This is a genomic window from Dyella marensis (assembly GCF_049532885.1).
Taxonomy (GTDB): Bacteria; Pseudomonadota; Gammaproteobacteria; order Xanthomonadales; family Rhodanobacteraceae; genus Dyella_D; species Dyella_D marensis.
Genome location: NZ_CP064029.1, coordinates 2,388,755 through 2,445,192, shown reverse-complemented (window position 1 = coordinate 2,445,192; position 56,438 = coordinate 2,388,755). Strand labels below are relative to the sequence as shown.

Sequence of the window (56,438 nt, the reverse complement as noted above, 5' to 3'; positions counted from 1 at the left end):
CGTGGCGAATACGGCAGCAGCGAGCAACGGGAGCGTGCTCTTGTTCACGATGGCTTCCTCGGCCAAGACAGGCTTAAGGGTGCCGCGCGGCGGATTCGATAGATTGACGGCGATCAATTTGATGCGCACACCCCGCCTCAGTCTGTCGATGAATCTGGCGCGGAAACGTGGGTGCTGCAGCGACGCGATCGCCCACCGTGGCGCGCCTTCGCGACAGCCGCCATTGATGACGCATTCTTGCGGAGGTGAGCAAGATTGAATTGATCCGCATCAACAGGGATTGCAGCGGATGGCGGCACTATGCACCCCATTGAATGCGCTGTCGCGCACCGCCACGCCAAGGGGAATGCCGATGAAAGTCGCCGATGCAATGACCTGCGATGTACGTACCGTGCTTGCCACCGACAGCGTATCGCTGGCCATGCAGATCATGCGTGGCGTGAGAGTCAGCGGACTCCCAGTCCTCGACAGCGATGGGCATCTCGTCGGCATGGTGACCGCGGGTGATCTGCTGCGCCGGAGCGAGATCGGAACCGAGCGCCACCGTCCACGCTGGCTGGCGAAGGTGCTCGGACCTCGCCGCATGGCGCGAGAATACGTCGAGAGCCACAGCCGGCACGTCGGCGATCTCATGACCATGCCGGTACTGACGATCGATGAAGAGGCTCCATTGGCAGACGCTGTGCAGCTTCTTGAGAAACACCACATAAAGAGGCTGCCGGTCACGCACGACGGCCGGCTGATCGGCATCATCAGTCGCACCGATCTGATGCGGGTGCTGCTGGGCCGCCTCCTGGCGGTCAGCGATCCTGCTGCTCGAACATGGTCGGATGCGGAAATCCAGCTGCATATCGCCGAAGAAATTCATCAACAGCCATGGCTCGCGTGCGCAGCGGTGCAGTTCTCGGTGAGCCGCGGCTCGGTCGATATTCACGGGGTCGTGGCGCACGACGCCATGCGCCATGCCTTGCGCGTGCTGCTGGAGAACGTGCCAGGGGTTTCCTGCGTCACGGACAGGCTGGTGGTGCAACGAGGGCGCGAAAGGAGACAGGGCGCGGCACGCCGCTGAGCGCAACCACAGGAGCAATGCCATGACCACGACGCTGATCAGGCAGGTCCTGATCTGGAGTACATGCCTGAACTATGCCGTGCTGCTCGCATGGGCCGGCGGTTTCATTTTTGCCCGCGGCTGGATGTACCGGATGCACCGTCGCTGGTTCCGACTTTCGGATGAGGCGTTCGATGCCATTCACTATGGCGGTCTGGCGATCTACAAGCTCGGCATTCTGTTGCTCAACCTGGTTCCGCTGATCGCCCTGCCGCTGGCCGAGGGCTGAGGAGTCGCTGGGCAGATTGACCTGCATCAATAATCGCGACGCTTTGCTGCGCCACGCTGAATCACCCGACACACAGAGGGCAGGCCATGCGCACCGACCGACAACTGCAACAAGATGTCATCGACGAACTCCACTGGGAGCTGTCCGTACAAGCGGATCATATTGGCGTCGAGGTCAAGGACGGCATCGTTACTCTAGCTGGCCGGGTCGGTGGCTACATGGGGAAGTTCGCGGCCGAGCGCGCTGCCCAGCGCGTGGCCGGCGTGCGTGGCGTTGCGGTGGAGCTGCAGGTCATATTGGCCGGGGAAAGCCAGCGTACGGACGCGGATATCGCCGACGCAGCCAATCGCGCCATTGAATGGAATGCTTCCGTACCAAAGGGTCAAGTGAAAGTGCTGGTCGAGGATGGCCGCGTCACGCTCAGCGGCGACGTGCCCTGGGGTTATGCGCGGGAAGCGGCTTGCGCATGCGTGCGCGGGCTGCATGGCGTCAAGGAAGTGGTAAATCTGATCCTGATCAAGCCGCCGGTCTCGACCCATGGCATCAAGGGCAAGATCGAAGCGGCGCTGCAGCGACAAGCGCACCTTCACACCAGGGGCATCAATGTCAGCGTCGACCGCGGCACGGTCATCCTGGACGGCGAGGTCGACTCGCTGAGCGAGCGCGATGCGGTGGAACAGGCCGTATGGAACGCCCCGGGCGTACAGGACGTCATCGATCATCTGCGGATTCATTGAGGCTCGCGGCTTCGTTGCGGAGGAATGCCGCCATGCTTGCCAGAGACATTGCCACCCACCGGGTGATCCAGGCCGAAGCCACACAGAGTCTGCGCGAGGCGGCGCGCATCATGTACCGCCACCAGGTCAGCTGCCTGGTGGTGGTCGGCAGCCGGCGCCGGGAAAAGGTGCCGATGGGAATGCTCTCGATCCGCGACGTGGCCACGGCGGTCCTGCTGGACGGCAAGGATCCGGACGCCACGCCGTTGGCGGCCATCATGGCGCGACCGCCGGTGGTGGCTCGCGAGGATTGCACGCTGGCCGAGCTGATCGCCATCCTTCGCGGCAGCGGCTTGCGCCGGCTACCTGTGGTCGATGCATCCGGAGTGCTGGCCGGCATCGTCAGCGCGGATGACGTGATCGCGGCGATGGCCGAGCTGATGGAGGATCTGGCTCACGCCCTGATCGTCGATCCGCAGCTCGATCATGCCGCCCGCTAGACGGACCTGCGCGATGACGGCACCCATCCTTCCCGCCACCTGTCCGCTGCCCGATGCGACCCCGCCGGAGATCCCCCGGCCGGTGCTTTCCTGCGCGCAGCTGCGGCGGGTCGGCATCGATACCGGCGACGAGCATGTGATCTACCTGCACGAGGATTCGCCGATCTGCCGCGCCGAGGGCTTCGGCGCACACAGCCGCGTGCAGATCAGTATCGGCGAGCGGCAACTGCTGGCCCGCTTGAACATGGTGAGCGGCAGCTGGCTGGCTCCCGAGGAGGCCGGCCTGTCCGAACCGGCCTGGTCCGCACTGGCGCCGCGAATCGGCGAGACCGCCATGTTCGCGCACCCCTCCAGCGTGGAGTCGCTGTCGCGGGTGCGCGCCAAGATTCATGGCCAGCCGCTCAACAGCGCGGATTTCCAGGCCATCATGCAGGACGTCGCACAGCGGCGCTATTCCGCGCTGGAACTGGCTGCCTTCGTCACTGCCTGCGCCAACGGCCACCTCACGGCGCGGGAAATCAGCAGCCTCACCGGGGCCATGGTCGCTACCGGTGCACGCCTTGACTGGCACCGAGCCGTGGTCGTCGATAAGCACTGCATCGGAGGGCTTCCCGGCAATCGCACGACGCCCATCGTGGTCGCGATCGTCACGGCCTTGGGCCTGATCATGCCCAAGACATCTTCGCGCGCGATTACCTCGCCAGCAGGCACCGCCGATACGATGGAAATGCTCGCGCCGGTGGACATCTCGCTGCGACGCATGCGTGAGACCGTCGAGCGCACCGGCGGCTGTCTGATCTGGGGTGGCTCGATCGGGCTTAGCCCGGCTGATGATGTGATGATCCGGATCGAGCGTGCCCTGGACATCGACAGCGAAGGCCAGCTGGTCGCCTCCGTGCTTTCCAAGAAGATCGCGGCCGGCTCCTCCCATGTCCTGATCGATCTGCCCGTCGGGCCTACCGCGAAGATGCGCGACATGATCGAAGCGCGCTCCTTGGCCGCCTGCCTGCAGCACGTCGCCCAGGATTTCGGCATGTATCTGCGCTGCGTGTTCACCGATGGCAGTCAGCCGATCGGTCGCGGGGTCGGCCCGGCGCTGGAAGCGCACGACGTACTCGCGGTACTTCGCGGGGCACCCGACGCTCCGACCGACCTGCGCGAGCGAGCCATCGCGCTGGCCGCGGCACTGCTGGAGCTGGCCGGTGCGGCGGCCGGAGAGGTGCTGGCCTTACGGATGGCAACAGAAGCGCTCGACACCGGCGCCGCCTGGCAGCAGTTCCAGGCCATCTGCGAAGCGCAGGGCGGCAGGCGTATTCCTGGGCGGGCCGCGCAGCAATATCCCATTCGTTCCGCACTCGGTGGCCGGGTACATGCCATCGATAACCGTCAACTGTCCCGTGCAGCCAAGCTGGCCGGCGCGCCGATGTCGCCATTGGCCGGATTGGAATTGCACGTGCGGGTCGGCGACCGGATAGAAACCGGCCAGCCGATGTTCACGGTGCATGCGCAGACACGCGGCGAGCTGGCTTATGCGATGGAGTATGTGCGTCGCCATCCCTGCATCGTGACGCTGGCAGAAGCCCCGTGAGGCATGCCGTCTATGCCATGCCGGGCAATCAGGACCTGGCCGATGCGCTGGCCCGTCGCCGACGGATGGCTCGCCTCGCTCTGGATCTGCACCGCTTTCCTGATGGCGAGGGCTTGGTTCGGGTGGAGGAGCCACCAGCCGGTGCCGAGGCCATCATCGTATGCACGTTGAATCAGCCGGACGAGAAAATACTGCCTTTGCTGATGGCCGCCGATACTTTGCGCGAACTGGGCGCGAACAGAGTCGGGCTGGTCGCGCCCTATCTGGCGTATCTCCGGCAGGATGCGCGTTTTCGTTCCGGCGAGGCGGTGTCCTCGGGCATCTTCGGGCGCTTGCTGGCGGAACATTTCGACTGGCAGGTCACAGTCGATCCGCACCTACATCGCCTGCGCAGCCTGGCCGATGCCGGCATGCTGCAGGGGAGGGCGATCTCGGCGGCACCGGCCCTTGCCGGGTGGTTGCGCGAGCAGGTGAGGCTGCCACTGCTGATCGGCCCGGACGAAGAGAGCGCGCCATGGGTGGAAAGCGTTGGGGCCCTGATGGCGGCGCCGGCCGTCGTCGCCACCAAGCGCCGCCTGGGCGATCGCGAGGTGCAGGTGCAACTGCCGGACCTGTCCCGCTGGCCTGGCCACAGCCCAGTCTTGCTGGACGACATCATTTCCAGCGGGCATACCCTGCTCAGATCCATAGAGGGCCTGCGCGCCCTGGGTATGCCCGCGCCCTGGTGCGTGGCCGTGCACGGCCTGTTTGCCGATGATGCGCTGGAGCGCCTGCGCGCGGCAGGAGTGGCCGGCGTGGTCACCACCAATAGCGTGCCGGGCGAAACGGCCAGGATCGACCTGTCGGAGCTGCTGGCGGCGGCGCTGCCGGTACGTTGAAGGACACACCTAATCTGAAGCAGGCGGCGTGGATGCCGATCAGGCGCTGCCGGCATGCATGGTGACGGCCTTGATCGTCTCGTCCGTCGCAGGATCGGCCCACGCGTAGCGAATGGGTTGATCGATCCAGCCCTGCATGGCGTTGCGCAAGGCGTATTGCGCCGAGCGCGACATGCCAGCCAGTTCGTTGCCGAGACGGCGCACGGCATGCCTGGCATGAAGGCGTCCGGCGATGGTAAGCGCATAGCCGGGCGAGCAGATCGTGCGAACCGTATCGCCATCGAGAATGGTATGGGTATCACCGTGCGCAAGCAGGGGATCCACGGCATCGGCGACGTTGTTGGCGAGCAGGGCGAGCCGCCGTTGTGGCTCGATGGCGGTGAGACAGACATGGCGCAGCCCCGCGCTTCCCGCTTGAGCGGGAAGCGCAGCGGACAATTGATCCAATCGACGACGCTGCTGTGGCGCCTCCACCAGCGCGAGCGCTGCGCCGCGCTCGTGCGCCAGGCGAAGACTTTCGCGCAGGCAGCCGCGCGCCAGGCTGCTGGCGATGTCCTGGGCTGTTCGGCGACCTTGCTCGCTGTCGTAGGCGTGGCCCAATTGCAGCAGGGCATCGGCCAGGCCAATCACGCCCACGCGCAGATGGATGCCTGGCTGCCCCTGGCCGGCCAACAGGCTGGCATTGTCCAGTGCGCGCACCGCCAGCTCGGCCGTCACCTCGAACGCTTCGTACCTGAAACTGGCGTCCGCGGTGAACGGTGATCTGACAAAGGCCGCGGGATTGAGCGCGGCAGCGAGGCCGTCATGCGGCCAACCCAGGCGCGAGGTGCCCGCATCCGCGAGGATGCGCTCGTCCAGCAGCAGGCGCCAATCAGCACAGGCGTCGAACAGCTGTCGCTCCCAGGCGGAGCGGGTCGCCAGCGGCTCGACTGACGAGAGCGAACGGGTGAGGCGAAACCAGGTGTCGCCGATCGACAGGTCGCGGATGAGCCCCTGTTCGCGCCAGCGGAACCAGGCGTCCCAGGCTTCGACGGCGACCATATCGAGAAAAGGAGAGCGCTGCATGTCCGGTGACCAGCTGAGTCATGGCCAGCATGCACGGCCGTGTCGGCGCCGCCTTGAGGCAGGTCAAGCGCAACGCGCCTCGCTACTGGTGTTACACGCGGTTACAAACCGTTGCCGTGCCGCCATCGCCTCGTGACGGTACAGCGCTAGCTTGGATGGCGCGGAAGGGACCGCGCACTCAATGGGGAATGCCATGAACATGCAAGCTGAAGCCACCGATACGGGCACGGCGCATGCCGCGGCGTTCGCCGACCTAGACTTCGATCTACTGCGCCGATACGTGCAAGTGATCCGCCACAAGCTGACCGCAGACCAGTATCTCTATCACGCCGGCCAGCCGTTCCAGGCGCTGTACTTCGTGCACTCGGGCTGCCTGAAGACGGTGGAGCTGGCCGACGACGGCCGCGATCAGGTCACCGGTTTCCGCATGCGCGGCGACCTGCTGGGTATCGAGTCGATCGGCCTGAGGCAGCATGCCTGCAGTGCGATGGCGCTGGAGCAGGGCGAAGTGTGGGAGTTGCCGTATCCGGCGATACTCGCCGCCTGCCGCGAGATGCCCGAGCTGCAGGCGAAACTGACGGCCGCGCTGGCCGAGCAGATTCGCCAGGACCACGCCTGGATGCTCAATGTCGGCACGCTTAACGCTGAGCAGCGCGTAGCCAGCTTCCTGGTCGATGTGGCCGCACGTTACGCCCGCCTGGGCTACAGCGCGCGCCACTTCATCCTGCGCATGCGCCGCACCGATATGGCCAACTTCCTTGCGCTGAAACACGAAACGGTGAGTCGTGCGATGACTCGCCTGGACGATCTGCGACTGATCGCGGTGGAACGCCGCGAGGTGCGGGTACTCGACGATGCGGGACTTCGGCGGATGGCAGCCGGTTGCACCGACTGACAGGTGCGCTTACCCCTCTTTGCGCGCCGCCAGGGCATGACGCAGAGAGGCTGACAGATGTTCGATGCGATAAGGCTTGCGTAGCAGCTCGACGCCGTGCGTTGAGAGATCCTCCGCGTCCAGCGAGCCGCGCTCATAGCCGGACGTCAGCAGCACCGGCAAGCCGGGGTACAGGTCGCGCGCAGCCTTGGCCAGCTCCGCGCCGCTCATGCCGTTGCCCAGCACGACATCGGAGAACAGCAGATCGATGTCCGGATGGCTTTCGAGCTGGGTGAGCGCGACGGCTGCGCTGTCGGCCTCACGGGTGGCGTAGCCGAGCGAGCGCAGGAAGGCGAGGGCGATGGCGCGCACTTCCGGCTCGTCCTCGACGACCAGGATGGTTTCCTGCCCGTGGCGAACCAGTGCTTCCACCGCGGCAGGTTCATGCGAGGTTGCGTTCTCTAGCGCCGGGAAGTACAGACTGATGCGCGTGCCATAACCAAGCTGGCTATCGAGGCCCAGATAGCCTCCCGATTGCTTGACGAAGCCATACACCATGCTCAGGCCGAGGCCGCTACCCTTGCCGACCTCCTTGGTGGTGAAGAAGGGCTCCAAGGCGCGGGCCTGGACCTCGGGCGTCATGCCCATGCCGGTGTCCGCGACGCGAAAGACCACATAGGTGCCGGCCGGCATCTTCGGTGACGCATGCGCACCCTCGATGTGCTCCACGCTCACCGACAGCGTCAGCTGGCCGCCACGCGGCATGGCATCACGCGCATTGACTGCGAGATTGACCAGGGCGGCATCGAATTCGGCTGGATCCACATGGATCTGCGGCACGTTGCGCGGGCACTCTGTCGTCACGCGAATGCGTTCGCCGAGCGTGCGCGCGAGCATTTCACGCAGATCATTCAGCGCCTGTGCGGGCCTTACCGCACGAGGCATGAGGCGGCGCCGACTAGCGAAGGACAGCAGCTTGCCGGTCAGCGCGGCACAGCGTTCGGCGGCACGCGTCGCGCTATCGACGATCTCGCCTTCCGGCGAATCCTGTGGCAGCGACATCCCGAGGAGCTGCAGATTGCCGGAGATCACTGTCAGCATGTTGTTGAAGTCATGCGCGATGCCACCGGTGAGCTGGCCGATGGCATCCAGGCGCTGCGCATGCGACAGCTGTTCTTCGCTGCGGCTGCGCTGCACAGCCGCCGCCAGCATGTTGGCCACCGACTGCAGGAAATGCAGCAGATCGTGGCCAAAGCTGTCCGCTTCGCGCGCGGGCACCACCAGTAGTCCCATCGGGCCATAACGGTCCGGCAAAGAGACGATGGCGGCGTCGCGGAAGTCGCTGCCCTTAAGCAGGGTGGCCGCGCCCTCGACGGAACGCGAAAGCACCGCTGGACCTTCTTCGGCACGCGGCGCCTCGCTCATCCATGGGCCACGTGACAGCCGCCGAGCCAGGCTGCGCAGCAGCTGATCGGGCAGGCCGACTGAGGCGCGGACATGCAGGTCAGCACCATGCGCATCGCGAAATAGGATCAGCGCCGCCTCGGTATGCAGCGCCGACGCGACCAGCACCGCGATGTTGTCCACCGCCACATCCAGGTTCGGCGACTCAAGCAACAACCGGCTTGCCTGGGCCAGCAAGGCGTCATAGCGGGCGCGCGTCAGCGCCTGCCGTGCGCGCTGCGTCTCGGAGATGTCGCGAATGGAGGCGGCGAACAAGATCCGCTCGCCGTCCTGGATCGGGCTCAGGCCGATCTCCACCGGGAAGGATTGGCCATTGCGGCGCACGCCGGTCAACTCATAACCGGCACCCATCGGCCGCACGCGTGGCGTGGACATGTAGCGGGCGCGGTGCTGCGTATGCATCTGGCGCACCTGCTCCGGCAGCAGGACCTCGACCGGAAGCCCCTGCAGCCCGCCTTCGCCGTAGCCGAACAGACGATCGGCCTGCGGGTTGGCCAGCACGATCACGCCATCGTAGCCAACTACGATCATCGCATCCGGTGCCGTGTCGAATAGCGCCTTGAACAAGGTCATGAGCGGCGCACCTGGCCGGTGAACATGTAGCCGGCGCCGCGCACGGCCTTGAACAGCGGCGGCCGGTCAGTGGCGGCATCGATCTTGCGGCGCAAGCGGCTCAGCTGCACATCGATCGCGCGATCGAACGGACCGATATCGCGGCCGTGAATGCGGCTCATGATGTCGTTGCGCGACAGCACCCGATTGGGATGCTCCAGGAACAGGCACAGCAGCTCGTACTCGCCGGTGGTCAGCGCAATGTCCCTGCCGTCGGCGCCGTACAACGCCCGAGCAGCCGGATCGAGCCGGTAGCCCGCGAACTCCAGCACGCGCGAAGCAGGGGGCGGTGGCGGTTCATTTGCATTTTTTGCCGCCGAACGGCGCAGCACGCTGCGCACGCGCGCCAACAGTTCGCGCAGATCGAACGGCTTGGTGATGTAGTCGTCGGCGCCCAGTTCCAGGCCCACCACACGATCGACTGACTCGCCGCGGCCTGAGACGATGATCACCGGCCCGCGCCAGTGCTCGTGAAGATAGCGGGTCAGCGCGAAGCCGTCCTCGCCAGGCAGGCCAAGATCCAGCAGGATCAGATCGATCGGCCCCTCGGCCAAGGCCTGGCGAAGCATGCTGCCGTTGGCGGCGACCCCGACCCGGAACCCCTGGCCGGAAAGATAGCGGCTGACCAGTGCCGCAATCTCGCTGTCGTCCTCGACGACCAGCAGGCGGACGGGTGGCGATTCCGTGGATGAATCCTGGCCAGGATGCATGAAAGCCTCGGGAAGGAGGGTGGCCCACGGATGGATGGGCGCGAGATGGGTGAGAGATTACATCCGCGGCGACTTGATCAGCATCAATATGCCTGATCCGCCGTTACGCCTAGATCGCCGTCATGCCAATCGATACTGCCACCCCCATGGATGCGGGCACGATCCCCCCAGCCAAGCAGAACTGGCTGCGCCGCCTCGGCGCCGGCCTGATTGCCGGTGCCGCCGACGATGACCCCAGCGGCATCGCCACCTATTCGCAGGCGGGGGCGCAGTTCGGCTATGCCACGCTGTGGACCATGCTGTTCACACTGCCGCTGATGATCGGCATCCAGACCGTGAGCGCACATGTGGGCCGGGTCACCGGCCGCGGCCTGGCGGCCAATATGCGGCGGCATTTTCCAAGGCCCGCACTGTTGTTGCTGGTGTCGTTGCTGTTGGTGGCAAACGTCGTCAACCTGGCCGCGGACATCGGCGCGATGGGGGCGGCGATGCGCCTGCTGCTGGGCGGTCCACCGGTACTGTACGCGCTGGCCTTCGCTTCGCTGTCGCTGTTGCTGGAGGTGGTGATCCCGTTCCCGCGCTACGCGCCGCTGCTGAAAGTCATGACCCTGAGCCTGTTCGCCTACGTGGCGACGGTCTGCGTCATTGACGTGCCGTGGCGCGAGGTATGGCGCTCCCTGGTGCCGCACGGGCTGCCCTGGCACGACTACATGGTGACGGTGGTAGCGGTGTTCGGCACCACCATCAGTCCGTACCTGTTCTTCTGGCAAGCCTCCGAAGAAGCGGAAGAAGAGGAGGTCGACGCGGCGCAGTCGCCGCTCATCGCGGCGCCCGAACAGGCAGGCGAGGCCTTCGCGCGCATCCGCTTCGATACCGACGTGGGCATGTTCTACGCGGCCGTGGTGGCCTTCTTCATCACGCTCACCGCGGCGGCGGTGCTACATGCGCACGGCGTCACGCGAATCGAGACCGCCGCTGATGCGGCCAGCGCGCTGCAGCCGCTCGCCGGCCCCTTCGCCGCGACACTGTTCGCCATCGGCATCGTCGGCACCGGCCTGCTGGCGGTGCCGGTGCTGGCCGGCTCGGCGGCCTACGCGGTGGCCGAAGCGTTCGACGTCAAGGCCGGGCTGGGCAACAAGCCAGGCGACGCACGCGTGTTCTACCTGATCATCGCTGGTGCGACCGTGCTGGGGGCAATCCTGAGCGTGCCGCGTATCGACCCGATCCGCATGCTGTTCTGGGCCGCCGTGGTCAATGGCGTGATCTCGGTACCGCTGATGACGGGAATCATGCTGATCGCCACGCGCGAGACGGCCATGGGCGCCTTTCGCGTTACCGGCGCGCTGCGCTGGCTCGGCTGGCTGGCCACGCTGGCGATGGCGGCCGTGGTGGCGGCCATGCTGTTCTGAGGCGTCAGCCGGCCAGTACGGCCAGCCCGAAGGCGAGCGTCATGGCGAGCGTGCCCGGCGCCACGCGCCAGGCGTAGGCGGGCGTGCCCTTGAGGAGCGCCAGGGCGCATTTCAACGCGGAGTTGGCCGCCAGCGCGGCCAGGATGCCGAGCACCGCATCCTGGCGCTCGATGCGCCCCACAGCATCGAGCTGCGCCGCCGACGCTGCGGCGGCATGCACGTCAATTAAGCCAGAGAGCGCCATCACACCGGCCGTACTCCCCGGCCCCAGCCACTCGCGCGCCATCGCGGCTACTGCCATCACACCAGCGAGCAGGGCGACGAAGCGGATCGCCGCCAGCGGCTCGAACGGGCGCGAGCCGGCCAGCGCCCGTACCTGCTCGCGATTGGCCAGCAGATGGCGACTCGATACCAAGGCAGCAAGCACAGCCACCGCACCGGCAACAGCCAGCGGCACAGTCAGCAAGCCTAACAGCGGCGGCGAGATCGTCTCCAGCACCACCGCCATTTGCGCCATGGTGCCGACGTTCGACATTAGCGCCGCACTGGCAGCCGCCGGCGCCAGCGGCGGAGACGCCCGCGCCCGCTCCCCCATGCCGGCGATGGTGGCGGTACTGGAGACGAAGCCGCCGGCCAGGCCGGCCAGGCCCAGCCCCAGACGCGAACCGAACACGCGCAGCGCGATATAGCCCAGCGAGGCGATCGCCATGATGGACACCGCCAGCTGCCACAGCTTGCGCAGGTTGAGCACCTGCCAGGGATCGATCGCGCGATCGGGAAGCAGCGGCAGCACCACGAACACCGCCGTGGCCAGAATCAACAGATCATGCAGCTCGCGCTCGGACAGCCAGTGCCTGGCCAGAGCATGCAGTCTGGCTTTACCCGCCAGGGTCACCGCCACGGTCACCCCCAGCGCGCCGGCCAGCGCGCGCTCATGCAGCGCGAACATGCCAAGCAGGAAGGTGGCCAGCATGGCGACCTCGGCGGAGGGGCCCGCGCCTTCGATGCGGCGCTGCCAGCGACTCATGGCCAGCAGCGCGGCCACCCCCAGTCCCGCGGCCAGAATGGCTGGGGTGCCCAACCGGTCGGCCACGGCACCGGCCAGGGCCAGCACCAGAAAGGTGCGCAGCCCCGGCTCGCCCTTCGCGCTATCGGCCCGCCCCTTGGCGCGCTCGCGCTGCAGTCCGATCAGCAGCCCGATACCCAGCGCCATGGCCAGGCCGACAAGGTCGGAGGAAGCCACGGCCAGTCACCGGCAGACCAGTACCGATACGTCGCAGTTGAGAATGACCTTGCGCGTGGCGTCGCCTTGCAGCAGCTCGCCGAGTCCGCCGCCAGCGTGCGCTCCCATCACGATGAGATCGCAGCGATGCTTGCCGGCCGCGCCGGCGATGGCGGCATAAGGCCGGTTGTCGAATACGTGCTCGGTCTCGCACGCAACGCCAGCCGAAGCAGCTGCCGTCCGTACCTTGGCCAGGTGCTCGTCGGCGCGCAGCAGCGCACGCAGGGCAGGGACCTCGCCCTGGATTACGTCGGCCACCAGGCTTACCGCCGGCTCAGGCTCCAGTACGCGCAGCACGTGCAGTCGCGCGTCCAGCCGCGCTGCCAGTTCGATGCCGGCATCTTCCGCGCGGCGCGCGGCCGGCGAGCCATCGGTGGCGAGCAGGATGTGTTTGTACATGAAGGTTGCTCCCGCAGGCGGCGGCCCGCGCATGGACCCAGCTTGCTGTGCCCGCGCCGGATGCTTGTTGATGCCGGTCAAGCGAATGGCTGGGAGAGCGCTGGCTTGACCTTCATCAATCGGGGGAGGCGCGGCCCGTCGCACGATGCCATCCATCGAATGCTTCATCGCGACGGGAGGTGCCGTCCATGCGTGACATTACGATCAATGTCGATCTCGCCACCGAGGCCGAGCCGGCAGTGGCCTGCGCGCTCGCGCTGGCCAGGCGCTACGGCGCCGTGCTGACGGGATTGCAGATCATGCCGCCGAACCTGCTGGGCTCGTTCGGCATGCCCGACGCGCTGTCGCTGAGCGACCAGGAGGCCGCCGAGCGACGGGCATGGTGGCGCGAGCTGTGCCGCCGCCACGAGGTGGCAGGCGAGCTGGAACTGCCGCAGGGCAGCTATGTGCCCACCTTGGCGCGGCGCTCGCTGCTGTCCGACCTGCTGGTGAGTCCGTTGCCGGTGGAGTCGCCGCAGGCGCCGACGGTGGCGGGCGAACTGAGCCGCGCGTTATTCGCCGGCTCTGCGCCACTGCTGCTGATCCCCCACGGCTACGTCGGCAGCTTCGACTTCCGCTCCGTCGCCATCGGCTGGAATGGCAGCCCCGAGGCCTTGCGGGCGATCCATGCCGCACTGCCCCTGCTGCGCGAGGCCGATGACGTCACCGTGTTCGACGGCGACCGCGGCATGCCGCCCGGCATGCCGCCCGCGCTGCCGCCATTGCCGCTGCGCGAATGGCTCGGGCGCCAGGGCATCCGTTTCCGCTGGATCGGTTTCGCTCCCGAGCAGGACATCGGGCCGGCACTGCACGGCGAGGCGCAGGCACGGCACGCCGAACTGCTGGTGATGGGGGCCTGGGGGCGTTCGCGAATGAGCGAGCTGGTACTGGGCGGAGCGACACGCTGGCTGCTCGCCCATACGCGCATGCCATTGCTGCTCGCGCATTGAAAGCGCGCCGCAGTTGACCGAAGTCAAATCGCCATGAGCAAAGGCGGCATACACAGGACTCGACCGCATCCGCCCCGCCCAGGGCCACGCCATCACCCGGCCAGGAGCCAGCCATGACCACCAGCGCACCGCAGCCCGCCAAGGGTTCCTTCGAAAACTTCCCGCACCTGCTTACCGGCACGCACTGGATCGAGCATCTCCGCGACGGCAGTCCGGTGCTGATCCGCCCGCTGCGCGCCGAGGACCGGGAGCGCGAAGAGGATTTCATCCGCCGCCTGTCGCCGGCGGCGCGCCGCTACCGCTTCCTGGGCGATTTCCGCCAGGCCAGCCCGGCGCTGGTCGATCAGTTGATGCAGGTCGATTTTCCACGCCAGGTCGCCTTCGTGGCACTGCTGCATGAGAACGGTGAATTGCGCGAGATCGGCGTGAGCCGCTACGCCGCCACCAGCGAAGAGCGGCAGTGCGAATGCGCAGTGACCGTGGCCGACGAATGGCAGAACAAGGGGCTGGGCGTGCTGCTGATGCGGCATCTGATCGACGTGGCGCGTGGCAACGGCTTCAAGCGCATGTTCTCGATCGACGATGCCTCGAACCAGAACATGCATCACCTCGCCGATTTCCTGGGCTTCCGGCGCGAGCTGTCGCCGGACGACCCCGCCCGCGCCGTGCACACCCTGGAGCTGTGACCGGAGCCATCCCATGAGCCTGCGCTTGCGACGATCCGACGAGCCGCGCCGCGTGGCAACCACGCGCGGCGAAAGCCGCCATTTCCCCGCCGAGATCCTTGCCCTGGTTACCTCGTCCGGCCCGTGGAGTCCCGCCGTCATGGCGGCGTTCGCGCTGGCCAAACCCTGGGACAGTCATGTCACCGGGTGCTTCATCGACCCCGCACTGCGCACCATGCGCGGACTGGACGCCGAGCCGAGCGTGCTGTCGCTGCTGCTGGAGCCGCCGAGGGACACGCAAGGCGAGGCCGAGGCCTTCGCGACGCTGGCGCGCCGCTGCGGCGTGGAAGGGGCAAGCTGGATCTGTGCACAGACCGGACTGGCGCGCTCGATGCATCAGTTGGGCGCCTGGCATGACCTGATCGTGCTGGAGCGCGATATCGGCGACGACGACGGCGGCTTCGAGCTGCTTGGCGAAGCCTTGCTCGGCTGCCGCAAGCCCTGTCTCGTGCTGCCGCCGCGCTGGGACAAAGAGCTGACGTTCGAGCGCGTGCTGCTGGCCTGGAACGGCAGTCTGGAGGCCGTGCGCGCCATGCATGCCGCGCTCCCGTTCCTGGCGATGTCCCGCGAGGTGGTGCTGCTGGACGGCGCCGCCGCGGTGCTGGAGGACGAAGGGGCGATCAAGCCGCACTTCCATCCGCTGGAGCATCTGGCGCGGCATGGCATTGCCGCCACGCGGCGGCGCATCCATGCCTCCGCGCACGAAGCCGGCGACGCGTTGTTGCACGAAGCCAAGCGCATGAATGCCGATCTGCTGGTGATGGGCGCCTATGGACGGTCGCGGCTGCGCGAGCGCATCCTGGGCGGCGCGACCCGGCGGGTGCTGGGGCAGGCCAGCTTGCCGGTGCTGATGCAGCACTGAGCCGACCTGCGTCACAGCCGGCTTTCAATCCAGCACGATCGGTTCGTGCATGCCGGGGATCCGGCAGGCGATGCCGCGCTGCTGCAGCACCTCGCCCATCGCGGCCATGCCGCGCTCGTATTCGCCATGCACCAGGAATACCTCGCGCCGCGGTGACCGGCCCAGCCAATCCAACAGCGCGCCCTGGTCCGCATGCGCCGAAAAGCCGTTGATCGTCCATACCTGCGCGCGCACCTGGATATCCTCGCCGAACAGGCGCACCGAGCTGGCGCCATCGACGATGCGCCGAGCCAGCGTGCCCTCGGCGGCATAGCCGACAAAGACGACGCTGCAGCGTTCGCGCCACAGATTGTGCTTGAGGTGATGGCGGACGCGACCGCCGGTACACATGCCGGAGCCGGCGAGAATCACCGCGCCGCTTTCGATGCGGTTGATCGCCATCGATTGCTCGACATCGCGGGTGAAGCGCAGGCCGGGCATGGCAAAGGGATCATCGTCGCGCAACTGCGCAAGGAAGGGTGGGTCGAAGCATTCCGGATGACGCCGGAAGATCTCGGTGGCCGAGATCGCCATGGGCGAGTCGAGAAATACCGGCATGCGCGCGGGCAGCTTGCCCTCGGCAGCGCCCAGATGCAGGTAATAGAGGATTTCCTGAGCGCGTTCGAGCGCGAACGTCGGGATCACCACGTTGCCGCCGCGCCCAAAGGTCTCGCGGATGGCGCGATACAGCTCGCCGACCGAGTCGGGCAGGGCACGATGCGGGCGATTGCCGTAGGTCGTTTCCATCACCACGTAGTCGGCCGGGGGCGCTGGCGTGGCATCGCGCAGGATCGGGCGCCCGGGATTGCCCAGGTCGCCGGAGAACAGCATGGTGCGGCTGCGCCCCTGGTCTTCCAGCGTGAGCAGGATCGAGGCAGAGCCGAGAATATGGCCGGCATCGAGGAAGCACGCCGAGATGCCGGCCACCACCGGAACGGTCTGCCCGTAGGCTGCCGGCGTGTCGAAATAATCCAGGGAGTGCAGCGCGTCGTCGAGGGTGAACAGCGGCTCCCTGGCGTGTTCGCCACGGCGGCGGCCGCTGCGTTCGGCGCGGGCGGCGTCCTCTTCCTGCAGGCCAGCGGCATCGAGCAACACGATGCGTGCCAGGTCGCGGGTGGCTGCCGTAGACAGGATCCGGCCGCGGAAACCCTGCCGCACCAGGCGCGGAATGCGCCCGCAATGATCCAGGTGCGCGTGGGTGAGCAGCAGGACATCGATGTCTGCCGGCTCGAAGCCGAACGGCTGATAATTCAGGTCACGGTGCTCGCTGCCGCCCTGGAACATCCCGCAGTCGATCAGCATACGCCGCTCGCCGCAGCTCACCAGGTGGCACGAGCCAGTCACCTGCCTGGCGGCACCGTGGGCGCTGTAGATCATGCGTGCGCTCATGCCCGTGCTTCCTCCATCGGTGTCAGCGAACACCACCATCGACCCGGCAGCAGCAGTTCAGCGGCAGACCAGCACCGGCACTGAACTGGTCTGCAGCACCCGCTGCGTTTCACTCCCCAGCAATAGCTTGGTGATGCCGCTCCAACCGTGCGAGGCCATCACTATCAGGTCGCACTGGTGGCGCTGAGCCTCCCGAACGATCCAGTCGCCGGGTGCGTCGCCGACCACGTGACCGCCATCGCAGGCCACACCTGCTTTCGCTGCCAAGTCGCGCACGTCGGCGACGTAGTGCTCGGCGCGTTCGACTGCGCCTTCCATATAAGTGGCCTCCGTCGCCGCAAGCATTTCCGCCACATAAGTGAAGGTATGGAAGGGCGGGATGACGTGCAGGACATACACGCCGGCACCGCACGAGCGAGCCAGCCCGATGCCAAGCTGCACGCCACGCAGGGATACCTCGGAACCATCGGTTGGCAAAAGGATGTGCTTGAACATGAGTGTCTCCTCGGAGTCAGCGGCAGCTATAGCCGCCGTCGATCACCAGCTCGCTTCCCGTGATGAACTTCGCCTCGTCGGAAGCGAGATAAACGACGCCCCAGGCGATGTCATCGGGCTCGCCCAGATGGCCGAGCGGATGCAAGGACGCGACGCCCTGCCGGTTTGCAGCAGCGTCGCCGCCCAAGGTCGAGAGATGGTATTCGACCATGGGCGTCCAGATGAAGCCAGGATGGATCGAGTTCACCCGAATCCGATCGGCCGCGTAGAGCAGGGCATCGGTCTTCGCCATCAGTCGAACGGCGCCCTTGGAGGCGTGGTAGGGCGGAATGTCAGGCGCGCCGATCAGGCCATAAATGGAGGAGAGGTTGATGATGCTGCCGCCGCCAGCCAGGCGCATAGGTGCGATCGCGTGCTTGGTACCGAAAAATACGCCCTTCACGTTGATCGCCTGCACGTGGTCCCACTCAGCCTCGGTGAGTTCGTGCGTGGGCTTGTTGGTGCCGGAAATGCCTGCATTATTGACCAACACATCCAGCCGTCCGAAGTGTGCGACCGTGCCCGCGACGGCGTGGCGTACGTCGTCCTCCACCGAAACGTCGGCATGAAGGTAGCAGGCGTGCTCGCCGAGTTCGCGGGCGAGCGCCTGGCCTGGTTCGTCGAGCACGTCAGCGATCGCGACGCGGGCGCCGGCTTCGATCATGCGCCGTGCGCAGGCGGCGCCGATACCCAGGGCGCCGCCGGTAATCAGGGCGACTTTGCCTTCAAGCCTGTTCATGAGCGTACTCCTGCGAGGTTACGGATGAGCACGTTGCGCCACGCGGACATCAATGCCGCAGCAGCAGTGGCAGCCCGGCATGGGTGAGCACGTACCTCGTCACGCCCCCAAGTACCCATTCGCGGAAACGGGTGTGGCCATATACCCCCATGACCAGCAGCCCCGCCCCGACCTCGGTGGCGGCGCGCAAAAGCGCGGCGCCGACATCGTCTTCCGTGCCGCCCTGGATCACCATGTGATCAGCGCGCAGGCCATGGCGAAGCAAGTAGCCCTCAAGGTCGAAGGGTGGCTGCCATGCCGCCATACTGGCGGGCGGGCGCTGTTCGCCGCTCAGAATCACGATGCGGCGCGCGCGCTGCAGCAGAGGTAGCGCCGCATGTGCCGCGCGCAGCGCCTCGCTGGATCCGTTCCATGCGATGGCCACGACATCGAGCGCGGGCACATGACTGGAGGCTTCACCCGGAATCGCCAGACAGGGAAGGCCTGCACTGAGGACAATATTGCCCACCGCTGAAAGCGAACCCCACATGGCGCGCTCTGTACGCTCGATCACCAGCAGGTCATGCCAGTTGCCAGCCAGCGCCAGAGCATCGGGCACGTAGCCCTCGGCCACCTGCCAAGCTGCAAGGTGAGCAGCGAACTTCGCCGCGTGGCTGGAGAAAGCAGGGCCGGCTGCGGCGGCTTCGCGTTCCAGCTCCATCGTGGCCTCGAGGATCTCGCTGAGCAGCTCCGGGGTTTCGAACGAAGGGGCCACCGAAAGCGGCGAGGCGCAGACCCAGATGCCGGTGAGCCTGGCATCGCAGGCACCCGCCAATCGTGCGGCGTACTCGATAGCCGGCCCCCAGTGCTTGAAACTTTCCGAAAATACAAGGATGTCGCGCATGACATGACTCCGATAAGTACAGACGAGGTCAGTCCACGATGAAGCTGACGCGCAAACAAGCGCGCCACTCAGTGATGTCGCCGCCTGGCGTGGTGCGTACCTTGATGTCGCTGACCCACGCCCCCTGGATCTTGTCGATGGTGGCGGCGACCTTGCGCAGACCCGACTGCACCGCGTCTTCCAGGCTATGGGGAGAGGCGGCGCTGATCTCGATGATCTTGGCGACTTCATTCATGGCTTGTCCCTCGAGCGCGTGAGTGACTGCGGCGGCGCTCGCGTGGCGCCCCGGCATTTCGCGGACAATGTAGGCAGGCGAGGGGCGCGGCTTGTTGACCTGTATCAACGGAGCTCCTGATGGGCGAGCGGAGCATATGACGCAACGGGCGGGCAGCCGATACGGGCGGCTCCGTACCGATGACTTATGACCGGAGAACTGCCATGAAAGTCCGCCACGCCATGTCCACTAACGTCATCACGGCAACGCCGGACACCCCCTTGATAGACGCCATGCGCAGCATGTTGCGCGAACACATCAGCGGCCTCCCGGTGGTGGATGCGCATGGCGCGCTTGTCGGCATCCTGACGGAAGCTGACCTGATGCACCGGGCTGAGATTGAGACTGAGGCCGGGCATGTACGGCCAGCCTGGCTGGATTTCATACTCGGCCCGGGTCGTCAGGCACGCGAATTCACTGCCTCGCATGCCCGCCATGTTGGTGAGGTGATGACGCGTGATGTGATTACGGTGGATGCAGGAGCGCCGCTGATTGAGGCCGTCGGTCTCATGGAAAAGCATCGAGTCAAGCGTCTTCCAGTCTTACGCAACCATGCGCTTGTCGGCATCCTCAGTCGCGCCGATCTGCTGCGCGCCTTCGTTCGGGAGCTACCAGATGCCGTCCCTGAAGACTTGTCGGATGCGGCAATAGCAACGCGTTTGCGTGCCGAATTTGATGCACGGCAGTGGACGCCTCGCGGAACAGTGCATGCCGATGTCCACGACGGCGTGGTTACGTTGCATGGCGTGATCGTGAACGACGACGTCCGTGAGGCGTTGCTAGTGATGGCAGGAAACATGACTGGCGTGATGCGCGTGGAAGATCAGATTACGACCATAGAGCCTATGACGGGCATGGTGGTGCACGAACCTGGAGCGTGAGCGAGTCAAGAGCGCCGGGAAACTCATGGGAGTCGGCTCGCATGCGCAATGGCTTACCCCTCCCGTGAGGCGAAAGAGGTCTTACACAGACGGAGTAATGGCGTGCTGCCTTGTCGTCGAGCTGTTATTGCTTTAGCTGGGGTCACGGCCCTGGCTACGAGCGGCTGCCAAGACTATGTCAAGAAAGCCGATTTCGAAGCCGCAATCGATGAATTGCGAGCCAATGACGAGTGGCAGCAGCAGGAAATTGATGAGCTTTGGCAGCGGATGCAAAGGAGCCTGGCTATCTACGCAGTCAATGTTGTTCATGTCAAAGGTGGCATTCGTGTTGACGCACCCATCCATTTTTCAGGCGATACGGCCACGCTTTGCGATGATGACAAGCGATTCTTGAGCGAATTTTCGAGGATTGTTTCGGACGACTTTCCGCGAGCAGTAGTGGCTGTAAGAAGCCTTGACGAAGATAGTGATTCTGGCAACACCGACCTTGAGCATGTCCGTCGAGATGCGGTATGCGAGTACCTCATCAGAACGAGAAGCCTGGGTTTCGATGCCTGTCACCCGACCAGGGGCGACAAGGGCATGCGTAGCTGGATGGCAAGAACGGGATCCACTGACGATGCGTCAGTTAGCCCATTGATCGTTCTAGTAGTTGATTTTTCGGAGGCCCGAGAAGGTCATGAGCGCCCAGCGTGCACAACGAGACCGAATTCGCCGATAGGTGCCTGATCATCAGGTCAAGTGAGCAAACGGCGGCGAGCCGGTATCGAAAGGTGCCTAGCCGACCGGCGAAGCAAAAATTAGGGACTTCGATAAGCCCGTGTTATCGCGGGTAGGAGAGTACGGCATTCGACCCGAGTGCCAACAGCGATTGACAGCGCATCGCCGCGTGCTCCTCCGCATGTGGCCCTATGTTGTCGGCTTGTTCAACTTTGACGGGAACTCCCAATGAGCCAGTGCCTAGCGATTGGTTCTACCAAAACAGGACAGCTCCGCCACGCCGGTCGGCGGACCCGCGCGATTCGCAGATAGGTGCTGCTCGCAAGCCCGCGCCCTAGTCCAGAGTATCGGAACGCGATTGCTTGATGCTTGGACGATTTTCATCCAACACCGCGGGTATGCAGGCTATGCGCGGGTATCGCGAGCACGGGAGGGCCGCGCAGACGTAATGGAGCCGGCAGCGCGCGGGTTCGCCACTCAAGCCCGCTCTGGCATGAGCCGACCGGACACGCCGGCCCGTCTGGTCGCCGCACAGCCTATGGCCAGTGCCATGACTATGCGTTTTCGGCAAACAATTCCTCATGTGGAAATTTCTCAATGGCTTGCCGTCGGTACCCACGAGGGCCGATTGCCGCGCGCCGCATCCGGCTTGCGAGCGGGGCCGACCGGTGACGGCGGCGCCGCCCCGTCCGTCCGTGCGGCACGGCGCAGCGGGGTTGGAGCAGTGCGCGTGTGGGCCGGTCGAACATTCCCTCTCGGCATCCCCGGGGACGAACGATATATTGCGCGCACGGCCAGCCGGACTGGACGGAAGTGAGTGACGCGGATAGCCAGCCTTATGCTGTGAGTGACACGAACCCGAGCAGTGTGTTTCAGGAGCAGCAGGTGGGTACGGACAAGCTCGATCAATCGAGCTGGGCCGGCAACAGCTGTCCGGACCTTGGTTCGGTGGAGGTGTGGGGTACGGATTTTCGCCCCGATTCCGACATGCTGTGCCAGCACCTGCACGTGCTGCGCTCGATTATTTTGCTTTTCGCCGCGATTGCCTCGGCGAAAATTCTCTCGATGGGGAGCCGCTAATGCCCGCGATTATTGCGCTGGTTGGCCGCATGCTGCTTTGGCTCGTTTCGACGTACGCCGGGCAGTGGGTGCTCAAGATTTTGGTGACGCTTGGCCTGACGGTGGTGACGAACAAGGTAGCGATGCCCGCGCTGCTTTCGCTCGTTCAGAGCTACGCGAACGGCCTTCCTTCCGTGGCGTATCAGACCTTTGGTGCGCTCGGCATGGACGTGGCGTGCAGCATGTTGCTTTCCGCGAGCGTGACGTCTGCAACGGGTCGTCTGGTGCTGCGGAGGGTGAGTTCGTGATCTACCTCAAGACGGGGCAGCCTGGGCACGGCAAGACGTTGCGCGCGATCTCGCAGGCGCTGGAGTTCAAGGCGAAGGGCCGCGAGGTATTCGTGGCCGGCGTGCGCGGTCTTAAGCATGCGGACGCGGGTTTCCACGAATTGGCGGACCCGCGAAAGTGGCAGGACTGCCCGGATGGTTCGGTGATCTTGCTGGATGAGTGCTACCAGTGGTTTCCTAAGGGCGGCAGCACGGCGCGCATTCCGGACTACATCCAGGCGATGGCGACGCATCGCCACCGTGGCTTTGACTTCATCTTGGTGTGCCAGCAGGCGAGCAAGCAGCTACATCCGTTTATCGTTGGCTTGGTGGAGCACCACGAGCATATCCGCCGCAAGTTCGGTTTTAAGAAGGCGGTGATTCTGTGGTGGGACCGGTACAGCGATAACGTCAAAAAGAGCGACACCAAGAAATTCTGGTCGTACCCCTCGGCGGTGATGAAGCGCGGGCTGTACGAATCGACCTCGCTCGATACGACGCAGAAGAACATCCCGTGGTACGTCTACGCGCTGCCGCTCTCCGCGCTCTTGGTGTTCGGTTTGCTGCGTTACACGTGTAGTCAAGCCAGGCTTTGCGCCCTTTGTTCGACGGCCAATCCCGTAGGGTTGGCGCCTGTGACCTACCTGCACTTGACTGAGCAAACCGTAGGTTTGGGAAGGCGAGGGCAGTGCCTTACCGGCTGAAAACAAGCTTCAGGTGCCCTTGCTTGCGCGCCCTTGCTTGGTGCCTTGGCTGTTCGCGCGCAGGCTCGAAAGCTGGCTGGTTGATCCAGCGGTTGAAGGCCGCGGCGTTGTGGATGGTGATGGCTGGCCCGCGCATGGAGCCGCCCGGCGGGATGAGGCGTTGGCCTCGGATTTTCCAGCCCAACCAGGGGCCGGCCAGGTCAACGCGGCACTGCGCATAATCGTCCAGCAGCCGAGCTATCTCATGAAGTGAGATAGTTCGGCCGCTGGGTGTGACGAACTCTTGGCGCTCCTCGTTCCAGAGCCATTTCAGGCGCTTGCGTGACATTCCTGCGTTCCATGCATCAGGGAACGGAGGAATGCACGGAGCATGCCGGCCATCCGGCGCAGTCTGCGCAATTGCGCATAATGTATAGATGCCTCGATTTTCTCAGGCATTTTCGTCCCCATGAGGGACGGCATTATGCTTTCCATTATCTCCACGTGGCAAATGGTTCATTATCCGGCGCAACAAAAATTCCCGACGCTCGGTTAATTCTTCATCACCAACCGGCCACCACAAACCATCAATCGGAGAGCCACTCCGAGCAACCTTCATCGCATAGGCGGCCGCAGAAACGCGATCAGCGAGTTCCTGCACGAACTCGTCGGCAAACACACCGCCGCTCGCAAAAGGCACGCCATCATCGAACCACGGCTCACCAGGAGGAGGCTCGATGGCGCGCGAGGCAGCGTAGTAAGACGCCAGAGCAAAACGCACCGCATCCTCGGCCGAGAAAAAGCGGCACTGTGCCGCGTAGTCGATTTTCATGAGAACATCCCTTCGGGACTTCGGTCCCGTCTCAAGCTGCACCCGAGGCCCACGCTCAGCTTGCCGGCGCGCGTGGGCCTCACCTTTTAGACGTCCGGATTCTCCGGATCGTCCACGTCAAAATCGCTATCCGCCACAGAACCATCAGCGAGAGGGGAAGGAGGCGAGGCCACTAAAGCTCGCCTGCAGGGTGAGCAAACAGAAGGTTCAAACACTGCTCGCGATCCCCTTTAAAGCCATCCGCAATGTCATCCACCGCCATGTCATAGGCGCAACCCAGCACGTAAACAAACGCGCGGCGCGTGAAGCCAAAAGCCTCAGCCGCAGCAGCACGCTCGGCCTCAATCTCCCCAGACACTTCAGCATGGCGAGCCGCCAACTCGGCCGCCAACTCCACGCCGTCACGCTTTTTCCCGGCCACGCTTATTCGCCTCCGCCGCAGGTAAGCGGCCCTGCAAGTAGTCGACCTGGCTGCGCACCGCCATCACGATGAACGCGTTCAACGAAAGCCCCATACGCTCCGCCAACACCATGGCCTGCTCGCGCAGATCCTCGGGCAAGCGAAGGTTCAACTTCGATCGATCGGACATGCCAATTACCGGTAGCCAATGTGGCCCCATATTGGCCCCAATGTGGCCCCATCGCAAGCGCCCAATTTCGCTGCTCGAAAAGCGGCGCAAACCCGCACGGTTGTGCGGTTTGAAGGGCCAGAACTTCGCGAGGGCGTGCGGCCTTTGTTTTATATGGGTCAAGTTCCGGGGGCGCGCCTTCGGCGCGCCCCTCGCTCGCTCCGCTCGCGATGTGCGCACCGAAGCCACCCCCGAGGCCTCCCCCAACAAAAACAAAGGCGGTCAGCTGGGTGGGCATGGAAACAGCGGCAGCGAGGGAAGGGGGCTCGCCCGCCAATAGAGAGGCACGAACAGGCTCCGAGATCAAAGGCGTCACCGGGGGGGCTTCGCCCCCACACCCCCAAGGCTCGGCGGATTTATCGTGACGCGTCACGGAAACCAAGCTATGACGCTTCCGCCAGAAGAACGCCTGCTCGCAGGTCCACCACCAATGCCGCATGTTGCGCTCGGTGTAGACCTTGCCATCGGGCGAGACTAGACCGTTGCGGTTGAGCACCCAGCCAGACCACGCCGGCAGCAACGCGCCAAGATCACCGCAACGCATGAGGCGCAGCAGCCGCACCGCAGACCACGGAACACGGTTGCGGCCGGCATCCCAGTAGCGCACCGTGCGCAGGCTCACACCCAGATACTCGGCGCAGGCTTTGCGACTCAGAAAGCAGCTGTGCCGTAGCTCGCGGAAGCCGTCTGGTGAGATGTACCAGGGGCGAGCGCGGCGAGTGCCAGGGCGACGCCCAGAAGTGCCCAGAGGACGGCCTCCGGTTCCATCGGCGGCCATCCTTGATTGCGCATAATGTATAGATGCCTCGATTTTCTCAGGCATTTTCGTCCCCATGAGGGACGGCATTATGCTTTCCATTATCTCCACGTGGCAAATGGTTCATTATCCGGCGCAACAAAAATTCCCGACGCTCGGTTAATTCTTCATCACCAACCGGCCACCACAAACCATCAATCGGAGAGCCACTCCGAGCAACCTTCATCGCATAGGCGGCCGCAGAAACGCGATCAGCGAGTTCCTGCACGAACTCGTCGGCAAACACACCGCCGCTCGCAAAAGGCACGCCATCATCGAACCACGGCTCACCAGGAGGAGGCTCGATGGCGCGCGAGGCAGCGTAGTAAGACGCCAGAGCAAAACGCACCGCATCCTCGGCCGAGAAAAAGCGGCACTGTGCCGCGTAGTCGATTTTCATGAGAACATCCCTTCGGGACTTCGGTCCCGTCTCAAGCTGCACCCGAGGCCCACGCTCAGCTTGCCGGCGCGCGTGGGCCTCACCTTTTAGACGTCCGGATTCTCCGGATCGTCCACGTCAAAATCGCTATCCGCCACAGAACCATCAGCGAGAGGGAAGGAGGCGAGGCCACTAAAGCTCGCCTGCAGGTGAGCAAACAGAAGGTTCAAACACTGCTCGCGATCCCCTTTAAAGCCATCCGCAATGTCATCCACCGCCATGTCATAGGCGCAACCCAGCACGTAAACAAACGCGCGGCGCGTGAAGCCAAAAGCCTCAGCCGCAGCAGCACGCTCGGCCTCAATCTCCCCAGACACTTCAGCATGGCGAGCCGCCAACTCGGCCGCCAACTCCACGCCGTCACGCTTTTTCCCGGCCACGCTTATTCGCCTCCGCCGCAGGTAAGCGGCCCTGCAAGTAGTCGACCTGGCTGCGCACCGCCATCACGATGAACGCGTTCAACGAAAGCCCCATACGCTCCGCCAACACCATGGCCTGCTCGCGCAGATCCTCGGGCAAGCGAAGGTTCAACTTCGATCGATCGGACATGCCAATTACCGGTAGCCAATGTGGCCCCATATTGGCCCCAATGTGGCCCCATCGCAAGCGCCCAATTTCGCTGCTCGAAAAGCGGCGCAAACCCGCACGGTTGTGCGGTTTGAAGGGCCAGAACTTCGCGAGGGCGTGCGGCCTTTGTTTTATATGGGTCAAGTTCCGGGGGCGCGCCTTCGGCGCCCCTCGCTCGCTCCGCTCGCGATGTGCGCACCGAAGCCACCCCCGAGGCCTCCCCCAACAAAAAACAAAGGCGGTCAGCTGGGTGGGCATGGAAACAGCGGCAGCGAGGGAAGGGGGCTCGCCCGCCAATAGAGAGGCACGAACAGGCTCCGAGATCAAAGGCGTCACCGGGGGGGCTTCGCCCCCACACCCCCAAGGCTCGGCGGATTTATCGTGACGCGTCACGGAAACCAAGCTATGACGCTTCCGCCAGAAGAACGCCTGCTCGCAGGTCCACCACCAATGCCGCATGTTGCGCTCGGTGTAGACCTTGCCATCGGGCGAGACTAGACCGTTGCGGTTGAGCACCCAGCCAGACCACGCCGGCAGCAACGCGCCAAGATCACCGCAACGCATGAGGCGCAGCAGCCGCACCGCAGACCACGGAACACGGTTGCGGCCGGCATCCCAGTAGCGCACCGTGCGCAGGCTCACACCCAGATACTCGGCGCAGGCTTTGCGACTCAGAAAGCAGCTGTGCCGTAGCTCGCGGAAGCCGTCTGGTGAGATGTACCAGGGGCGAGCGCGGCGAGTGCCAGGGCGACGCCCAGAAGTGCCCAGAGGACGGCCTCCGGTTCCATCGGCGGCCATCCTTGATTGCGCATAATGTATATTATGTAAAATTACATTTGTACGTAGGAACAGCCCTTTGCCGAGCTGAAGCCAGTTTTAGCCACCGGCGCCCCTAACCCCTCCGCCCCACCGCTGGCCGGTTTTCAGCCACCCATAGCCCTCGATCTCGCCAGCCTTGGCCAACACCCACACAACCGCCCACGAACTGCGCAACCCTCAAAACTGCGACACCCGGTGCGGAACCGTACTCGCGAAGACACCATGATCCATGCCGCTCAGACGACAGCACGTCTGTCGCCGACTGAGCATTCCCCGGGGCTCATCAACGCACGCCCCTTTTTTGGATCACCAATTTAGATCGATCTACATCAATCCCGGATCACCGCCCACGGTCCGGCAACAGATGGATTGGATTCCCCATCGCATTCGTGGGCATCCGATAGGAGCGCTTCTGATCATGAATCTCGAAGCCGTACGCGTACGAGTCCGGACACTGCTGGCCGTGATCGGCCTGACCGTGGCCGCCGCAACGCCTTCCTTTGCAGCCGAGCAGGCATCGCCCGCCAATCCTCGAACCGATGGCCCGACCGCCGTCGCCCGCGCACGCGTGGCGGCGGACGTGCTGATGAATTCGTACGATCCCGGCAAGGCCTGGTTTCCCTCCAGCTGGTGGAATTCCGCGGTCGCCCTGCAAACCATCGCCGATTACATGCAACGCACCGGCGACCGCCGTTATCTCGGCCAGCTGGACAACACCTTCGAAAAAGACAAAGGCGTATTTCCACCGGGAGTGCTGTCGGGCGATCCCTTGCTGGGCAATTTCACCAGCCGGGCCATCGACGATTCGGAATGGTGGGGTTTGACCTGGCTGCAGGCCTACGACCTCACCAGGAATCCCAAATACCTGGATATGGCGGTCACCATCGCCAACTACGTGAATAACTATTGGGATGCCGGTAGCTGTGGCGGCGGCGTCTGGTGGAATGCCGAGCGCACTTATAAGAATGCCGTCACCAATGGATTATGGATCCGGCTTACCGCGGAGCTGCATAACCGCATCCCCGGCGACCAGTTGTGGCTGGGCCGGTCGCGCACCGCATGGGACTGGTTTCAGCACAGCGGCATGATCAACGCCAGCGGCCTGGTCAACGACGGCCTTACCGATGCCTGCACCAACAATGGCCAGAACGTGTGGACGTACAACCAGGGGCTGGCGATCGGCGCCGGCCTGGAATTGTGGCGAGCCACCAGGGACCCAGCCATCCTGGCCAGCGTGCGGCGCCTCGCCGATGCAGCCATTGGCCCGGGTGCGCTGGCCACCGATGGCGTATTGACGGAATCCTGCGACGCCATCACCCAGACCTGCGACGACAACGGCAAGCAGTTCAAAGGCATCTTCATGCGCTATTGGACCGACCTGGTCGACACCACGCGCGACCGCCGCTACGCCGCATTTCTAAGCCAGCAAGCGGAAAACATCTGGAACAACGACCGCGACGCGGCTGGCCGCCTCGGCACACGCTGGTCCGGCGCCACCGATAACGACCACCCCAATGTGTTCGACTGGCGCACCCAGGCCAGTGCGCTCAGCGCACTGATCGGCAATGTGCCGATACCGCCGCCGCTGGAATCGCTGGCCGCGACGATGTCGCCGGCGCAGCCGGTGATCATGCCGTCCGCATCCGGCGCCACGCCTGTCGCCATCGATCTCGGCATCTCGGCCACGGGATTCATTCCGCTCCGCGCACTGGCCTCAATCGATGCACCTGCCGGCTGGAATGTTTCACCGCGAGCCGCCCAGATACCCCTGCAGCCGCACGGCAATGCCATCCCAGTCAACGGCGCGCTTGCGCTGAAAGTTGCCGTGCCGAGTTCGGCCACCGATGGCCATCACCTGGTCACCGCGAACTTGATGGCGGCCGGGTTGCGCTTCACCACCCAGGCCGATGTGCTGGTCGCGCACAAGATCGATTTCGACACCGGCACCGTCGACGAAAATCCCTGGCTGTTCGATCCGGATGGATCGCAGAGCAACGGCGTGCAGAATCGCTTTGCCGACGGCAATGCCCACTTCACCTATCGCCTCCCCTTCCCCGCCGATACCACCGCCGCGAATGTCACCCTGACCATCGACGCCGAATTCCTGGTGCAGGTCAGCAACGACAACCAGCACTGGACGACCGTGCTGCAGGAAACCCGGCGCATTACCGATGGATCGAACAAGGCGGATCGCAGCATCGACCTGACGCCCTATCTCGGCCCCGCCGCGAATGGTGCGCGGCCGATTTACGTAAGGGTGTCGGATGCCTTCCCTGACGATGGCTGGGGCGGGCGCGTCTATCACGTCGCCGCGACTATCGTCGAATAAGCCAGGCGATGCCTCCGCCCTGCTTACCTCGGGGCGGAGGCATCCACCATCGGCGATCAGTCCAGCGCCGGAAACGCCGCGATGCGCAGCTTCGCTCCGGCATAAGGCACCAGCGTAATCGCCTGGACGTCTTCGTCGCCCGATGGCTCCGCCTTGGCCGGCACGGGCTCGGCATTGCCATCGGAGGCTTTCCATGCCGGCACATAACGCCCCTGCATCGCCAGTTGAACCGCGGGCGCCGCGCCGGCGAAGGGCCTCTCCGCCACAGGATGCTCGGTCACAGCGACCTGCACGTCCGGCCTGATGCCGAGATTCCAGCGGGAGCCGGGATAGACCTGCCAATCGCTGGTCATCTCGCGCTTGCGCCAGACCACCCAGTGCTCCTCGATCGGCAAGGCATAGAGCAAGGCGCCCCGGCTGAAACTCAGCGCACCGTTGTAGCCACGCTCGACCTTTACCGCTGCACCAAACGTCAATTCGACCGTGTCGCCCGGCGCCCAGGTGCGCTCGATCGTCGTAAAGCCCGGGGAAACCTTGACCGGCTTTCCATTCACCGAGAGATGCGTGCCTTGCGACCATGCAGGTATGCGCAACTTCAGCGGAAACGCGATGGCGCGCTCCGGTTTCAAGGTCATGCTGACGGCTTGCCGGAATGGATACTCGCTGACCTGCTCGATGACCACGCGTACGCCGCGCACCTCGGTGGTCACCGTGCAAGGCGCATAACTCATCGCCGCCAATCCCCGATCCGCCGTCGCCATCCACAGGCTGTTGGCGAACTTCGGCCAGCCCTGATGGAAATTCGCGGTGCAGCAGCGGAAATTCGGCTCCAGCCCGAACAGATTCGATTCCGGCCCGTCCGTGGTCCAGGGCTCGCGATGCAGGCTGCATTCGACCTGGTTGGGTTGCTGGTTGTATTGGTGCGCCCACATGTCGTCGGTCAATGCGGCAGGCAGCGCATTGAAGGCGATGCGCTCCAGGCGGTCGCCCAGGCCGGCATCCCCGGTAACGGCCAGCGCCACCTCCAGCGAGAACATCGCCTCCACCACGGTGCACAGTTCCGTGCCTTGCGAAGGGCTGCGGCCGGCCAGATGCTCGTCCGCGGAGAACATGCCATTGGGCAGGCCGTGATAGGTATCCAGCATCCGCAGCTGATGATGGATGGCCTCGCGATCGGACGCACCGCCAGACACGACGGACCACATCGGCGACGCCTTCAACGACTGCGCGATATTGACGCCGTGCACCTGCAGGCCGAGGTCCTGCATGAACGCGTCCGACGCACCGGCCTGCTTGCGCAAGGCTTCGGCATCGGTCTTTTCCTTGAACGGAAAATGCGCATACATGCTCTGCCAGTCGTAACCCTGCTGCCTGAGCAGATGCGCCAGCTCCAGCAGCTTCGCATCCTGCGTGCGCTGATACAGCCACAGCACGGAAAGCAGCTCGTCCTGCCAGCGCATCCGGCCCCAGTCGCGCAGCGGGCGGGCCGGCAATGCCTGCAACTGATAATGGAAATACCGCGTCATCAGCGGCATGACGCGCGCATCGCCGGTCAGCTCGTGATACTGCGTCAGCACCTTGAGCATGACCATGCGCGGCCACCAGTCGTCGTTGCCGCGCGGACCGAACATGCCGTTTTCCCAGGGATGGTCCAGCGTCCAGTCGATAAAGCGCATCGCCTTCGCCTTGAGCTTCGGCGAATCGAGCTGCCACGCGAGCGGCACCAGGCCATCGAGAAAATACGGGCCGTCCTCCCACGACTCGCCCTTCCCTCCCGACCACCCGCTATCCGGACCCACGATCGGCCAGAACTCATCGAGATGACCACCCAGGCCATCGGCCTGGATCTGGAGCTGCCGCAACAGCCATCCGCTCGCCTTGATCGAGCCGGCCGGAAGCAAGGCAAAGGGTTGCTGCGCCAACGGTGCCTGGGGAAACAACGGAGCATGCTGTGCGCGGCCGGCTGTTTCCGCGGGCCGCGCAGCTGCCGCATGAAGCGGACGGAAGGTCAGTGTGCCTGCCACTCCAGCCAGGGCCATCCCTTGCAGAAAGGACCGGCGGCTTATCGAAGACAGCGAAGGCATGCGCGCACTCCCGAACCGTGACGATCCGCAGAGTGTTGTCTAATTGTCAGACAAATTCAAACCAACCAGGAAATCGCCCCTGCCGACACCAGCCCATCAACCCTTCGGATCCTCGAAAGCCAGCTGCGTCTGCAGCATCACCTGGTAGACGCGCCGCCCCATGGGCGTCAAGCCGTGCACCCGAAGGTCGATGGTCCGATAGCCGGAGGCATCGGCGATGATCTCGCAGTGGATCAATCCATGCTTATGCAAGGTACTGAAACCACCCAGCACCTGCGCGCGCGAATCGCTTCCGCCCGCGTCGTACTCGGTGGCGAGCAAGGGCGCGCATAAGGCGGTTGCGTGCAACAGATCGAAGATCAGCGCTATGTCAGCGAAGGACATGAGCACCTCCTGCGCCGGCCGGCGCCCGCATGGACCGCGCGGGCGCCCTGCCATCGCCCATGCGCGCGGCGGCTTCGGACAACGCCGGCGAAATAAGCAGCGTCTCCCGCAAAAACCGATGCATGCCGCGCCCGCATTCGCTGGCGCCCTCATCGAACGAGATGATGCTGTCCTCGCCGGCGGCAAAACTGACCACCGGCGGCTCGATCATCCGCTCTCGCCACAGCATGCAAAGACAGGAAAGGATTTCCGAACGGGTGTATTTGCCATCGCGCCCGTAATGAACGACGTCGAGCCGCCCTCGCGCGATCGCGGCGCCCAATAAATCATAGACGAGAAAAATATCTGCATAAGGCATGCGGAAAACCCCTAATCAGAGGCCGCCAGACTAGGAATGCGACAGGGCCTTACCAACAGGAAATTTCTCGTACTCCCCCCGCACCAATGCGGTACGCGAAAAAGCCCAGCGAACTGGACGATTCTGGACGGAATGCGGAGCCTCACGCGCTGGAATGATGCTGCCCGCGAATCAAATCCGCGGGCCATTCAAACATCACCAGAGAGGTATGCCATGACCTTGCTTCGTTCGATGATATGGATCGTATCCTGCACCCTCGCCTCGGCAGCCGCTTGTGCGGCGGAATCGCGCGCCATCAGCGTGCACGTGCTGGATCAGGTGCGAGGACAGCCCGCCGCCACCGTGGGCGTCACGCTGGAGGAACAGTCAAAGGGAGCGGACAGCTGGAAGATGGTCGCGCACAGCACTACCGACGAGCACGGACGGGTCGCCAGCCTGCTGCCCGCGGACAAGCCCCTGCACAAAGGCGTCTACCGCGTCACCTTCGCCACCGGTGAATGGTTCGCCGCGCATCACCAGGCCACGTTCTTCCCTTCCGTCACGGTGACCTTCAGCGTCGACGATCCCGCCCAGCCATATCACATCCCATTGCTGCTCAGCCCCTTCGGCTATTCCACTTACCGCGGAAACTGAATGCGCACGGGCACCGGAGCCGACGAACGGCTCCGGTGCCCGGCATCGCCGGACATTAAGAAGGTCCTCTCCACCGGCCATCCGCCGCGCCAGGAGCCCAGGGGGTGACAGACCGCTGGCGCCGGATGGAATGTCCATCCGGTGGAGAGGAGAGACGGGAACACCAAAGTCAAGCGCGAAGCACGATCATCGCCTCGATGCAGAACACATTAGCGAGCAAGAGCACCACCGGTTAACCGGATTATTCCAGCGACAAGACCCCACCCTCACGGCGCCCGCCCACGCGATACCGACGCTCCGCCACAGGTCGCCTGCAAATAGGCATAGTCCCTCGCCCCATGCCGCGCCGCATCCACCGCCGGCAATCGATAATGGAAGCTGCACACGCGCCCCTCGTCCATATGCACATCCAGGCGCCCTTCGTCGGCGATGCCGCGCACCAGCGCGCGCCCGCCTTGCGACACCACGCCGACGACCCGGCCTGCATCGTCAAACACATCCGAGCCGAACGGAATCGCCGCGCTGTCCGCGGGACTGAGATCGATCACCGCCACCCGCCCCTTGCGCGTCGCGAACGCCGCCATCACCACGGCGCCGTTGCGTGGCACCACTTCGTGGCTTCCCGTAAGCAGTTCCACTTCGCTGGACAGTCCTTGCGGATTGAGCTCGATCTGGTTGCGCCGATACGGAGTCAGATACGGCACGATCGCGTAGCCGCGTCGGTCGAGCTTGACGCCTGGGTACGAGCTGACAGCAGCACCTGCCGCATCCGGCGCCTTGATCAGCGCCACCGTATCGCCCAGCCCCTGACCGAAAGTCACGCCGCCCGGATGCACCAGCATCGCGCCGGAGGCGCCGAATGCGTATTGCCGATAGCCCGGCCCGAATGCCAGCGAGCCGTTCAGCAACGCATACGGATGGCGATAGGTGCCGCTGCCATTGAATGCGGTACTGCCCTGCGCATCGCGCGAAACCGACGCGCCGTAACTGATGCGGTCACCTCGCGAGCCGCTGTATGCCACCTGTTCGCTATGTCCTTCGCGGCCGAAGCCGATGCTGGTGTCCACGGTGTCGCGGCTCAGCGGAATGGAAAACGTGGCGTAGACCCGGTTATCCGTCCGCCCTGCTCCATCGCGCTGCCTGGCCGCGGAGACCGAGTAATTGAACCAGCGCGTGCTGCCGTTGTAGCTAAGCTGGTACTGCACATCCGAACCGGCACCGCCCCAGTAATTCTGGGTCGAGCCGGTCAGGTTCAAGCTCCCGCTGCCGCCTACCGACTGGCTGAGCGTGATCTGCGCGGAGTTGCGCCGGTGCATGGCGCCGATACCCATCGCGGACGTACTCAGCACCGCATCGCGCAGGCTGTAGTAATCGCGGGTCGAATAGCGATAGGCCGCCACCGATAGATTGGTGCCGGTGGCGTTGAGATTCTTGCTGTAGCTCAGCCGCAGGCTATCTCCTGAAGCAACGCGCCCACCGCCGAATGCACCATCGCCGATGGCAGCATCCTTCGGCACCAGCGCCGGCGCGCGCAGCACGGTGCGCGCATGGGTCAGATCCAGGCCGAACGCGCCATACGGTGTATTCAACGCGGAACCGAACTGCACCGCCTGGTAATGCTTCGATATCACGGCGCCGGCATAGCCGGTGATGCGGTTGGACAATCCGCGCTGCCAAGTGGCCTGCGCCACCCACGGATGCACGTCCACTCCGGCTTCGCGGTAAACACCCGCCGCGGCACTGAAGCGCGTCGACCCTGGGCGCAGCATGCGCGTCACCGCCGCATAAGGCACGGTGAATTTCTGCTCGCGGCCATCGGCCTCCAGCACGCTGACTTCCAGGTCGCCACCATAGCCGGTCGGATACAGATCGTCGATGCGGAATGGGCCGGCCGCCACCGTCGTTTCATAGATGACGTAACCGTTCTGGCGGATGCTCACTTTCGCATTGCTGGCGGCGATGCCGCGCACCACCGGCGCGTAGCCCTGCTGCGAATCCGGCAGCATGCGTTCATCCGTGGAAAGCTGGACGCCACGCAGGGCCACCGTATCGAACAACTCACCGCTGGTGCTGAAATCGCCGGCGACCAGCTGCGACTTCAGCGCGGTGATATCCCGCTGCACATAGTTGCGCAGGTTCTGCCACTGCAAGCCATCGCGCCTGTTCCATTGCAATGACGACTGATGGCGGAAACGCCACGCTCCCGCATTGAAACCGCCGGTAAGCCCCAGATAAGCCTGGCCGTCCTGACTGCCACCGCCCTGTCGCTGAAACCAGTTGAACTGATAATTGAGCAGGCCGGCGGTGATGCCGTTGTCCCAGCGCGAAGGATCGACATAGCCGCGCGCACTGCGCCGCATGGCCGCCTGCGGAATGCTTACATCCAGGCGCTGCTCGCCCAGATCGAAACGCACGCTCGCCGATGGCACCAGCGAGGCCAGATCGACGCAAGGCTGCGCGGCAGCTTCCGGCGGAAGCTTGTCGACCAGGCCGGATACGAAAGCGTAAGGCAGGCATGCCGTGGCATCGCGTTTGTTCGGGCCGGCCTTGAACACAATGCTCTCGCTGCCGTGCAGCAGCTCGTTGACGTAGATATTCACGCGGTACGTGCCCGGCGCCACCTGCTCGCCCTGGCTGAACCTGGCCAGGTCCGCGGAGCCGACGCCGCCCGGCAGGAACACCGGATCGAAATCCACCGCATGCGCGCCTTCGGCGGCCGGCGCTTCCACGGCGCCAGCGAAAACCGGACTGATCACCAGCACGCCGCCAGCCAGCGCGCGCATCATCCATAAATGAAGAATTCTGGGCCGCAATCGTCCAGCCCCGCCTCCTACGAGGCAGGTCGTCGCCTTGCTCATAAGTCGTTCCTGAAGGGTGGTGGGCAGGGATATCAGGGGGCGGGCGTCGCCGTGTACTCGCGGCTTGCGCCGTAGTCGTCGATGGCGACATAACTCACGCGCGGATGCCCAGGCTGCGCATGCAGATCCTTCAGCGCGAAGCGCTTGCGGCCTTGAGGCTCGATCATGCCGTCGCCGCCCTGGATATCCTTCGCGCCGTCCTGCAGCACCACGCTGCTGAGCGACACCTGATACGGGCTGCGGTTTACCGCCTCCAGCAGATAGCCATCGCCATCGCGCACCATCGACCAGGACAGCCCGGCCGCCGCCTCTTCCGGCTTGCCCTGGATGCCGTCGGGACGGAAGAACAGCTTGATGCGCGAACGGATGGCGAATTGCAGCATGTTCTGCTGCGAGTCCTTATTGGCCTTCGGCGGAATCTCCAGCACGTTGAGCCAGAACACCGACTCCTTGTCCGCCGGCAGCGGATCGCCCGTGTACACCAGCCGCACGATCTGGCTGCGTCCGGCATCGAGCCGCGCCATCGGCGGCATCAGCACGAACGGCACGCGGATGGCATCCGGTGCCTGCCGCGGATCGCCCAGGTCGAGCCAGGACTGCACCACCACCGGCTCGGCGCCCTCGTTGCGCAGGCGCACGTCGACTTCCTTGCTCTGTGCCGGATAGATCACGCGCGTCCGGTCGATCACCACGGAGGCGTGAGCACCGGCAAACAGCGCCGACACACAGCACGCAGCCAGGCACAGCATGGACAGATACTTCTTCATGATCTTTCCCCGAGAGAAGGGAGCTCCGGGCTGACAGCTCGGAGCAACCCCGATGGGTTCACTGATAGACGATGCTGTAGGTAACCGAGCTGTTTGCCGTACCGGCCGTGGCCGCGCCCGTGGCGTAGTAGCGCACGGCGTAGTTCAGCGTCGCGGCGCCGCTGGCCAGTGTGGCGCCGGTGATGGTGCTGGGGTCGCCGATCTTGATCACCGTGCCGTTGCTGTTGAGCAGCTGCAGCTGGACGTTCGTCGCGGTAGTGGTGCCGCCGCTGACCTTCAGTCGACCGGTCGCCAGATCCACCGTGGTACCGGGCTCGAAGTAGGCCTTGACCGCACCGGTGAGCTGGGCCTTGGCAAGGGCGCCGTCGGTGCAGCCGGTGAGCTTGATCGCGAACGGCGTCTGGCCGGTCACCTGGCCATCGGCATTCAGATTGCTCTTCGCCACCGGCGGCAGCGCGACGGGATCATTGGTGACCGTGCAGGTATTGCCCGTTACCGATCCGGTGAAGTTGATGGTGCCATCCGATGCCTGCGCGGCGGAGGCCATTGCGATACCGCCGATCAGGGCGGCGCATGCAAGAAATTTCATGGTTTGGATAAGCCTTGGTAGAGGCCGGGAAACAGATGGAACTGCATGCCCCGTCCCGGCCGTATCGGAGCGGGACTCAAGGTAGGAACCATGCGGGCGGGGATGTACAAGAAATTTCTGGTGGGAATGTTCTTGGCTGGCGTTTTGGAATATTCGTGCCGGGAAAATTCCAGGCGCAATTAAAAACGGGGACGAGTGCAGTTAAACGACACCAGCCAACCCCTACCGCATGTCTCAACAAAATCCGACAGCCGTGCGCCGCCGAACAAATCACACTGCCCGCTCATTTCCCGGCGAACCCCCATGCCAAGAAGCGCGCGCATCGAGGTGGCAGGCATCCCGCTCCATATCGTCCATCGCGGCGTCAATCGATGCGCCACCTTCATCGACGATGAGGATCGCCGGCACTATCTCGCCCTGCTTGGGCGCCACGCCAGGAGACAAGGCGTGAACCTCCATGCCTACGTCCTGATGGGCAATCACGTCCATCTGTTGACCAGCAGCGATCACGCCGGTGCGACGTCGGCGATGATGCATCGCGTGGGCTTGAACTACGTCGCCATGTTCAACTATCGGCATCGGCGCACGGGCACGCTATGGGAGGGACGCTTCAAATCCTGCCCGGTCGCCTGCGACCGGTATCTGCTCGCCGCCTATCGCTATATCGAGCTGAATCCCGTGCGGGCGGCCCTGTCGGAGAAACCCGAGGACTACGCCTGGTCCAGCGCCAGGGGCAACCTCGGGCTGCGACGCGATGCGCTGCTGACGCCTCATGCGTCCTTTCTCTCGTTGGCATCGGGCGATCATGGCTATCGCCGATGGCTTGAAAGGAGAAAGGCCGGAGCGATCCGGCCTTTCTCTTTGGGCGCCTGCCACGAAGGCGCGCTGCCTGGAAAAGTCCTGTTCAAAGACTGCGGCCATGGCGGGACACTGCCGCACTCCCATCGCGCGAATCGCGCACTCCCTTCTCATTCGACACCGCCCGCTGGAGGGCTCATGAAGACCTATCTGATGTTCGCCCTGCTGCTCCCGGGCCTGGCTTTCGCCAACGAAAGCCCGCAAGTGCTGCTGCAGCCGAACATGTCTCTGGCGCTCGCCAGGCAGCTCGCCACGGACACCCAGGCGCGCTGCGCCGCCCAGGGCACACCGATCGCCGTCACCGTGGTGGATCGCGCCGGCCAGGTGGTGGTCACTGAGCGTGGCGACAACGTGGGCCCGCACAACGTCGACGCCAGCCGCCGCAAGGCCTACACCGCACTGTCCACCCGCATGATCACCAGCGAGTTCGCCGAACGCGTGCTGGCCTCGCCGCAGACCGCCGCGCTGGCCAACCTGCCGGAACTGCTGCTGGTGGGCGGCGGCATGCCGATCCGCGCCGGCGACCAGGTGATCGGCGCCGTGGGTGTGGCCGGCAGCGGCAGCCCGCAGCTCGATCTGGAATGCATCACCGGCGTCAAGGCGCCCGAACTGGACAGTGCCGCGAAGCACGACAAGGCCGGCAAGCCGGACAAGACCCCGACACGCGACAAGCGATAAGCATGCGAAAGAGCCTGGCCGGTCGCCGGCCAGGCTCTTCGCTGCCACATCGGAACTCAGGACGTCAGCTGATGATTGCGGGCGTATTCGTACAGCTCCGCATCGCTCTTCAGGCCCAGCTTCCGCTTGGCGGAAATCTTGGTCCAGCTCACCGTCTTTACCGTGCGATGCAGCGCCTGGCTGACTTCCGTCGGCGACATGCCGCTGGCGAGCAGGCGCACCACTTCCATTTCGCGCGCGGTGAGCCTGGCCGCGCTGACGCTTTCCTTGCTGGTAAAGCCTTGTTCTTCGAGGTGGCGCTTGAGCTTCTCGCTCAGGTAGGTCACGCCCTTGGCCGCCGCGCGGATGGCCACCGGCAATTCGCCCATCTCCGCGCCCTTCTCCACGATGCCCCGCACGCCTTCGCCGAGAATGGAGCGCAGCACGCCGGCATTGGACATATTGGTGAGCACCACGATCGGCAGCGCCGGATACTTCCGCCGCAGCCGCCCCAGCATGGCCATGCCGTCGGCTTCGGCTCCGCCAGGCATGGCGAAGTCCGTCACGAGCACATCACATTCCGTGCTGGACAGGATCAAGGTCAGTTCCTCGGGAGTCCGCGCCTCTCCGACCACCACCGCCTCGCCCTGCTCGACCAGCATGCGCGCGCCAAGCAGGACAATAGGATGGTCGTCTGCGAGTACGATCTTTAAAGTCATGGGCGCTCTCCGACGGTTCGTCTCTTCTCCGAATAATCTTTAGGATACAGGGACGCCCGGTGGGTTCGGCAACAGGAGGGGCCATGCCTCGATTCAGATTCGTATGCCTCCTATGCCTTGCGCTGTGGCTCGGCGCGGCCCACGCGGCGACACAGGAACCCACGCCCGGGCAGAAGGCCTGGCTGGATACTCACACGTCCATCACGATCGGAATCCTCCGAGAAGACTGGCCGCCTTATCAGACACTGAAGGATAGCGAGCCCGCCGGCCTGAGCATCGATTATCTCAAGCTGCTGACCGAACCTTACGGCTTGCAGCTGCATTCCAGGACTTACCCGAATCTGCTGGCCCTGTTCGAGGCCATGTGCAAGGGCGAAGTGGATCTGGTGATGAACGTCAGCATGACCCCGGACCGCACCCGGTGCATGGCCTTCACCGAGCCGTACCTGGACGTGCCGCCGGTGCTGGTCGCACGCAAGGACAGCCCGCGCTATCACAACGACAGCGCCCTGCCCTCCGCTCGCATCGCGTACGAAAAGGACACCGCCACCGAGAACTGGCTGCGCCGCCGGCTGCCCACCGCCACCGGCATGCCCACGGCTGACACCTCGAGCGGACTGCGCCTGGTGGAAGAAGGCCGCGCCGACGTGTATCTGGGCGATCCTTATGTCATCGCCCAGGTCATGGGCGACGACGCCGGCAACGCGCTCGGCGTCTACACGCAAAACCGCATCGCCAGCAGCACCATCCATTTCGCCGTGCCGCGCGACCGGCTGCCGCTGCTGGAGCTGCTCAATGCGCAGCTGGCACGGATCACACCGGAACAGCACCAGGCCATCCGCGCGCGCTGGTTGAACGCCGCCGTCGGCGTGGGCGTGCGCGACACCGGGCTGGCGCTGACCGCGGAGGAGCGGCACTGGCTGGCCAGCCTGCCGCCGCTGCGGCTCGGCTTCGACCCGAGCTGGGCGCCGGTGGCCTATGTCGACAAGAACGGCGTGCCCAGCGGCATCGCCGCCGATTACCTGGACCGCATGTCGGCCGCACTCGGCATCCACTTTGTTTATGTCCCGACAAAATCCTGGGGCGAGACCCTGGAGCTGGCCCGCGCCGGCAAGCTCGATGCGATCGCGCCATTGAACGCACTGCCGGGCGGCGCCGGCGACATGGTCTACACCCGGCCGTTCGCGGTGTTCTCCGACGTGATCGTGGTCGCCCAGCGCCAGGCCACACCGATCAGCGTGGACGACCTGGCCGGCAAGCGCGTCGCCGTGTCCGACCCCAGGGAAATCCCGGAATCCATCGGGCGCCGCATGCCTGGCTCCCACCTGATCGTCGCCGACAGCGTGCAGAACGCGATGGCGATGGTCGCCGACGGCCGGGCCGACGCCTATATCGGCAATGCCGCCGTGGCCGACGTGCAGATCCGCAGCCACTACGCCGGCGTCCTGCGCATCGCCGCGCCGGCCGACATCGTCAGCGCGCAGACCATCGGCGTCGGCCACACCTACGCACGGCTGGTGCCGCTGCTGGACCGCGTCATCGCCAGCACGCCGGAGAAAGAACAGCAGCGCATCCGCAGCACCTGGCTGTGGTCGGACTACACCAGCGGCCTGTCGTGGCGCACGTTCTGGACCACCACCTTGTGGGTCGGCCTGAGCGTGCTGGCGGTGCTGAGCATCATCCTCACCGCCTACCTGCGGCTGCGGCGCGAGATCCGCCAGCGCCACCAGGCCGAGCGCGAACTGGCCGACCAGCTGAGTTTCGCCGAGGCGCTGATGGAGACCCTGCCCTCGCCGGTCGTGGCGAAGGACCACCACAACCGCTATCTGGCCATCAACCACGCCTACGAGCGGGCCTTCCACGTCGAGCGCAGCGCGCTGATCGGCCGGACCACGCCGGAGACGCGGCAATACCAGGACGAGTGGAACCTGCGTTTCCATGAGATCGGCGCCCAAGCGCTGGCCACCAACATCCCTTACCACTCCGAACTGCGCCTGCCCGACGTGGACGGCACGGAGCGTTCCTGGCTGTACTGGATGCATCCGTTCCAGCTGGCCAGCGGCGGCAGCGGTGGCCTGCTCGCCGCGCTGGTGGACGTCACCGACATCCGCGCCGCCGAGCAGCGCGCCAGCGCGCTGGACCTGCGCCTGCGCCGGATCACCGCGCACCTGCCCGCGGTGGTGTTCGAACTGCGCCGCACGCCGGACGGCCGCATGACCTTTCCTTATGTCGGCGGCGATACCCGCGCGATGTGGGATCTGGCCGCCGAAGACATGGTCGCCGACGAGCGCAACGCATTCGCGCGCGTGCATCCGGAAGACCAGGCTCTGATCGAACAGGCAGTGGAAGCCTCCGCGCGCACGCTGCAGAACATCCATGTGGTGTTCCGCAACATCGCCCACGGCCGCGTGCGCTGGATCCGCGCCCAGGCCACGCCGCAGCAGGAAGACGACGGCCGGGTGTTCTGGAGCGGCGTGTGGACCGACGTGACCGAAGCGCGTAGCCAGGCCGAGGCGCTGGCCGCCGCCAAGGAGGAAGCCGAGGCCGCGGCCGCGGCGAAAGCCAGTTTCCTGGCCACCATGAGCCACGAAATCCGCACGCCGATGAACGGCATCCTGGGCCTGCTCGAATTGATCGGCGAAGGGCCGCTCACCGCCAACCAGCAGCGCATGCTGCGCATGGTGGACGACTCGGCCGCGGCCTTGATGCAGATCCTCAACGACGTACTGGACTTCTCCAAGATCGATGCCGGGCAGCTCACCCTGTCGCCCACGCCGATCGACCTGCGCGCGCTGATCGACAACGTGCTGGGCGTGGCGTCGAACCTGGCGCACGAGAAAGGCCTGTTCGTGCGCAACACCATCGATGCCTCGCTGGCCGCCGAACTGATCGGCGACGGCGTGCGCCTGCGCCAGATCCTGTTCAATCTCTTGAGCAATGCCACCAAGTTCACCGAGGAAGGCGAGCTGGGCGTGCGATTGCAGGTGCTGGCCAGCGAAGAAGGACGGCAGCGCATCCGCCTGACCGTGCACGACACCGGCATCGGCATGACGCCGGAACAGCGCAAGCGGCTGTTCGAACCGTTCGCCCAGGCCGATGCCAGCATTGCCCGGCGCTTCGGCGGCACCGGCCTGGGCCTGCTCATCTGCCAGCGGCTGGTCGACCTGATGGACGGCACGCTGGCGATGCACAGCGCGCCGGGCGAAGGCACGGCGATAGCGATCGAGTTCAGCCTGCCGGTGCACCGCCAGCACCTGTTGTCGCCCCCGCTGCTGGGCTGCCGCGCCGCCATCGAACTGACGGGCGAGGATGCGCAGGCGCTGGCCGGCTTGCTCGAACCGTTAGGCGTCGCCATCGGCGCCGATGGCGGCCAAGGCGCCCTGCGCTTCATCGATGAACTGTCCGCGGCCCCGGCGGAAAGCACGCCGCGGGTGGTGGTCACCGACGAACCCAGCCCGCTGGGCTATACGCTGGAAGCCGATGGCAGCTGCATGCTCAGCCGCAATCCGTTTTCTTGGGCGGCGGTGGAAGCCTGCTGCCGGCATGCCCTCAGCCTCGCCGCGCCAGTGGCGGAGGCAAGAGCCGAACGCATGACAGGCGAGCCGCACGAAGGGCTGGTGCTGGTGGCGGAGGATCATCCGACCAACCGCGAGCTGATCCGTGCGCAGCTGCAGCGCCTGGGCTACCGCTCGCTGGTGGTCGCCGATGGCCTCGAGGCGCTCGAAGCACTGCACGCACGTGGCGACATCGCGCTCCTCATCACCGATTGCGATATGCCCCACATGAGCGGCTATGCGCTTGCCACCGACATACGCGCCCATGAATCGGCGGACCGGCATCTGCCGATTCTCGCCCTGACCGCCAGCGCCCTGCCCGATGAAGCCGAACGCTGCTCGCAGGCGGGCATGGACGCGCTGCTGGTCAAGCCGACGGGGCTCAGCGAGCTGCAGGAGGCGCTGCATCGATGGATGCCCGCCGCGGCCGGCTTGCGCCGGAGCAAGGAGGCGGCGGAACCGGCGTTCTCGCCCATCGAGGCGCTGACGGAATTGTTTGGCCCATCCGCGCGGCTGGACGAACTGCTGGACGGCTTTCTGGCGACGGCGCGCGACGACCTGGCGGTATTCGACGAGGCCTTGCGGGCGGAGGATATCCAGGCCATCGCCGGCTGCATCCATCGCATCGATGGCGCCATCAAGATCTTCGGCGCGGCCGGCCTGGCCGATACGGGCGAACATATCCGCACCGCCTTGCTCGCGCAGCAGCGGGTCGATGGCCAGGAAGCGCCGCTGCAGCACTATCGGCAGGACCTCGTAAACCTGATCGATACGCTGGCCCGCCATCGGGCCGGGCTTCACATCAGCGCGGATCACGCCACCCGCTGATGGCGGGCGGCTTCCACGCCAAAAAAAAGGCCCCAGCGGGGCCTTGGCGGGAAACGTACGTGAACGATAACGCCCGGAGCATCTGCCATCGACCCTGCATGGCCAGCAAAATCCCGCGCGCAGCCCGCCGAAACAGGGAGATCTCGCAAAGAGAAGGCCCTCATTGCTGAGGGCCTTCGGGGTGACTGCCACAGCTTGTGGCGGTCGGGTGCCAGTGAGAGGAACGTTTTCACGGGCTGGCTCGAGAATGATCCAGTGGCCCAGGGGGAAGAGAGCTTGGAGTCATGTGTGTCGAGCCGTGTACAGATTGCCGGACGGCCTGCCCGATGTGGACTGGAAAATTCTGAAAGCGGCAACCCGCATCAGATTTCCATCAGCTGATCGAACACCGTGCCGCCTTCGACCGGCATCGCGATCACGTTCTGCAGCACGCGGCCGGGGAAGATGTTGTCGCCCTGCCCCAGGATGTTGGCCGGGTTGTACATGTGCGGCGCGTGCGACCAGCAGCGGTAGCCGAGCTCCTTGATCGCGCGCACTTCCGCCAGCGCCTGCTCCGGCTCCAGCCGCGCGTAGATCACCGGCCGATGCTTGCGCACCATCTCGACCGCGCCGTGCAGCAGCGGAATGGTCGAACCCGGCACGTTGATCTTGAGCAGGTCCAGGCCATCCAGGCCCAGGTCGTCGACGGCGACCGGACGCACCACGTCGTCGGTCTCGCAGCGCAGCGATGCGCCGCCCGGCAGCGCGCTCAGCGGCGCCGCCGCGCCGGTGCGGCCCAGCCACTGGTTGAGCGTATAGACATTGGTCAGGCCGTTCAGCGCCGCGGTGGCGCACAGCTGCTGGAAGCCGATGCGCGCCGGCTCCGCCACGTAGACCTTGCCGGCCTCGCCCACCACGCGTGCCAGCCACAAGGTGTGTGCGCCGTATTCGCCGCCGAACTGCAGGACGGTGTGCTGTTCCTGCAGCACGGAGCTGAGCAGATCGATTTCCGCTTCGGCCCATTCGCCGTAGAGCTGCAGCGAGCGCGCGGCCGGATGCTGCGAAGCGGTGGCGCTGACGACGCCGTAGCGCACGGTCCACAGCAGCGGCGGGACGGGTTCTTGAGCGGCGGCATTGAAAACGTTCATGGGTAGTTCCTCTTGGATGGTGATGACAACAGATGGATGGAAAGTGGATGGAGCGAGAAAGCGAGCGGCGAATCCGCTCAGGCGCTCGCCGCCTGCGCCGGGCGAAGCGAAGCCGCCAGCGCCGCGGCTTCCGCGCGCTTGGCCTTGGCGGCCGGACCGAGCAGCGCATCGGCCCATAGATGGAGAAGGCGGATCCTCGCCTCGATCACTTCAGGCGCGCCGTCGCCGGCGCAGGCGTCGTCGAGCGCGCGCAGCTCGAGCAGGCGCCATGCGCCATTCATGGCACCGAGCCGGTCCAGCCGCAGGTCGACCCAATGGGCCTGCCAGGCGCCGCGCGACGCGGCCGGCACGCTGCGCACCATGCGTTCGGCCAGCGCCTCCACGGCATCCAGCCAAGGGGCGCGCGCGGCCGGCGGCAAAGCCGCGGCATGGGCGGACAGGCGGCGCGATGCGCCCCACAGCTCCGCTTCGAGTTCCGGCGCGGGCTGGCTTTCCCAGGCCTTGAGCAAGCTGCCGAGACGAGAGAGCCAGCTTGTGCCGGACTGTTCTTCCTGCGGTGCGGCGGTGATGTCGCAGGCGACCGGCGCCACGGCTTCGACGATGGGCTGGCGGCTTTCCGGCTCGGCATCCATCACCCCGGATGCAGGCGGCTCGTCCGCGACGGGCATGGGCGATGAAATTTCCGCAGGCAGGTCCTGCGCATCGTCATGCTGCACGGCCTGATCCTCCACCGGCACAGCTGCGAGATCGGAAGGAGATACATCGAAGACGATTTCCGCCGGCTGCCCGGGCGCTGGCGCAGGCAACTGCGCGAACGCCTCCACCGGCGCCTCGACCCGTCCGGCGTCCACCTCGAACACCCATTCGAGCTGTCCGCCGACCATCGAAGCCTGCAAGGCATCGCCATGGATGCTCAGGCCCAGCCGGCACCATCTCGCCAGCGTTTCGGCCGCATCGCCCGCAAACGGCAGGTAATGCCAGTCCGGACGGAACGACAGCAACGGCCGCGGCCGCGCCACCGCCCTGCGCCAGCCGGCGAACTGCGCCGCACTCGGCGCGATGCGGCCGGCGATGGCGAGCAGCAGGCGCCAGTCGCCGGAGATGCTCAAGCCGATCGAGTCCCAGCGCTGCAGGAAGGCATCCGAGTCGAACTGGCCTGGGTCGTAGTCCCAGTGCGGACGGATCAGCTTGGGGCCGCCCCAGCGGATCGGCGTCCATGCTTCGCGCCGCCGGCGCCGCTGGCGTTCGCGCCGGCGGCGCCAGAGGATGAAGGCTCCGAGCACGCCGCAGCTGGCCACCACCAGCCACGCCACCGGATTGGCGCCGGCCTCGGCGCCGGGAGGAAGCGAGGGCGCCAGGTTCGGCGTAGCCACTTCCTCGGTCGCGAGCGGATCGACCCATGCGGTGGCAGGCGCCGTCTCCACCGCCGGCGTTTCAGCGGCCTCGGGCGGCGTAAGCTCCGGATCTTCAAGTGCAGGCGTATCGGGCGTGGGCTCTGCCTGCTTTGCGCGCCGCGCCTGCCGCGACGGCAGCGCGGACGCGGCCCGCGCTTTTCTGGCCTTGCGCTCCGCATCGACCGGCTCGATCGGAAAAGTCTGCGCCGGCATCGGCGCCGGCGCCGGCGGCGCATCGCCACCCTCGCGTTGCGCCGAGGCGGCGTCCCGGCCCGACGGCCGCTCCTGCCACGGTTCCACGCCGCAGGCGCCCATCGTCGAGGCGATGAAAACGGCGAGCACGGCCGGATGCAGGCGGCCTGCGCGACGGCGCACCGTCTTGGGCGCCGGCTCTGCCTGCGCATGATCGACGCCGTGCATCGTGGTGGCTGACATCTTGCCGAAGCCCCCTTCCGACACACTCGCCCGGCTTGGACGGATCGTTCCCATGACCGCCAGCGTATGAAAGCGGACCAGTGCGCTGAACCTGAATTTTCCGGAGCTGGGACCTGGCGCCACGCCGCGGTTGCGTTCCGGACTCATCTGCCGAGGCGAAGGAGGAGGAATGTCGGCGAAAAGTCTTATTCCAGTACGCAGGCTTCGGTGACGGCGAAAGCGGGCAAATTTCTGGATAAATCCCATTCAAGCGATCGTGGCGGATCGCTAACTTGATCCGGCACCACTCCACACGAACGGCAGGAACTCGCATGAGCATCAGACTGGGTGTCGGCGTCCTGCTTGCCTGCATGGTCACGGTGGCGCTGGCCTGGCTCGCGGTGGCGCGCCCCTTCGCCGCGCACCCGCCGCACCGTCCGCCCGCGCTGATCGCGCACCGCTGCGGCACCGCGGACGCGCCGGAGAACACGCTCGCCGCCTGCCGCCTGGCCATCTCCTACGGCGTCAAGAAACTCTGGGTCAGCGTGCAGGTCACCCAGGACGGCATTCCGGTGCTGTATCGGCCGCGCGATCTTTCCGCGCTCACCGACGGCACCGGCGAAGTCGCGCAAACGCCCTATGCGGCGCTGGTGAAACTCAATGCCGGATGGCAGTTCAAGGAAACGGGAGCCTCCGGCGCCGTGACCTATCCGTACCGGGATACTCCAGTGCATATACCGGCATTGGAGGACCTGATCGACCAGCTGCCGGAAGACGTCGAGCTTTTCATCGACATCAAGACGCCGGACGCCGCACACGCGGCGCAAGCCATCGCCGGGGTGCTGCAGCGCCGGCATTTCTGGAGCAGGACCTGGCTCTATTCGACCCAGGCGGACAACCTGCAGGCCTTCGGGCCCCATGCGCAGGCCCGCCGCTTCGAGGCGCGCGAAGCCACCCGCCAGCGGCTGCTCAGCCTGCTGCTGGAACAGCGCTGCCCGGGGAGCCCGCCCGCCGGCGCGCAGGTCGGCTTCGAACTGCGCCGCGACCTGGAAGTCACCGAGGCGCTGACTCTGGGCAAGGGCACCAGCAAGGTCTCGGCACTGCTGTGGAACGACCACGCCATCGCCTGCTTCAACGCGGCCGGCGGCACCCGGATCGTCCTGTTCGGCATCAACAGCGAGCCCGATTACCGGCTTGCCGCCGGGCTCGGCGCCGACGCGGTCATGGTGGATTCGCCCAAGGCGGCCTCCGCGTATCGGCTGCGCGACCGCGGCCCGCTGCGGCGCCTGCTCGCCCGCTGGGGCTGGCCCGGATCCTGACCTTTTCCCGCCGTCGATGGCGGCTGTAACTTTCTTGTTATCCCGCCATCGGAAACGATGTTCTGTGCTAATTTCCATCCGGACAATGGGACCAGTCCTATTCGTCCAGCAGTCTCTCGAGCCGCATCGCCCCCTTCGCCGGGCGGCATGTCCAGCCAACTGACGGGAGCAGCACAGCGATGGCACTTACACGTCGCGAGTTCATCAAGATCACCGGCCTCGGCCTGGCAGCATCGGGGTTGGGCGTCCTGGGCTTCGGCGCCTCCGGCGAGGCGCAAGCCGCCGCCGTCAGGCCGTTCAAGCTCACCCACGCCACCGAGACGCGCAACACCTGCACCTACTGCTCGGTGGCCTGCGGCATCCTGATCTACAGCATGGGCGACCGCGCCAAGAACGCGCGCTCGAACATCATCCATATCGAAGGCGACCCGGACCATCCGGTGAACCGCGGCACGCTCTGCCCCAAAGGCTCGGCCCTGCTCGACGTGGTGCATGCGCCCACCCGCCTGAAAGCGCCGCGCTACCGCGCCGCCGGCGGCACCGAGTTCAAGGAAGTCTCCTGGGACTTCGCGCTGGACCGCATCGCCCGGCTGATGAAGGACGACCGCGACAAGAACTTCATCGCCAAGAACCCGGCCGGCACCACGGTGAACCGCTGGACCACCACCGGCATGCTCGCCGCGTCGGCCTCGTCCAGCGAAACCGCCTACCTCACCTGGAAGGTGGCCCGCTCCCTCGGCATGGTGGTGTTCGACAACCAGGCGCGCGTCTGACACGGACCGACGGTGGCCAGTCTGGCCCCATCATTCGGTCGCGGTGCGATGACCAACACCTGGCAGGACATCAAGAACGCCAATGTCGTGGTGGTGATGGGCGGCAATGCCGCCGAAGCGCACCCGTGCGGCTTCAAGTGGGTGATCGAGGCGAAGATCGAGAACGGCGCCAAGCTCGTGGTGGTCGATCCGCGCTTCACGCGCACGGCCTCGGTGGCCGACTACTACGCGCCGATCCGCCCCGGCACCGATATCGCCTTTCTTAATGGCGTGATCCACTACCTGCTGGAAAAGGACGCGATCCAGCACGAGTACGTGCGCGCCTACACCAATGCCAGCCTGATCGTGAAAGACGGCTTCGGCTTCCAGGACGGCCTGTTCAGCGGCTACAACGAGGAAAAGCACAGCTACGACAAGTCCAGCTGGGACTACGAACTGGACAAGGACGGCTACGCCCAGTCCGACGACAGCTGGCAGCACCCGCGCTGCGTGATCAACCTGCTCAGGCAGCACGTGTCGCGCTACACGCCGGAAATGGTCTCGCGCATCTGCGGCACGCCGCAGGACAAGTTCCTGCACGTATGCGAGCTGTTCGCCAGCACCGCCGCGCCGGACAAGGCCATGACCAGCCTGTTCGCGCTGGGCTGGACCCAGCATTCGGTGGGCGCGCAGAACATCCGCAACATGGCCATGGTGCAGCTGCTGCTGGGCAATATCGGCGTGGCCGGCGGCGGCATGAATGCGCTGCGCGGGCATTCCAACATCCAGGGTTTGACCGACGTCGGCCTGCTCTCCAACCAGATGCCCGGCTACCTCACCCTGCCCAACGACCGCGAAACCAGCTTCGACGAATACATGAAGACGAAGCTGTACAAGCCGCTGCGCGCCGGCCAGACCAGCTACTGGCAGAACTACCGCAAGTTCGTGGTGAGCCTGCAGAAGGCGCTGTTCGCCGACGCGGCCACCAAGGACAACGACTGGGCCTACGACTGGCTGCCCAAGCTCGACGTGCCGCTGTACGACATCATTCGCGCGTTCGAGATGATGAACAACGGCCAGATGAACGGCTATATCTGCCAGGGCTTCAATCCGCTGCAGGCCTTCCCCGACCGCGGCAAGATCCGCCGCGGCCTGGGCAAGCTGAAGTTCCTGGTCACCATGGATCCGCTGGACACCGAAACCTCGCGCTTCTGGCAGGACTTCGGCCCGCAGAATCCGGCCAAGTCCGCCGAGATCCAGACCGAAGTGTTCCAGCTGCCCACCACGTGCTTTGCCGAGGAGAACGGTTCGCTGGTCAATTCCGCGCGCTGGCTGCAGTGGCATTGGAAGGCGGCGGATGCGCCGGGCGAGGCGAAATCCGACATCTGGATCATGACCGGCATCTTCCAGCGCCTGCGCGAGCTGTACCGCAAGGAAGGCGGCGCCTTCCCCGATCCGGTGCTCGGCATGAGCTGGAAGTACACCGATCCGCGCGAACCGGATCCGGAAGAACTGGCCAAGGAAATGAACGGCCGCGCGCTCACCGACCTCATCGACCCGGCCACCAATGCGGTGGTTACCAAGGCCGGCACCCTGCTCGACGGCTTCGCCCAGCTGCGCGACGACGGCAGCACGGCTTCGGGCTGCTGGATCTTCAGCGGCTGCTTTACCGAAAAGGGCAACCAGATGGCCCGCCGCGACGCCAGCGACCCGCGCGAGCAAGGCATCGCGCCGAACTGGGCCTGGGCCTGGCCGGCCAATCGCCGCATCCTCTACAACCGCGCCAGCGCGGACCCGGACGGCAAGCCGTGGAATCCGGCCAAGCCGGTGATCTCGTGGAACGGCAGCAAGTGGGTGGGCATCGACGTGCCCGACTATGGCCCCACGGTGAAACCGTCCGACGGCGTCGGCCCGTTCATCATGAATGCCGAAGGCATGGGCCGCCTGTTCGCCCGCGACCTGATGGCCGAAGGGCCGTTCCCCGAGCACTACGAGCCGCTGGAATCGCCGGTGGAGAACGTGCTGCATCCGAAGGTCAGCAGCAATCCGGTCGCGCGCGTGTTTGCCGATGACCGCGCCTCGTTCGGCAGCCCCAAGCAGTTCCCCTATGTGGCGACCACCTATCGGCTGACCGAGCATTTCCACTACTGGACCAAGCACGCACTGATCAACGCCATCCTGCAGCCGGAGGAATTCATCGAGATCGGCGAGGTGCTGGCCAAGGAGAAAGGCATCGAGCAAGGCGGCTGGGTGAAGGTGAGTTCCAAGCGCGGCGAGGTGATCTGCAAGGCCTACGTGACCAAGCGCATCAAGCCGATGACGGTGGACGGCAAGCCCACCCACGTGATCGGCGTGCCGATCCACTGGGGCTTCACCGGGCAGGCCCGCAAGGGTTACGGCGCCAACACGCTGACGCCGTCGGTGGGCGATGCCAATACGCAGACGCCGGAGTTCAAGGCGTTCCTGGTCAATGTCGAGCGCACCACGGCACCCGCGGCCTGAGGACTCCAGTCATGTCAGAACTGCAATCGCAAGACTACGTCCGCATCTCCGCCACCACCATGACGCCGCCGATGGCGCGCAGCCATGAGGACCAGGTCGCCAAGCTGATCGACGTCAGCCGCTGCATCGGCTGCAAGGCCTGCCAGTCCGCCTGCATGGAATGGAACGACCTGCGCCCGGAGATCGGCCACTTCGAAGGCTCGTACGAAAACCCGGCGGACCTGGGCCCCAGCGTATGGACGCTGATGAAGTTCGCCGAGCACGAGAACGAACAGGGCAACCTCGAGTGGCTGATCCGCAAGGACGGCTGCATGCATTGCGAAGACCCGGGCTGCCTGAAGGCCTGCCCTGCCCCGGGTGCGATCGTGCAGTACGCCAACGGCATCGTGGATTTCATCAGCGACAAGTGCATCGGCTGCGGCTATTGCGTGAAGGGTTGCCCGTTCAACATCCCGCGCATCAGCAAGCAGGATCACAAGTCGTACAAGTGCACGCTGTGCTCGGACCGCGTGTCGGTCGGGCTGGAACCGGCCTGCGTCAAGGCCTGCCCCACCGGGGCCATCATGTTCGGCGCCAAGACCGACATGCAGCAGCAGGCGCAGCTGCGCATCGTCGAGCTGAAGACGCGCGGCTTCGAGAACGCCGGCCTGTACGACCCGCAGGAAGTCGGCGGCACTCATGTGATGTACGTGCTGCATCATGCGGACAAGCCTTCGCTGTATTCGGGCCTGCCCGACAAGCCGCGCATCAGCGCCACCGTCGACCTGTGGAAGGGCTTTATCAAGCCGCTGGGCCTGGCCGGCATCGCGCTCGCCGCGCTGGCCGGCTTCTTCCACTGGATCAGCGCCGGCCCCAACGAAGTCACCGAGGAAGACGAGGCCGAGGGCGAGCGCGTGCTGCGCGAAGGCGAGGAGAAGCTGTCATGAGCCGCCCGAAGAACGCCATCGTGCGCTACACCCTGGCCAACCGCGTCAATCACTGGATCACCGCGATCTGCTTCGTGCTGCTGGTGCTGTCGGGCCTGTCGATGTTCCATCCGATGCTGTTCTTCTTGTCCGGCCTGTTCGGCGGCGGGCAATGGACGCGGGCGGTGCATCCGTGGATCGGCGTGGTATTGCTGGTGAGCTATCTGGGCCTGATCGTGCAGTTCTGGCGCGAGAACCTGCTGAACCGGGACGATGCCGCGTGGATGAAGTCGATCGACGCGGTGATCGTCAACGACGAGGAGCACACGCCGCCGGTCGGCCGCAACAATGCCGGCCAGAAGCTGGTGTTCTGGTCGATGACCTTGCTGATTCCGGTACTGTTTTTCAGCGGGCTGACCCTGTGGGAAGTGTACTTCGGCAGCGCCACCTCGATTCCGGTGCAGCGCGCGGCGGCGCTGATCCATAGCCTGGCGGCATTGGCCGCAATCATCATCTGGATCGTGCATGTCTATGCGGCGATCTGGGTGCGCCATTCGGTGCGCGCGATGACCCAGGGCTATGTCACGCCAGGCTGGGCGTGGCGGCACCACCGCAAATGGCTGCTGGAACTGGCGCAGCACGGCAAGCAAGACGGCGCGATCGTCAGCACCAGGAAACCACGCACGTGAGACAGGCCGAAGCGCCGCCCAGCGGCAAATGGACCGGACCTTCGCATGCCGGCGTCAAGGCGCCGGACCCGATCCTGCTACCCGATCCTGCCCGGCGCTTCGCCGCCACCGCGCAACGGCTGGAACAATTATCGGCGGGACATCCGATGGAAGCGTGGCTGCGCTTCGTCGCCGTGCTGGCGCGTGCGCAGCACGAGGTGGCGACCACGCTGGCGCCTGCCGCCACGCTCGATCCACCCAGCGTCGCGCAATCGATCGAAGCACGCTTGCCGCCGCTGGCGGCCGACGGCCATCGCCGCGACGTGTCCTGGCGCGAAGGGTTGGCGCTGCTGCTCGACCGCATCGATCGCAACAGCTTGCCCCCTCCGGCGCTGGCTGTCGTCGATGCCTTGCTGGGCTGCGAAGCCGCGATGCAGGAGCGCCTGGCCGACCAGTTCCTGCGCGGCGGCCTGTCCACCGCCGATGCCGGCGCGGCGATCTATGTCGCCGCCGCGTTGCAGGTCTACTTCACCTGCTCCGCCGCGCGCCTGAAAGCCGATGAGCTGCGACTGCTGGAAGAACGCGGACTGTGCCCCTGCTGCGGTTCGCCGCCGGTCGCCGGCATGGTCGCCGCCAGCGGCAGTACGCCGGGGACGCGCTATCTGTACTGCTCGCTGTGCTCCACGGCATGGAACCACGTGCGCGCCGTCTGCATCACCTGCAGCGGCACGCGGCATCTCGCCCTGCAAGCTATCGAGGGCGATCCCGGCGTGGTGAAGGCCGAGACCTGCGGCGAATGCCAGACCTACGCCAAGCTGCTCTATCAGATTCACGACATGAAGGCGGACCCGTACGCGGACGATCTCGCTTCGATCGGCCTCGACATCCTGGTCGCCGAAGCGGGTTTCTCGCGGCACGCGCCGAATCCCCTGCTGCTGGTCGCCTAGCGCAAGGCCAGCCACGCGGCGACGGCGCCGCCGAGCAGGCCGCAGCCAACCACCGCGGCGGCTACCGCCAGCAACACCCGCCATGGAAACGAGCGCGCCAGCATCGCCAATGACGGCAGGCTCACCGGCGGCAAGGTCAACAGCAAGGCCGCCGCCGGCCCGCTGCCCATGCCCAGCGCCAGCATCGCCTGCACGATGGGCACTTCGCCGGCGGTCGGAATCACGAACAGCATGCCGGCCAGCGCCATCGCGGCGATCCAGTACCACTGGTCGCCGATGGCCGGTCCGATCACGGGAAACATCCAGGCGCGGAACGCGCCCAGCAGCAGCACGATCACCAGGTATTCCGGCAGCAGGCGCAGCGCCATGCGTCCGAAGATCGCGGCCCAGCGCTTGCCGACTTCCGCGAGCGAATGCGGCTCGGGCTCGACGGTTGGCAAATCGGCGGGCGATGACTCATTCGCGGGTGCCGTCATCCGGCCGGCCAGATAGCCCAGGCCGAACACCAGCGGCACGCCGAAGCACAGGCGGAACACGGTCCAATGCCAACCGAGCACGAAGCCGGTGAACACCAGGGTCGCCGGATTGAGCACGGTATTGCCGAGCCAGAACGCCAGCGCCGGCCCCGCCGCGGCCTGGTGCCCGCGCATGCCCACCACCACCGGCGCCGCGCAGCAGGTGCACATCATCCCGGGCAACGCGAGCAGGCCGCCGGCCACCACGCCACCCATACTGCTGCTGCCCAGCACGCGCCGCACCCAGCTCGCCGGCAGCAGGGCCTGGATGCCCGAACCCAGCAGCAGGCCCAGCAGCATCGCCTGCCAGATCGCCTTGCCATAGGCCAGCGCATAGCCGATGGCCGCCTGCCACGACGGCGACGGCGCGCTCGCCGCATCGCCCATCAGGATCGAATGGCCGATCGCATGCCCGGCCGCGGCGACGAAGGCGCGGTCGTAGTACGGATGCCACTTCACGTAGAACAGGCCGGCGACGGCCAGCAACAGGAACACGCACAGGCGCGCGGCACGCGCGGCCGGCAAGGCGGTGGACATCGCTATCCCAACCCATGGCTTGGATGTAGCGGCCCTACAGGGCACGAAGCTGCCGACCGGTGCCGCAGGATGCAGGCGCTGCGGCGGGGGCAAGACATGCGCAAAAGGAGATCTCCTGCGCGCTGCGCAGAATGCTATGGATCTCGCGACTGCGTAAAGCCCCTCTCCCCCTGGGAGAGGGGTTGGGGTGAGGGTACGGGCGGAGCGCAAGAATGATGTGCACCGCTCCGCCCGGACCCTCATCCGGCTGCCGCCACCTTCTCTCCCACGGGGACTACCTTCGGGTCGCCGAAGGGAGAAGGGTTCCAACTTGAAGATTTGAGGAATACCGGAGCGCTGAGCCCCTCTCCCATCGGGAGAGGGGTTCCACCTTCACTCCCGCCTTGACCCTGCCCCGATCCGCGACGCAGCATAGGTCCCGCTGCGCGGCCTGAACTGTCACGCCAGCTTCGCCAGCGCGCGCTGTAATCGGATACCCGGCAATGCCCATGGACAAGCAATGTGACCGGCCCTGAGGCCACTTCCCTGCGCCATCTCCCCGCGGTTGCCACGGTATTGGCCACCCGCGAGGCCCTTGTCCTGGTCGAGCGCCATGGCCGCGTGGCCACCACGGACGCCATCCGCGCCGCGATCGATGAAGCACGCGACATCATGCGCGCCACGTCTTCGAGCGCACCCGGCGCCGACGAACTGGCGCAACGCGCCGCGGCGCGGCTGGATGCGCAACGGCCCAGCCTGCGCCCGCTGTTCAATCTCACCGGCACCGTGCTGCACACCAACCTCGGCCGCGCCCTGCTGGCCGAAGCCGCCATCGAAGCCGCCACCGCGGCGATGCGCCATGCGGTGGCGCTGGAATACGACCTGGACGAAGGCGAACGCGGCGAACGCGACGACCACGTGCGCGGCCTGCTGCGCGAACTGACCGGCGCCGAAGACGCCACCGTGGTCAACAACAACGCGGCTGCCGTGCTGCTTTGCCTCAACACCTTTGCGCTGGGCCGCGACGCGGTGGTCTCGCGCGGCGAGCTGATCGAGATCGGCGGCGCCTTCCGGCTGCCCGAGATCATGGCGCGCGCCGGCGCGCGCATGATCGAAGTGGGCACCACCAACCGCACCCATCCCGCCGACTACCGCGAAGCGCTCGGCGAACGCACCGGCCTGGTGCTCAAGGTGCATACCTCCAACTACCGCATCCAGGGCTTCACCGCGGAAGTGGGCGCGCGCGAACTGGCGGGCATCGCCGATGCCGCGGGCGTGCCGCTATTGAACGACCTGGGCTCCGGCATGCTGGTCGACCTGGCGCGCTACGGCCTGGCCAAGGAGCCGACCGTGCGCGAAGCGGTGGCCGAGGGCGCGCGGCTGGTCACCTTCTCCGGCGACAAGTTATTGGGCGGCCCACAGGCCGGCTTTATCGTCGGCGACCGCGCACTGATCGAACGCATCAACCGCAACCCGCTCAAGCGCGCGCTGCGCGTGGACAAGCTGCGCCTGGCTGCGATCGAAGCCACGCTCAAGCTCTATCGCGATCCGGACCGCCTGGCCGAACGCCTGCCGACCTTGCGCTTTCTTGCACGCACGCAAGCGGCGATCGCAGCCCAGGCGCATCGATTGCAACCGGCGGTTGCCGAACGGCTCGGCAACCACTTCGAGGTGGCGGTGGGCGATTGCCTCAGCCAGGTCGGCTCCGGCGCACTGCCCCTGGATACGCTGGCCAGCGCCGC

The 56,438-nt window shown here is 65.5% G+C and carries 54 protein-coding genes and 2 pseudogenes (2 of these 56 running past the window's edge); 26 read left to right on the top strand and 30 right to left on the bottom strand.

Going from position 1 to position 56,438, the window contains the following annotated elements:
* Window positions 1-129 carry the 5' end (the start) of a hypothetical protein gene (locus ISN75_RS10800; protein ID WP_343821561.1) on the bottom strand. The gene continues 444 nt to the left of window position 1, outside the view, so the window shows 129 of its 573 coding nt (coding positions 1-129); its start codon is at window positions 127-129; its stop codon lies off the left edge, out of view.
* A 223-nt stretch (window positions 130-352) separates the two neighbouring features.
* Between ISN75_RS10800 and ISN75_RS10795 the strand changes: the two genes are divergently transcribed.
* From ISN75_RS10795 to ISN75_RS10770, 6 genes are all read left to right on the top strand, one after another.
* Window positions 353-1,069, top strand: coding sequence for a CBS domain-containing protein (locus ISN75_RS10795; protein ID WP_343821563.1), 717 nt, complete (start codon window positions 353-355; stop codon window positions 1,067-1,069).
* Window positions 1,070-1,091: 22 nt separating this feature from the next.
* On the top strand, window positions 1,092-1,337 hold the full coding sequence (locus tag ISN75_RS10790; protein WP_343821565.1) for a DUF6868 family protein: 246 nt from the start codon (window positions 1,092-1,094) through the stop codon (window positions 1,335-1,337).
* An 86-nt stretch (window positions 1,338-1,423) separates the two neighbouring features.
* Window positions 1,424-2,074 carry a BON domain-containing protein gene (locus tag ISN75_RS10785; protein ID WP_343821567.1) on the top strand — a complete coding sequence of 217 codons (651 nt, stop codon included), beginning with the start codon at window positions 1,424-1,426 and terminating at the stop codon, window positions 2,072-2,074.
* A gap of 32 nt (window positions 2,075-2,106) precedes the next feature.
* Complete coding sequence (locus ISN75_RS10780) at window positions 2,107-2,553, top strand: CBS domain-containing protein (protein ID WP_343821568.1); 447 nt, start codon at window positions 2,107-2,109, stop codon at window positions 2,551-2,553.
* Between the two features lie 13 nt (window positions 2,554-2,566).
* On the top strand, window positions 2,567-4,141 hold the full coding sequence (locus ISN75_RS10775; RefSeq protein ID WP_343821570.1) for a thymidine phosphorylase family protein: 1,575 nt from the start codon (window positions 2,567-2,569) through the stop codon (window positions 4,139-4,141).
* Window positions 4,138-5,019 (top strand): ribose-phosphate diphosphokinase, encoded by an 882-nt coding sequence (locus ISN75_RS10770; RefSeq protein WP_343821572.1) that lies wholly within the window; start codon window positions 4,138-4,140, stop codon window positions 5,017-5,019. The genes ISN75_RS10775 and ISN75_RS10770 overlap by 4 nt, the downstream gene beginning before the upstream one ends.
* Window positions 5,020-5,058: 39 nt before the next feature.
* On the opposite strand, the gene ISN75_RS10765 is transcribed toward ISN75_RS10770, so the two are convergent.
* The gene (locus tag ISN75_RS10765) at window positions 5,059-6,084 is read right to left on the bottom strand and encodes a hypothetical protein (RefSeq protein WP_343821574.1); all 1,026 of its coding nucleotides are present in this window, start codon (window positions 6,082-6,084) and stop codon (window positions 5,059-5,061) included.
* A 193-nt stretch (window positions 6,085-6,277) separates the two neighbouring features.
* Between ISN75_RS10765 and ISN75_RS10760 the strand changes: the two genes are divergently transcribed.
* Entirely contained in the window at window positions 6,278-6,979 is a 702-nt protein-coding gene (locus tag ISN75_RS10760; RefSeq protein ID WP_343821576.1) for a Crp/Fnr family transcriptional regulator, read from the top strand.
* 9 nt (window positions 6,980-6,988) lie between these two features.
* Here ISN75_RS10760 and ISN75_RS10755 read toward each other — a convergent pair whose 3' ends face one another.
* On the bottom strand, window positions 6,989-8,995 hold the full coding sequence (locus ISN75_RS10755) for a PAS domain S-box protein (protein ID WP_343821578.1): 2,007 nt from the start codon (window positions 8,993-8,995) through the stop codon (window positions 6,989-6,991).
* The gene (locus ISN75_RS10750) at window positions 8,992-9,744 is read right to left on the bottom strand and encodes a response regulator transcription factor (protein ID WP_343821579.1); all 753 of its coding nucleotides are present in this window, start codon (window positions 9,742-9,744) and stop codon (window positions 8,992-8,994) included. Before ISN75_RS10750 ends, ISN75_RS10755 begins: the two co-directional genes overlap by 4 nt.
* A 122-nt stretch (window positions 9,745-9,866) precedes the next feature.
* Between ISN75_RS10750 and ISN75_RS10745 the strand changes: the two genes are divergently transcribed.
* Complete coding sequence (locus ISN75_RS10745; protein ID WP_343821581.1) at window positions 9,867-11,153, top strand: Nramp family divalent metal transporter; 1,287 nt, start codon at window positions 9,867-9,869, stop codon at window positions 11,151-11,153.
* 4 nt (window positions 11,154-11,157) lie between these two features.
* Here the strand turns inward: ISN75_RS10745 and ISN75_RS10740 are convergent, their stop codons facing one another.
* Window positions 11,158-12,396, bottom strand: coding sequence for an MgtC/SapB family protein (locus ISN75_RS10740; protein ID WP_343821582.1), 1,239 nt, complete (start codon window positions 12,394-12,396; stop codon window positions 11,158-11,160).
* Window positions 12,397-12,402: 6 nt separating this feature from the next.
* Window positions 12,403-12,834: a universal stress protein gene (locus ISN75_RS10735; protein ID WP_343821584.1), complete on the bottom strand. Its 432-nt coding sequence runs from the start codon at window positions 12,832-12,834 to the stop codon at window positions 12,403-12,405.
* Window positions 12,835-13,022: 188 nt separating this feature from the next.
* Here ISN75_RS10735 and ISN75_RS10730 point away from each other — a divergent pair, with 188 nt between their 5' ends.
* From ISN75_RS10730 to ISN75_RS10720, 3 genes are all read left to right on the top strand, one after another.
* Window positions 13,023-13,823 (top strand): universal stress protein, encoded by an 801-nt coding sequence (locus tag ISN75_RS10730; RefSeq protein ID WP_343821586.1) that lies wholly within the window; start codon window positions 13,023-13,025, stop codon window positions 13,821-13,823.
* 113 nt (window positions 13,824-13,936) lie between these two features.
* On the top strand, window positions 13,937-14,509 hold the full coding sequence (locus tag ISN75_RS10725) for a GNAT family N-acetyltransferase (RefSeq protein WP_343821588.1): 573 nt from the start codon (window positions 13,937-13,939) through the stop codon (window positions 14,507-14,509).
* Between the two features lie 13 nt (window positions 14,510-14,522).
* Window positions 14,523-15,410 (top strand): universal stress protein, encoded by an 888-nt coding sequence (locus tag ISN75_RS10720; RefSeq protein ID WP_343821590.1) that lies wholly within the window; start codon window positions 14,523-14,525, stop codon window positions 15,408-15,410.
* A 24-nt stretch (window positions 15,411-15,434) separates the two neighbouring features.
* Here ISN75_RS10720 and ISN75_RS10715 read toward each other — a convergent pair whose 3' ends face one another.
* From ISN75_RS10715 to ISN75_RS10695, 5 genes are read right to left on the bottom strand one after another with little or no spacing between them, the layout of a single operon-like run.
* The gene (locus ISN75_RS10715; RefSeq protein ID WP_343821591.1) at window positions 15,435-16,838 is read right to left on the bottom strand and encodes an MBL fold metallo-hydrolase; all 1,404 of its coding nucleotides are present in this window, start codon (window positions 16,836-16,838) and stop codon (window positions 15,435-15,437) included.
* Window positions 16,839-16,895: 57 nt separating this feature from the next.
* Window positions 16,896-17,333 carry a universal stress protein gene (locus ISN75_RS10710; RefSeq protein ID WP_343821592.1) on the bottom strand — a complete coding sequence of 146 codons (438 nt, stop codon included), beginning with the start codon at window positions 17,331-17,333 and terminating at the stop codon, window positions 16,896-16,898.
* A gap of 16 nt (window positions 17,334-17,349) precedes the next feature.
* On the bottom strand, window positions 17,350-18,111 hold the full coding sequence (locus ISN75_RS10705) for a glucose 1-dehydrogenase (RefSeq protein WP_343821594.1): 762 nt from the start codon (window positions 18,109-18,111) through the stop codon (window positions 17,350-17,352).
* 49 nt (window positions 18,112-18,160) lie between these two features.
* The gene (locus ISN75_RS10700; protein ID WP_343821596.1) at window positions 18,161-18,994 is read right to left on the bottom strand and encodes a universal stress protein; all 834 of its coding nucleotides are present in this window, start codon (window positions 18,992-18,994) and stop codon (window positions 18,161-18,163) included.
* Window positions 18,995-19,022: 28 nt separating this feature from the next.
* On the bottom strand, window positions 19,023-19,229 hold the full coding sequence (locus tag ISN75_RS10695) for a dodecin family protein (protein WP_343821597.1): 207 nt from the start codon (window positions 19,227-19,229) through the stop codon (window positions 19,023-19,025).
* A gap of 203 nt (window positions 19,230-19,432) precedes the next feature.
* Between ISN75_RS10695 and ISN75_RS10690 the strand changes: the two genes are divergently transcribed.
* The 5 genes from ISN75_RS10690 (at window position 19,433) to ISN75_RS10670 (ending at window position 22,958) form a co-directional block, all read left to right on the top strand.
* Window positions 19,433-20,149, top strand: coding sequence for a CBS domain-containing protein (locus ISN75_RS10690; RefSeq protein ID WP_343821598.1), 717 nt, complete (start codon window positions 19,433-19,435; stop codon window positions 20,147-20,149).
* Window positions 20,150-20,251: 102 nt separating this feature from the next.
* Window positions 20,252-20,878, top strand: a complete 627-nt coding sequence (locus ISN75_RS10685; RefSeq protein ID WP_343821600.1) for a hypothetical protein — start codon at window positions 20,252-20,254, stop codon at window positions 20,876-20,878.
* An 876-nt stretch (window positions 20,879-21,754) separates the two neighbouring features.
* Window positions 21,755-21,949 carry a hypothetical protein gene (locus ISN75_RS10680; RefSeq protein ID WP_343821602.1) on the top strand — a complete coding sequence of 65 codons (195 nt, stop codon included), beginning with the start codon at window positions 21,755-21,757 and terminating at the stop codon, window positions 21,947-21,949.
* A complete protein-coding gene (locus tag ISN75_RS10675; protein ID WP_343821604.1) occupies window positions 21,949-22,236 on the top strand; it encodes a DUF2523 family protein in 288 nt (95 codons plus the stop codon). Before ISN75_RS10680 ends, ISN75_RS10675 begins: the two co-directional genes overlap by 1 nt.
* Window positions 22,233-22,958 carry a zonular occludens toxin domain-containing protein gene (locus ISN75_RS10670; RefSeq protein WP_343821606.1) on the top strand — a complete coding sequence of 242 codons (726 nt, stop codon included), beginning with the start codon at window positions 22,233-22,235 and terminating at the stop codon, window positions 22,956-22,958. The genes ISN75_RS10675 and ISN75_RS10670 overlap by 4 nt, the downstream gene beginning before the upstream one ends.
* On the opposite strand, the gene ISN75_RS10665 is transcribed toward ISN75_RS10670, so the two are convergent.
* The 9 genes and pseudogenes from ISN75_RS10665 to ISN75_RS10625 form a co-directional block, all read right to left on the bottom strand.
* On the bottom strand, window positions 22,948-23,286 hold the full coding sequence (locus tag ISN75_RS10665) for a hypothetical protein (RefSeq protein WP_343821608.1): 339 nt from the start codon (window positions 23,284-23,286) through the stop codon (window positions 22,948-22,950). The two genes, ISN75_RS10670 and ISN75_RS10665, sit on opposite strands and share 11 nt — an antisense overlap.
* A gap of 102 nt (window positions 23,287-23,388) precedes the next feature.
* Window positions 23,389-23,769, bottom strand: coding sequence for a hypothetical protein (locus ISN75_RS10660; RefSeq protein ID WP_423385154.1), 381 nt, complete (start codon window positions 23,767-23,769; stop codon window positions 23,389-23,391).
* A 172-nt stretch (window positions 23,770-23,941) separates the two neighbouring features.
* Complete coding sequence (locus ISN75_RS10655) at window positions 23,942-24,190, bottom strand: hypothetical protein (RefSeq protein ID WP_423385155.1); 249 nt, start codon at window positions 24,188-24,190, stop codon at window positions 23,942-23,944.
* Window positions 24,171-24,359, bottom strand: a complete 189-nt coding sequence (locus tag ISN75_RS10650; RefSeq protein WP_343822068.1) for a YlcI/YnfO family protein — start codon at window positions 24,357-24,359, stop codon at window positions 24,171-24,173. The genes ISN75_RS10655 and ISN75_RS10650 overlap by 20 nt, the downstream gene beginning before the upstream one ends.
* A gap of 433 nt (window positions 24,360-24,792) precedes the next feature.
* Window positions 24,793-25,176, bottom strand: a pseudogene (locus ISN75_RS10645) (VC1465 family Xer recombination activation factor); the annotation flags it as partial.
* Window positions 25,177-25,213: 37 nt separating this feature from the next.
* Window positions 25,214-25,594 carry a hypothetical protein gene (locus ISN75_RS10640; RefSeq protein ID WP_423385154.1) on the bottom strand — a complete coding sequence of 127 codons (381 nt, stop codon included), beginning with the start codon at window positions 25,592-25,594 and terminating at the stop codon, window positions 25,214-25,216.
* Window positions 25,595-25,680: 86 nt separating this feature from the next.
* Window positions 25,681-26,013: a hypothetical protein gene (locus tag ISN75_RS10635; RefSeq protein ID WP_343822065.1), complete on the bottom strand. Its 333-nt coding sequence runs from the start codon at window positions 26,011-26,013 to the stop codon at window positions 25,681-25,683.
* Window positions 25,994-26,182 (bottom strand): YlcI/YnfO family protein, encoded by a 189-nt coding sequence (locus ISN75_RS10630; protein ID WP_343822068.1) that lies wholly within the window; start codon window positions 26,180-26,182, stop codon window positions 25,994-25,996. The genes ISN75_RS10635 and ISN75_RS10630 overlap by 20 nt, the downstream gene beginning before the upstream one ends.
* Before the next feature lie 432 nt (window positions 26,183-26,614).
* Window positions 26,615-26,998: pseudogene (locus ISN75_RS10625) on the bottom strand (VC1465 family Xer recombination activation factor); the annotation flags it as partial.
* 439 nt (window positions 26,999-27,437) lie between these two features.
* Here ISN75_RS10625 and ISN75_RS10620 point away from each other — a divergent pair.
* On the top strand, window positions 27,438-29,348 hold the full coding sequence (locus tag ISN75_RS10620) for a glycoside hydrolase family 76 protein (RefSeq protein ID WP_168647699.1): 1,911 nt from the start codon (window positions 27,438-27,440) through the stop codon (window positions 29,346-29,348).
* A 56-nt stretch (window positions 29,349-29,404) separates the two neighbouring features.
* Here the strand turns inward: ISN75_RS10620 and ISN75_RS10615 are convergent, their stop codons facing one another.
* The 3 genes from ISN75_RS10615 to ISN75_RS10605 form a co-directional block, all read right to left on the bottom strand.
* Complete coding sequence (locus ISN75_RS10615; protein ID WP_343821084.1) at window positions 29,405-31,210, bottom strand: beta-L-arabinofuranosidase domain-containing protein; 1,806 nt, start codon at window positions 31,208-31,210, stop codon at window positions 29,405-29,407.
* Window positions 31,211-31,528: 318 nt separating this feature from the next.
* Complete coding sequence (locus ISN75_RS10610) at window positions 31,529-31,816, bottom strand: hypothetical protein (RefSeq protein ID WP_167257292.1); 288 nt, start codon at window positions 31,814-31,816, stop codon at window positions 31,529-31,531.
* Window positions 31,803-32,174 carry a hypothetical protein gene (locus ISN75_RS10605; RefSeq protein ID WP_167257291.1) on the bottom strand — a complete coding sequence of 124 codons (372 nt, stop codon included), beginning with the start codon at window positions 32,172-32,174 and terminating at the stop codon, window positions 31,803-31,805. The genes ISN75_RS10610 and ISN75_RS10605 overlap by 14 nt, the downstream gene beginning before the upstream one ends.
* Window positions 32,175-32,387: 213 nt before the next feature.
* On the opposite strand from ISN75_RS10605, the gene uraH reads away from it, so the two are divergent.
* Complete coding sequence (gene uraH, locus ISN75_RS10600; RefSeq protein ID WP_168647409.1) at window positions 32,388-32,807, top strand: hydroxyisourate hydrolase; 420 nt, start codon at window positions 32,388-32,390, stop codon at window positions 32,805-32,807.
* Between the two features lie 266 nt (window positions 32,808-33,073).
* Here the strand turns inward: uraH and ISN75_RS10595 are convergent, their stop codons facing one another.
* The 3 genes from ISN75_RS10595 to ISN75_RS10585 form a co-directional block, all read right to left on the bottom strand.
* Window positions 33,074-35,593 (bottom strand): fimbria/pilus outer membrane usher protein, encoded by a 2,520-nt coding sequence (locus ISN75_RS10595; RefSeq protein ID WP_343821085.1) that lies wholly within the window; start codon window positions 35,591-35,593, stop codon window positions 33,074-33,076.
* Between the two features lie 104 nt (window positions 35,594-35,697).
* A complete protein-coding gene (locus ISN75_RS10590) occupies window positions 35,698-36,432 on the bottom strand; it encodes a fimbrial biogenesis chaperone (protein WP_343821087.1) in 735 nt (244 codons plus the stop codon).
* Between the two features lie 58 nt (window positions 36,433-36,490).
* Window positions 36,491-37,021 (bottom strand): fimbrial protein, encoded by a 531-nt coding sequence (locus tag ISN75_RS10585; protein ID WP_343821088.1) that lies wholly within the window; start codon window positions 37,019-37,021, stop codon window positions 36,491-36,493.
* Window positions 37,022-37,348: 327 nt separating this feature from the next.
* Here ISN75_RS10585 and ISN75_RS10580 point away from each other — a divergent pair, with 327 nt between their 5' ends.
* On the top strand, window positions 37,349-38,557 hold the full coding sequence (locus tag ISN75_RS10580) for a heme-binding protein (protein ID WP_423385153.1): 1,209 nt from the start codon (window positions 37,349-37,351) through the stop codon (window positions 38,555-38,557).
* Window positions 38,558-38,613: 56 nt separating this feature from the next.
* Here the strand turns inward: ISN75_RS10580 and ISN75_RS10575 are convergent, their stop codons facing one another.
* Window positions 38,614-39,255, bottom strand: a complete 642-nt coding sequence (locus tag ISN75_RS10575) for a response regulator transcription factor (RefSeq protein ID WP_343821089.1) — start codon at window positions 39,253-39,255, stop codon at window positions 38,614-38,616.
* Window positions 39,256-39,338: 83 nt separating this feature from the next.
* Here ISN75_RS10575 and ISN75_RS10570 point away from each other — a divergent pair, with 83 nt between their 5' ends.
* Window positions 39,339-43,637 (top strand): transporter substrate-binding domain-containing protein, encoded by a 4,299-nt coding sequence (locus tag ISN75_RS10570; RefSeq protein WP_343821090.1) that lies wholly within the window; start codon window positions 39,339-39,341, stop codon window positions 43,635-43,637.
* A 362-nt stretch (window positions 43,638-43,999) separates the two neighbouring features.
* Here ISN75_RS10570 and ISN75_RS10565 read toward each other — a convergent pair whose 3' ends face one another.
* Both ISN75_RS10565 and ISN75_RS10560 read right to left on the bottom strand, forming a co-directional pair.
* The gene (locus tag ISN75_RS10565; protein WP_168647413.1) at window positions 44,000-44,764 is read right to left on the bottom strand and encodes an FkbM family methyltransferase; all 765 of its coding nucleotides are present in this window, start codon (window positions 44,762-44,764) and stop codon (window positions 44,000-44,002) included.
* Between the two features lie 77 nt (window positions 44,765-44,841).
* The gene (locus tag ISN75_RS10560) at window positions 44,842-46,593 is read right to left on the bottom strand and encodes a hypothetical protein (RefSeq protein WP_423385152.1); all 1,752 of its coding nucleotides are present in this window, start codon (window positions 46,591-46,593) and stop codon (window positions 44,842-44,844) included.
* A gap of 311 nt (window positions 46,594-46,904) precedes the next feature.
* Between ISN75_RS10560 and ISN75_RS10555 the strand changes: the two genes are divergently transcribed.
* From ISN75_RS10555 to fdhE, 5 genes are all read left to right on the top strand, one after another.
* The gene (locus ISN75_RS10555; RefSeq protein WP_168647415.1) at window positions 46,905-47,891 is read left to right on the top strand and encodes a glycerophosphodiester phosphodiesterase family protein; all 987 of its coding nucleotides are present in this window, start codon (window positions 46,905-46,907) and stop codon (window positions 47,889-47,891) included.
* A 179-nt stretch (window positions 47,892-48,070) separates the two neighbouring features.
* Window positions 48,071-51,145 carry a formate dehydrogenase-N subunit alpha gene (gene fdnG, locus ISN75_RS10550; protein WP_168647416.1) on the top strand — a complete coding sequence of 1,025 codons (3,075 nt, stop codon included), beginning with the start codon at window positions 48,071-48,073 and terminating at the stop codon, window positions 51,143-51,145.
* A gap of 11 nt (window positions 51,146-51,156) precedes the next feature.
* Window positions 51,157-52,071 carry a formate dehydrogenase subunit beta gene (fdxH, locus tag ISN75_RS10545; protein ID WP_168647417.1) on the top strand — a complete coding sequence of 305 codons (915 nt, stop codon included), beginning with the start codon at window positions 51,157-51,159 and terminating at the stop codon, window positions 52,069-52,071.
* A complete protein-coding gene (locus ISN75_RS10540; protein WP_168647418.1) occupies window positions 52,068-52,739 on the top strand; it encodes a formate dehydrogenase subunit gamma in 672 nt (223 codons plus the stop codon). Before fdxH ends, ISN75_RS10540 begins: the two co-directional genes overlap by 4 nt.
* Window positions 52,736-53,665 carry a formate dehydrogenase accessory protein FdhE gene (fdhE, locus tag ISN75_RS10535; protein ID WP_343203666.1) on the top strand — a complete coding sequence of 310 codons (930 nt, stop codon included), beginning with the start codon at window positions 52,736-52,738 and terminating at the stop codon, window positions 53,663-53,665. The genes ISN75_RS10540 and fdhE overlap by 4 nt, the downstream gene beginning before the upstream one ends.
* On the opposite strand, the gene ISN75_RS10530 is transcribed toward fdhE, so the two are convergent.
* Window positions 53,662-54,717, bottom strand: coding sequence for a permease (locus ISN75_RS10530; protein ID WP_168647420.1), 1,056 nt, complete (start codon window positions 54,715-54,717; stop codon window positions 53,662-53,664). The two genes, fdhE and ISN75_RS10530, sit on opposite strands and share 4 nt — an antisense overlap.
* Before the next feature lie 501 nt (window positions 54,718-55,218).
* Here ISN75_RS10530 and selA point away from each other — a divergent pair.
* A protein-coding gene (gene selA, locus ISN75_RS10525; protein WP_343821094.1) for an L-seryl-tRNA(Sec) selenium transferase crosses the window boundary here: on the top strand, window positions 55,219-56,438 show its 5' portion. Its footprint extends 205 nt past the window's final position; the window shows 1,220 of its 1,425 coding nt (coding positions 1-1,220); its start codon is at window positions 55,219-55,221; its stop codon lies beyond the right edge, outside the window.

Excerpts from the sequence above, each read along its gene's own strand:
- ISN75_RS10605 (WP_167257291.1), bottom strand. The coding sequence starts at position 32,174 with ATGCCTTATGCAGATATTTTTCTCGTCTATGATTTATTGGGCGCCGCG.
- ISN75_RS10575 (WP_343821089.1), bottom strand. The coding sequence starts at position 39,255 with ATGACTTTAAAGATCGTACTCGCAGACGACCATCCTATTGTCCTGCTT.
- ISN75_RS10660 (WP_423385154.1), bottom strand. The coding sequence starts at position 23,769 with ATGAAAATCGACTACGCGGCACAGTGCCGCTTTTTCTCGGCCGAGGAT.
- uraH (WP_168647409.1), top strand. The coding sequence starts at position 32,388 with ATGACCTTGCTTCGTTCGATGATATGGATCGTATCCTGCACCCTCGCC.
- ISN75_RS10755 (WP_343821578.1), bottom strand. The coding sequence starts at position 8,995 with ATGACCTTGTTCAAGGCGCTATTCGACACGGCACCGGATGCGATGATC.
- ISN75_RS10750 (WP_343821579.1), bottom strand. The coding sequence starts at position 9,744 with ATGCATCCTGGCCAGGATTCATCCACGGAATCGCCACCCGTCCGCCTG.
- ISN75_RS10780 (WP_343821568.1), top strand. The coding sequence starts at position 2,107 with ATGCTTGCCAGAGACATTGCCACCCACCGGGTGATCCAGGCCGAAGCC.
- ISN75_RS10735 (WP_343821584.1), bottom strand. The coding sequence starts at position 12,834 with ATGTACAAACACATCCTGCTCGCCACCGATGGCTCGCCGGCCGCGCGC.
- ISN75_RS10630 (WP_343822068.1), bottom strand. The coding sequence starts at position 26,182 with ATGTCCGATCGATCGAAGTTGAACCTTCGCTTGCCCGAGGATCTGCGC.
- ISN75_RS10665 (WP_343821608.1), bottom strand. The coding sequence starts at position 23,286 with ATGTCACGCAAGCGCCTGAAATGGCTCTGGAACGAGGAGCGCCAAGAG.
- ISN75_RS10620 (WP_168647699.1), top strand. The coding sequence starts at position 27,438 with ATGAATCTCGAAGCCGTACGCGTACGAGTCCGGACACTGCTGGCCGTG.
- ISN75_RS10775 (WP_343821570.1), top strand. The coding sequence starts at position 2,567 with ATGACGGCACCCATCCTTCCCGCCACCTGTCCGCTGCCCGATGCGACC.
- ISN75_RS10710 (WP_343821592.1), bottom strand. The coding sequence starts at position 17,333 with ATGTTCAAGCACATCCTTTTGCCAACCGATGGTTCCGAGGTATCCCTG.
- fdxH (WP_168647417.1), top strand. The coding sequence starts at position 51,157 with ATGTCAGAACTGCAATCGCAAGACTACGTCCGCATCTCCGCCACCACC.
- ISN75_RS10730 (WP_343821586.1), top strand. The coding sequence starts at position 13,023 with ATGCGTGACATTACGATCAATGTCGATCTCGCCACCGAGGCCGAGCCG.
- ISN75_RS10560 (WP_423385152.1), bottom strand. The coding sequence starts at position 46,593 with ATGTCAGCCACCACGATGCACGGCGTCGATCATGCGCAGGCAGAGCCG.
- ISN75_RS10540 (WP_168647418.1), top strand. The coding sequence starts at position 52,068 with ATGAGCCGCCCGAAGAACGCCATCGTGCGCTACACCCTGGCCAACCGC.
- ISN75_RS10760 (WP_343821576.1), top strand. The coding sequence starts at position 6,278 with ATGAACATGCAAGCTGAAGCCACCGATACGGGCACGGCGCATGCCGCG.
- ISN75_RS10725 (WP_343821588.1), top strand. The coding sequence starts at position 13,937 with ATGACCACCAGCGCACCGCAGCCCGCCAAGGGTTCCTTCGAAAACTTC.
- ISN75_RS10765 (WP_343821574.1), bottom strand. The coding sequence starts at position 6,084 with ATGCAGCGCTCTCCTTTTCTCGATATGGTCGCCGTCGAAGCCTGGGAC.
- ISN75_RS10530 (WP_168647420.1), bottom strand. The coding sequence starts at position 54,717 with ATGTCCACCGCCTTGCCGGCCGCGCGTGCCGCGCGCCTGTGCGTGTTC.
- ISN75_RS10785 (WP_343821567.1), top strand. The coding sequence starts at position 1,424 with ATGCGCACCGACCGACAACTGCAACAAGATGTCATCGACGAACTCCAC.
- ISN75_RS10700 (WP_343821596.1), bottom strand. The coding sequence starts at position 18,994 with ATGCGCGACATCCTTGTATTTTCGGAAAGTTTCAAGCACTGGGGGCCG.
- ISN75_RS10585 (WP_343821088.1), bottom strand. The coding sequence starts at position 37,021 with ATGAAATTTCTTGCATGCGCCGCCCTGATCGGCGGTATCGCAATGGCC.
- ISN75_RS10595 (WP_343821085.1), bottom strand. The coding sequence starts at position 35,593 with ATGATGCGCGCGCTGGCTGGCGGCGTGCTGGTGATCAGTCCGGTTTTC.
- ISN75_RS10715 (WP_343821591.1), bottom strand. The coding sequence starts at position 16,838 with ATGAGCGCACGCATGATCTACAGCGCCCACGGTGCCGCCAGGCAGGTG.
- ISN75_RS10640 (WP_423385154.1), bottom strand. The coding sequence starts at position 25,594 with ATGAAAATCGACTACGCGGCACAGTGCCGCTTTTTCTCGGCCGAGGAT.
- ISN75_RS10570 (WP_343821090.1), top strand. The coding sequence starts at position 39,339 with ATGCCTCGATTCAGATTCGTATGCCTCCTATGCCTTGCGCTGTGGCTC.
- ISN75_RS10610 (WP_167257292.1), bottom strand. The coding sequence starts at position 31,816 with ATGTCCTTCGCTGACATAGCGCTGATCTTCGATCTGTTGCACGCAACC.
- ISN75_RS10650 (WP_343822068.1), bottom strand. The coding sequence starts at position 24,359 with ATGTCCGATCGATCGAAGTTGAACCTTCGCTTGCCCGAGGATCTGCGC.
- ISN75_RS10790 (WP_343821565.1), top strand. The coding sequence starts at position 1,092 with ATGACCACGACGCTGATCAGGCAGGTCCTGATCTGGAGTACATGCCTG.
- ISN75_RS10720 (WP_343821590.1), top strand. The coding sequence starts at position 14,523 with ATGAGCCTGCGCTTGCGACGATCCGACGAGCCGCGCCGCGTGGCAACC.
- ISN75_RS10590 (WP_343821087.1), bottom strand. The coding sequence starts at position 36,432 with ATGAAGAAGTATCTGTCCATGCTGTGCCTGGCTGCGTGCTGTGTGTCG.
- ISN75_RS10555 (WP_168647415.1), top strand. The coding sequence starts at position 46,905 with ATGAGCATCAGACTGGGTGTCGGCGTCCTGCTTGCCTGCATGGTCACG.
- ISN75_RS10745 (WP_343821581.1), top strand. The coding sequence starts at position 9,867 with ATGCCAATCGATACTGCCACCCCCATGGATGCGGGCACGATCCCCCCA.
- ISN75_RS10705 (WP_343821594.1), bottom strand. The coding sequence starts at position 18,111 with ATGAACAGGCTTGAAGGCAAAGTCGCCCTGATTACCGGCGGCGCCCTG.
- ISN75_RS10690 (WP_343821598.1), top strand. The coding sequence starts at position 19,433 with ATGAAAGTCCGCCACGCCATGTCCACTAACGTCATCACGGCAACGCCG.
- ISN75_RS10695 (WP_343821597.1), bottom strand. The coding sequence starts at position 19,229 with ATGAATGAAGTCGCCAAGATCATCGAGATCAGCGCCGCCTCTCCCCAT.
- ISN75_RS10795 (WP_343821563.1), top strand. The coding sequence starts at position 353 with ATGAAAGTCGCCGATGCAATGACCTGCGATGTACGTACCGTGCTTGCC.
- ISN75_RS10565 (WP_168647413.1), bottom strand. The coding sequence starts at position 44,764 with ATGAACGTTTTCAATGCCGCCGCTCAAGAACCCGTCCCGCCGCTGCTG.
- ISN75_RS10675 (WP_343821604.1), top strand. The coding sequence starts at position 21,949 with ATGCCCGCGATTATTGCGCTGGTTGGCCGCATGCTGCTTTGGCTCGTT.